Genomic DNA, 57,671 nt, shown 5'->3' with positions numbered 1-57,671 from the left:
TCTATCCGCAGATTCGGAATCCAGCTGCTCTTCACCTGGGCCGACTCCACATGACTGCTGGAAATGTCCACACGGATGGACTTATTAAACATACTCATCGCGTAAAGGGCGGCGGATACGATCAGAAACGCATACCGTTTGGCAAACAGGGAAGCGGTCACCCTGAGCGGAGCGGATTGATAGTGGTCGCTGACCCGCCGCAAATAGGAAACACATGGTTCGGCATCCAGCAAAGCAGAGGATGAAATGCTGTAGTCCAGATTCGCGGAGGGGATCTCCGTTATTCTGAGCTGGCCGGTCAGATAAGCCCATTCTTTTTCAGTGAAGCCGAATTGTTTATGATCGGGTCGCATGGCCCTTCTCTCCCTTCGTTCCGTTCAAGATGTCCTGTTCTTAAATAACAGATATAGAAAAAATGGGGCTCCAACGGCCGCCGTAAAAATCCCTGCCGGCACATCAACCGGATAAAATGCTGTACGCGCCACCAAATCCGCCGTATAAACCAGCATGCCTCCCACTATGGCAGACGTTATCATCAGCGGACGCATCGATCTTCCAATCAGCCGCCGCGCAATATGCGGAGCAAGCAGACCCACAAATCCTATCGCTCCTCCCACCGCTACTGCGGTACCTGCAAGGATCACGCTGACCAGAAGCAGCACGGCCCGGTCCCTCTGCACCCTGACGCCCAGCCCTCCGGCCGCGTCATCCCCCATCTCCAGAATATTCAGGCTTTTGGAAAAATACAGGCCGACCGGCACACAAATCGCGGCCGCGGCCAGCAGCAGGTACACCCCGTTCCAGGTTGCACCGTAGACGCTGCCTGTCATCCATACGTAGGCTTTTAAAGAGGTATAGCTCTGGCTCATCACCAGGACAAAGGTTGTTGCTCCGCTCATAGCCGCATTTATTCCAATGCCTATTAGAACAAGCCGTATCGGCGTCACTCCGCTTGACCAGGCCAATGTATAGATAAGGACGGCCGCCGCTAAAGCCCCGGCCACCGCTGCCGCCGATAGCCAGACGATGCTTGCATTTCCATAGGCCAGGAACAAAACGGCGGCCACCGCCGCTCCGCCCGTAATCCCGATCATATCGGGGGAAGCCAGCGGATTGCGGATAATCCCCTGCAAGATGGAGCCCGACATCCCCAGGCAAGCTCCTACAAGCACGGCCACGCAGGCTCTCGGCAACCGCAGGCTTTGCAGGATAAAATCGTATTCGCCCGTGCCTTGCCCCAGCCAGGTCCGGACGACCTCCAGCGGCGAAACGTACGTATCTCCCCAGCCTATGCTGATCAGCCAATAAAGAAAAAAAAGGATAACCGCCAAAACGGCCAGCCGCGGCGTCCGCAGTCCGGACGACAAGAAGGACAGTCCCCAGCTTCTGCCCTTTTCCGTCTTGAATAGGGATTTCATTTCCATGCCACTCCTTTCCGGGCGATATAAATAAAGAAAGGAACCCCGATCAAAGCCGTCAGCACCCCGATGGGCACTTCCTGCGGAGGAATCAGAAATCTGGATACAATATCGGCCGTTACCAGCAGCAAAGCCCCCAGAACCGCCGAATACGGAATGACCCATCGGTAATCGGTGCCGGTCACGGCTCTGGCCAGATGCGGAATGACTAGTCCAATAAAACCAACGGAACCGGCAACGGCTACGGAACCTCCCGCCAGCACTACCACGATAATTCCGATCAAGCATTTGACCAGCAGGGTCCGTTGGCCGAGCCCGGCCGCCACCTCATCTCCGGTGGCCAGGATGTTTACCGACTTGCCCATGTATAAAGAGAGCAGTCCGGCCGCAAGCATAAAAGGAAAAATTGGCCGCAGCAAGTCCAGGGACCGGCCGCTGACCGAACCGGCCATCCAAAACAGCACATTTTGCATCCCCGTCTCATTCAAGACCAAAATACCTTGCGTCAAAGACGTAAACAGCGCATGAATAGCGGCGCCGGCCAGCACAATTTTCAGCGGGGTCAGCCCCCTGCTTCCCATGGATCCGAGCAAATAGACCGCCACCGCCGATAAAGCCGCACCGATCATGGCCATCCACATCAGAGAGGTCATGGACGACATGGACATATAAACCGACCCCAGCACCACAAAAGATACAGCCCCGGCATTAATGCCGAAAGTGCTGGGCGAAGCCAGCGGATTCCGGGTAAGGGCCTGCATCAGCGCCCCCGCGACAGCGAGGCTGCCTCCCACTACCGAGGCGATTACGGCCCTTGGAATCCGTTCGGTTTGTATGACGACCTGCGTGAGATTCTCCGGGTTATAGTGCCAAAGATAGGAGAAGGCGTCTTCCGGCGAAATCGGGGTTTTGCCGAATAACACGCTGCAAATCACCGCCGCGGCCAGCAGCAGGATGCATCCGACAAGTCCGGTCAGTTTGGAAGAGGGATTTTTCAGCAATTGAAACATTCGTTACATCCTCCTGCAAGTCATTCTAGTCCTTCCGTCATATCCGTCCCTTAAAAAGGAAAGAGGAAGAGGGAAATTTCCCTCATTCCTCTCGCTTAACGCTGCTTATTTCACCAGGCCAAAAATGTCGTACAGCTCATCGAGCATTAAATTCGCACTGATATAACCGCCTGCAAGATTCCAGTACACTTCGTTCACTTGATAGATCTGCCCATTTTTATAGGAATCGAGATTTTTCCACAGCGGATGACTGGTCCACTCTTCGGCGTTTTTCTCGACAGCCGCCATATCCGTGCCGGAGTTGAATACAAACGTCACGTCCGCGTTCATATCCGGGATGCCTTCTTTGGAGGTTACTTTCACGCCCCATATATCCTGTGTATGCCCTGGCGGACGGGTAAAGCCGAGCTCTTCAAGAATTTTTCCCGCGTAGCCCATATAATAGATCCGCGCATGATCCGCCCGGAAATTCACGATCGAAGCCTTAATGGGAAGACGGTCCCCCATCTTGGCTTTGAAGTCGGCAACCCGAGTTTCCCAGTCCGACAAAAGGGAAGCTGCTTTATCCGGCTGATTCAAAACCTGTCCGGCCAAATTTAAAGTTTCCTTCCATTCGTACACCTCGTCAACCATGACGGTCGGCGCAATCTTGGAAAGCTGCGGATAAATCGCCTCGTTGCGCACCTTGGAGGCAAAAATGACGTCAGGTTTCAGCTTTTCGATTTCCTCCAGGTTGGGCTGGGTTTCAAGCCCCAAGGTAGGCACGCCTTCCAGGTCCTTTTTCAAATAATCATAAACCGGCTGTTCGCCGCTGGCTTCCACCATCCCGACCGGCTTCAGGCCGAAAGCGACTACAATATCGGTCGCCCCCTGATAAAGCGTAACGATCCGCTCGGGCGTGCCGGTGATCTGCGTCGTCCCCATCACATGCTCAATCGTGCGGGCAGCGGCCGTGGCCGGTTCTTCGCTTGCAGCAGAAACCTCCGTGCTGTTCGAAGCAGAAACCTCATTTGCAGCAGCCGCCGCTTCTCCCGCCGCATTATTAGACGTATTGCCGCATCCGGCCGCAAAAAGCACCAGCAACAGGATAACGCTCAAAACCGAAAACCTTTTGATTCTATTAGCCATATGTAACTCCCCCTATGTGACTTAAGTCATCCCCTTAATTGAGATTGATTATCATTGTTAATTATAAGGATCAAACGTATCGTGAACATAGACATTTACGACCACTGTTTGGACATATCCGACACGATCCAGCCCTTGTTTTTCCGGATTTCCGCTTCCCGTTTTTGTTTCTCAAGCGCTTTTTCTCCCCACTCTTTTGCGGAATCCGGTCTTAAGGCAAATACGCCGTCGTCATCCCCGACGATCAGATCGCCCGGCTGGACACTGACACCAAACAGGCTGACAGGGGTATTGACTTCCCCTTCGAGTCCAAGCGCTCTTGTGGTCAGCGCGCTGATTCCGCCAGAATAGACCGGAAAACGGAGCTCCGTTAATACCGCAACATCGGTAACGCAGCCGGACACGATAACGCCGGCAAGCTTTTTGTCCATGGCGGCAAACGTCCGCAGCTCTCCCCAGCAAGCACGGTGGCGGTCTCCGGAGGTATCAATGACAAGCACATCCCCTTCCTGCGCTTCCTCCAGCGCATAACGAACGGCGGAGGAATCCAGATGGGGAAGGTGAACCGTCACCGCATTGCCTACTAGGCGAATCGGGCGAAATAGGGGAACGGCCCCCTGCATGCAGCCGAAATCGGTAAAATGCCCCAGCGTGGAAGGACTGATCTCTTCGTACATGCGCAGCAGTTCAGGAGTAACCCCCTGCACCCTCGGATGAATATGAAACATGCCCCGGCTCCTTTCCAAAATAAAATTCAGCTGATTAGGATAGCTTTAAAGCCGAAGAAACAAACAATTCCTTTAATTTCCCCAGCAGCAGCCAATGAGAAAAAGCATTATAACAGGTATACAAATGGCGCTGGCCCATAACCTGCACGGCTCCCCGTTTAACGGCTCTCAGCTCCTTCCAGTCTTGGGACTGGAACAAAAGCATGCCCGTCTTCTGAATAGCAAGCTCCATATTAAAAGTGCCGTCATGCCGGTAACTGGTGATCAGAATCCGATCCGCATCATAATCCTTGAGATCCCGGACCGTCACTTCCTTGTAATGCCTGATTTGCTTGACTCCGTGCGGGGCTGCCATTTTCAGGTCTTCATACAGCACCGAACCGACATTTCGCATCCCGTACACGCACATCTTCTGGTCGCCGATGCCCAGAATCAGGACGGACTCCCCGCCTGCTGCCCGCTTTAACGCATCGCTTACCTGCATGGCCCGTTCTTCGTATCGCTCAAGCCATTCGGTTCCCTCCCGTTCGCGCCCCAAAATGCCGGCAATCGAAGTGAAGTGGTTCCGCCAATCGTCAAAAAAAGATAACGTAACCGTAGGGGCTATTTGCTCTACCATTTTATCTTTCTCCGATTTGTTAAAATCCCGGTATTCGCTGGTCAAGATCAGATCCGGCTTTGCATTCATCAATTTCTCCAAATCCGGCCGGAAGCGGCCGATCTGAATCGTATTGCGGAATTCGGAGGTGATCGGGTACGCTTCGTTAATGACCGCAGCATAAGGTTCTATGCCCAGGGCCACCAAATGTCCGGTCAGCAGGTGCTTCAGCGAAGCGATTTTGGTCGCTTGCCTGATGGACTGCACAAAGGCTTTAGGCGAATAACCCGTAGAAGCCTTGAATTTGCGGCTAAAATAAAACTCATCGCTAAACCCCGTGTTCTGCGCTATGTGCCTAAAGGAATCTCCCGAAAGCAGCAGTTCCTGCTTGGCATGCTGAATACGGATTAAAGTAAGATATTCCAATGGGCTTTTTCCCGTCATCTTTTTAAACAGGCGCGAGTAGTAATCGGGGCTCATGCCGGCCATTTCGGCCAACTTTTCCCGGGAAATTTCGGTCGAATAATGATTTTCTATATGATGGAGAGTCTGGGCCACCGCTTGCTGGACATCCGATTTCTGTTCCTGATGCAAGGATTTCATTAATAAAATCAAAAGTTCCTGAAACCGAATTTCCGCTTTCATCGCGTCCCAGGGAATCGCAGCTGTTCTGAGTTGCCTGATCTCCTGCACCATGCCCGTAACCGTGCAGAAAGGTTTGATTTCAAGCTCAGGCGGGAAACCAAGGTCTTCCACCACCTGAATGTCCCCGGCATCATCCGTGAACTTAAACCCCTGAAAACGAAGCACCTCATATTCGACCGGACGGCCATCTTCAAAAAACCATTTAACTACCGAACCGGATTTGGCATAAACAAGCTTCTTGGGCTGCAGGCGGAAGGGAATGCCGTCGATCCACAACTGTCCGTAGATTTCTTTAAATACATACAAGGTATGAAAAAGGCTAGTTTGGCTGCCGGATAACGGCCCCGTCTCTATTTGCTCAGCCTCCTGAAGTTTGTAGATATAAGGATAATTAGAGTCGCCGCCGTTTTGGCTTTGATCCTGCAGATGCATGGCTCCTATTTCCTTTCCTGTTCAAATGAGAATAATTCTCAAATTAATGAGAACTATTCTCATTATATTCCAATATTTTGAAAAGTAAATATGTCGCTGGCCAAATGCAGACACTCTGTCGGTCAAATTACAGGCTGTTGCTAATAAAAAAGAGAATCGAAAACCGGCTTACAATTTCGTTATTCTCAGAAAAGGATTAGGGATTTTTCCTTTCCCCGACGGCATGGCGCCGGGCACGCCCGACTGCTCCAGCAAAGGTTTGATGATCCGCTTCCAGGGCCAGCTTTCTTTTTCAAACATGGCCTGTTGAATTCCCTTGCGGACTTCGGCTTTGAAGGGGATCTGATCCATCGCTTGTTCAAAGTGTTCCTTCAGAATTTGCCATAAGAGAGTTTCCTCTACGTCCCAGCCTTTGACCAAAGTGTCGATAATCGCATACAAATTAACCTGAATACCTAAAGTCTGCAAATAAAAAAGCAGATCTTCAGGGGAATCGTTATATAAAGAATTGGAGAAGCCGGGTCTGATTTGGTAGTGGGGGTCGGGAATACCCTGTTCTTCCAGCCAGGGCAGATGCAAACGGACGGAGTCGTGATCGCGCAGCAGAATTCCCTGCAGGTAGCCGTCTCTCCATACCAAGATGGTGTTCTGCCCATGAATCTCAGGCATCAAACCGATTCGGAACAAGCGTAGGGCAATTTCGAAAAAGCAGCCGCAGACTTCGGCAAACAAGGCTTCCGCTGCAGCCCGGGTCTGCTCCATTCCCCTGGCCGTCATCCATTCGCCCCAGAACCCGGCGGCCAGGCCATCGTAAGGAACGGCAAGAGAGGACATTGGAATAAGCCGGGTATGCGGGTCGTCCGTCAGTTGCGGCGGATAAACACGCGCCATGGCCGCCAGGTGTCTCGGCGGATCATCGAACAGGCTTCCGTTCTCCGGCATATAAGCCCACCACTGGCCTTCCCGGCACAAATGAAGTTTTTCCCGAAGCACAGGGTCCCTTTCAAGTGCTTGGCGCAGCAAATGCTCCCCGCGGTCGCCATTGATCAGCTTTACTGCGGGCAGATAACGGGATGCGCCCAATGAGTGGGTAGCCAAAGGCAGCTTTACGTGCGGCAAACGGCTATCGGCAGGGAGCAAGGAACGGACCGAAGAAGTCGCCTTATAGACGCCGGCCTTCACTTTAAGCGGAACGATCTGCCGGGTTTCCATTTCCCTACGCAAATGCAGCGGGATCATATGCTCCAGCTGCCAGGGATGAACGGGAACGGCCACGTATTCCTTCTCGGAATCCAGCCCGAGCCGGGATAGGGCTTCCGTGATTTTTTGCCGATCGTTGGAAGTTAGCAAAACCTCGGCGGGCGTCAGGAAAGGCGAATCGGGTTGCCCGTTGCCGGATGGCAAGCGGAATCCGGTGCCCGTCATCATCAGCGATTGTTTCAACGCCACCCATTCCAGCGTGATCTCCTGATCAAATTCGGCCAAAAACCGCTTATAGTCTTCTTCCTCAATCCCCGCCTTTGCTTTGGACACCGGATGAAACGGCCGGTCCCGGACGGAAGCGTATTTTTCCAGCACATGAAAGAAGGAAGCCGGAGGCAGGGACAGCAGGGATTCGCTTGGACGCGCATGCTCAAGTGACCAGGCGATTTGCCGGATAGACAGATCAAGCAACTCCAGAAAACGTTCCGCCCCTCCCCTTTCCTCAGGCTGCAGGCAATGCGCAATGACGTGTTTCATAAAGGAGACAGGCTCAAGCCGGCCGATTCGCCCGGCAGTTTCCCCTGCCGCAGGTCCGGCTTCATAAACTCCGCTATAAGGCAGATAACGGTAAGGCTGAACGATGCTTTCACAAACGGCAAACAGAACCGCATGCCGCCTTTCCCTGTCCAGCCACCAGCAGCCAAGAATCAGGGAGGATTCGGGAATATCACGTTCGGCTGCGACACGCAGAGCCTCCTCCGCAAACGCCTGGCCATTTTCCCAGCCGCATACGAGCGCATTCCACTCCTCAATCGGAATGAAGCTCATGGCCTCTGGAGCGGGTAATCCCTCCGCCAGCAGGCCGTTCACCAAATCCAGCATGACCTGATTTTCAGCCTCGTCCCAAATCGGATTTCTCTCCTCCGGCTCCGACTTCAAGAAAAATCGAGGGTTATCGGTTTCGGACAACTTTGTATTCATGTTCGTTCCCCTTTTCGCAAGAATTTTTCCAATGCAATTTTTGCTACGGATTTTTCCTTAAAGGCCGGTCCTGTGTCAACACTCCGCCGTCCGCGTAATAAAATTCGGGATAAGGATGGGTTAAAAAATCATGATGGGAGATCGTCCAGCCGTAAGCACCCGCCATATGAAAACAGATGATGTCGCCAATCCTCAGCTTGTCCACGTAAACGTCCCGTGCCAGCACATCTTTGGGCGTGCAAAGCTCTCCGGCCAGCGTTACGCGGGATCCGGCGCATTCCGGCCTAGGAAACGGATATTTCCATTCCTCTACAGGGATCACCGTAAAAGGCTGATCATGCCCCCAGGAGACGGGCAGCCGAAAATGGTGCGTTCCTCCTCGTAAAATGGCGAACGTCTTGCCGTGGTTGCTTTTAAGCTCCACGACTTCGGCCGCATAAGCTCCGCTGTGGGCCACCAGATATCGTCCGGGCTCAAAGATCAGCTCCACATCCGGAATCGCTTCATGCTCGAGCACCTTGGCAAGCTCGTTTACAAAAAGCTCCCAGTCGAAAAGATCCTCCCGATCGGTATAAGAAACGCCGAAGCCTCCGCCCGCATCGAGGTATTTAATGTTCAGATCGTAGGTTTTCATCCAATCCTTGACGCATTTCAAATACATGCCCACCATTCTCGCGTGCAAATAAGCATCCGTATTATTGGAAACCGAATGCATATGAAAACCCTCCAGTTCCAGCTGAGGAAACTGCCGGATCAAGGAAACGGCCTCCTGCACCTGGATTTCGTCCACGCCGAATTGGGTAGCTCTGCCTCCCATCGATATGGAGGTCTCCGGAAGCGTCCGCCTCAAATTAACCCGCAGCAGAATGGGGACCCGCACCTGTCTGCGCTCCGCAATCCAAGCGATTCTTCTGATTTCGTGCAGGCTCTCCGCATGGATCCGGGTTACCTGATAATCCAGCGCCTCTTCAATCTCGTTATCCTTTTTTCCGGGTCCTCCGAAGAGGATGGGCACGTCCTCAGCAACCGACCGGATCGCCTTGATTTCCCCGATGGAGGCCGCTTCAAATCCCGCCACAATCGGGGCCAAAGCCGAAATAACCCTTGGGTCCGGATTGGCTTTCACGGCATAGAACAGCCGGCAAGCTTCGGGTAAAGTTTTTACGCAGGACAAGGTTTTGTCCCGGATCCCGTCCAGATCATAAAGGAAGGCGCAAAACGGATCGGATTTTTCGGGATGCCGGAGCATTTGCCCGATATAGCGGCTTATTTGCGTATCCTGGGTTAGAAGTTCGCTCATGTTTGTCCTCCCGTTTGCATCATATCCTGTGTCCTAGCAAGCTTTTGCTGTAAAGCGCGAAACGCGGTCCCGCGTTCGTCCCCCAGCACAAAAGCCTGCGCGCCTTGTTCCTGCCACAAGGCACAGTCCTCCTGACGACGCGGGATGGCGCAATAAGGCACGCCGTTCTGCCGCGCTGCATGCAGGACGCGTTTAAGCCCTTCGAGAACTTTGGGCGCATCGGTTTGCCAGGGAACCCCATACGAAGCGGATAAATCCGCCGCTCCCTCCAGCACCATGTCAATGCCCGGTACGCTTAAAATCTGCGGCGCGCGTTCCACTCCGGCAGCGCTTTCGATCATGGGGACAACCATGATTTGTTCGTTCGCTTTCTGCATATATTCGGCCAGGTCGTTTTTGCCGAATACGCCGGGCCTCCCGCTGTTCAGGCTCCGGCTCCCTTCGGGATAATACTTTACGGCGTCCGCCAGTGCCCGTACCTGCTCTTCATGCTCTATATGCGGAACCACAATTCCCTGGGCTCCGCTGTCAAGCACCTGCAAAATGACTTTTTTATTCGCTTCGGGTACTCGGACAAGCGGCGTAAAAGGAACGGTTTCCGCGGCACGAATCATATGCTCCAGCGTTTCCGGATTCACCGCGACATGCTCCATGTCGATAATGACGAAGTCAAAACCCGCGTGACCGACCAATTCCACCGTCAGGGCGGACGGAATGGAGGCAAATAAGCCAAAAGCGGATTCTCCGGCCAGCAGCTTCTGCTTCAGGCGGTTAACCGTCAGCATAACGGCTTCGGCTTCCTATGGGGATACAATGGATTGTCGCCATCACCGAAATGCAGCTCGGCATCGCCGAAAATCCGCCGTTTGGTCAGCTCTTCAATCCGGACCTCCCGAGCAAACAGATTAAACAGCTTAAACCTTGCCTGGTGCTGCGGATGCCTTTGCTGGTAACCATGAATAATCCGGGCGGTCATCTCCCAAAAACGGGATTCCGGCACCCCGTATCGTTCGTCCAGAAACATCGCTAACTCAGCCAGAGCTATAAAGAAAAAGGCGTCATACGTAAAATCCCTGACATCATCCGGATCGTTGGTTTGAATAAACGAATTCCGGTTGATCTTCGTATGGCTCTCCGGTTCGGGATGCAGCTCGGGCCGTTTGTCCGGCTTAGCCAAATGTGCAGGCGAGTACCGGACCCCGTCATGGAAATCCTTTAAGGCTATCCTGGCCGGATAACCGTTTTGATGAATCAGAAGGATATTTTGACCGTGCGATTCCATCCCGATCCCATGCGCGTACAGCATATGAATGACCGGAAGCACAGCCGCCTTCAGAACAGCCTCCAGCCAATTATCCATCCCGTACCGGTGAACCCATTCGTCAATAAGGGGAACCCCGTTCTTCTGCACATGGATCAGTCCGTTAAACGGAATCGCATCCTCTTGGGGCTGCAAATAACGGTGTACGCTTTCCCTGAACACCACTCCCAAAGTTCCGTAGCTTCGTTTCTTGAGATCGTCAGGCAGCTTATCCACATCATAGGCCACGCCCAGCACTTCCTTCAGGATGACGAAATTCAGCTCTTTGGCGTAGTCATCCTCTTCCAGCAAACCCTGAAGCCAATCGGCAATCCTTGTACTGTTGAGGACGGTATGCCCCGCCAAAATCCGGCTGGTGGACGTATTCGTGATGCTCAGCGGCAATTTGAGGGAATAATGACCGGGATTCGACGCGTTGCCAAGCGTCCGGATCGATTGCTGCGCACGGTATACGTCTTCCGATTCGCCCAGATAAACCAAACTATGATCCGTAAAATCCCGGTAAAAATGAGGCAAAATCACCCGCTCCCACTGCCAGGGATGAACCGGGATAAACCGGTAATCCTCCCAATCTTTCCCCTGCTCCGCTAGCCAGCTGCCAAACCGCTCGCAAGCCGACCGGCCGAGCTGTTCCTTCAGCAGGGACTCTCCGTCTATGGCAACGGATTCACTTATCTTGCTTTTTTCTTTGGTTACCGCAAGCCAAACCGGTTTCAGCTCCTGCTTGAATTCAGGACCGTATTTCCAGTTATCGGCAAGGGTAAAGCCGATCCTTGATTTATAGGAGGGATGGTAGGGATGCCCGTCCAGCAAAGAACCTTCAAGTTCGTCATAGCCGAGCAAAGGCCCGCTCAGCGTGTCGGGAATGGAGCTTCCGTGAGCCTGCAGGTCTTTGAGCAGCGTCTGCTCCAGCTCTTCTGCAAACCTGGCGGCAAACGGCCCGCCTGTTCGCATCAGCACTTCCTGTAAAAAATCGCCCAGCCGTGCTTCCGATTCCTCTTCTCCGGGGCCCACCCGGACGACGGGGTATTTGGCGCTGAGCCGAATCCGTCCAAAACTCTTCATTTTCCTTCCGGCAGACCGGTAGCTTACCGCTGCTCCCTGCTCCGAAACCCCTGCCAGCAAAAAGATAAGCTCGCCGGAATGCCCGTCATGCGGTTCGGATGCATAAGGCAGGATTTTCTCGTACAAAAGGGCTTGAATCAATTGTCTCAGCATCCGCTGCTCCACCTTGCGGCCTGTCCCGGATTCAAGGGCACGCAGCAGGTAAGCGGCTGCGGTGGCTCCACCTTCCCCGTACATCCCCTGCCCGCCCCGGCCGGCAGGACTTGCTTCGTTCCCTTTTCCTTTCGGATCCACCATTGAGTTAATCAACGACATACTGCACCTCTCTCGATTTTATTGGATTCGGGATAGAGATAAAGTCGGGCACTTCTCCTTTGGAGCGAAAACAGCTGATGAAATTGGCCTTCGCAGGCAGGGTATCCCTGTCCAGAAGATCCTGCAGATAGACTTCTAAAGCGGGACCTGCTTCCTGCCGTTCATCCGTCAGCTTCCGCCGAACAGCGTTCCAGTAGCTTTGCTCCTCCTGTCCGTCCGATACCGCCAGCGCATGGATCAAGCTGCCCATATGGTTTACGAAAAAATAATACAAAGTCCTCAGCCAGGCCTGCTCCCTTTCATAGAGCACCGGGCTTTGCGGCGGCACCAGTTCGGAAATCCAGCCCTGCTCCTCGGCCTTTTCCCGAATCACGCTTACCCCCTCCAAATCCCGTACGTAATACCGGACGGGCAGCCCCCGGCTCAGCGTGATCAGCGAGTTTTGGGCATGCGCTTCAAAGCTGACGCCGCCATCGGCAAGCAGCCGCAGCAGCGGCATCATGGCAACCTCCAGATAAGCATTCAGCCAATGGAGCAAATTCGGCAGGGGATGCCCGCTTTCGGCGCAAGACTGCTTTATGGCCTGAACAAGCCTCGGCTTGTCCCGGCCCGGCTCGCACTCCAGCAGGGAAGCAATCACGAAAGTTTGCTCGGACGCAACGTCCATCGGCCTATAGATGACCGTAAAGCTTGGGGCCAACGCAGCCATTTCTTCCAGTGCTTCGGCAAGACCTTTTTCCTGAGCCTCCGCCCCCGCTTCGGATTCTGCCGGGCGGCGTAAGCAGTCCCGCTGATTCCCCTTCGCATTCAAAGTCGTAAATCCCGTTTCCGTAAGAATAGTTAATCCGCAGGTCTCCCCTCGCTCCTTCAGCCGTTGAAGAATTTTTGCGGCATCCAGGGTCCGGACGCACTGCTCGTAAGTATTGTCGCGGACGAGATTGGTGATCCGCACATGTAAAGGCAGCTTGTACCCCTTTCCGGACAAAGGATCCCATACGGTTCGCACCGATGAAGTCGGATAGAATTCAGGCCCCAGCTGCCCCAGGTCGATCAGAAGTCCTTCTTTCTGCAGGACAAGGGCAAATCGCCGGGAAAGCAAATACCGGGCTTGCCACGGATGGACAGGCAAAATCCGATAACGCTCCTCCTTCTCGCCGTAGTCTCTGTGGAAAATTTCCAGCACTTCTCGGTCTACGGCCGCCGAGGCCTGCTCCGCGCCGAGCCACCGCTCTATAAGAAGCTCCTTAGCCACCGCAAAGTAGTTCAGCTTGAAGGAACACTTCAGCTCCGGGCTGTACAGAGCCGTTTCGGTATCGTCAAACCCCTCCGTGCTTTTCGGAAAAGGATGAAACGGATGGCCCGCATACAGGGACTGCTCGGACCGCAGAAAATGAAATCCGGCTCCCTCCTCCGGTCCGCTCCGGAATACCTGTTCGGCGTAAAGGCTCATTTTGGCCAAACTGTTATGGATCCTTGTTCTCATCCGTTCCTTCTCTTTCATCCGGATGTCCGGCCCTGCATATTCCTGCAGCTCATTTAGAATCAGTTCAATCATCGATTCCAGGTCATGCGCGATAACGGAGTCCTGTCCACGCCGTTCAAACCACTCCTGGCCGTAGCGATGCTGTCCGGTCGCGGAATAATGGGAAAGCTGCCCTTCCAGGCTGCGCCGCAAACGCGGGAACGATATCTTTACCGGAATCATTTCCGCAGCCGGCAAGGTTTCGTCTTGTTCTCCTAAAATCAGCTGGCCGTGTTCCCTAAGGTAACTGTTCAACAAAGCACGTAAAGTTTGGTGTTTCGACCATGCCGAACTTCTCGTTCGGGAATCCGTGCCGGCGGAAACTTTGGCGGATGAAGTCAACATATATAATCAAGCCCTCCTGCTCTGTTCAAGTTTGGAGCCCGTCCATACGGCTGTGCTCCGGTTCATATATACAGCGGCGGGAATCCCCAGCAGCATCACGGCCCCCAGCAAATAAAATCCTTCCTTGATGGCATGCAGCATACTCAGCTGGGCCGTATAGCCGGACAGCTCATAATGCGACAGCCTTATTTGATAAAACATGGAGATAAACACCATGCCCAGGGAAGAAGTCAACCTGCGGACCACGTTATTCATCGCGGCGCCTTGACTGACGAGATGATCCGGAATGGCATTCAGCCCCGCCGTAGTAGCCGGCATATTGGACAGGCCTAGTCCGATGCCGCGGAGCATCATCAGCAGAAAAACCGTCCATACCGGGGAGTGCAGCGCAAGCAGCCCTAACAGGAAGGTCGTCATGCCGGTGAGAACCAGCCCGCCGGTGATTATCCCTTTTGGACCGTGGCGGTCCAATCGTTTGCCCGCCATGGAGACAAACCAGCCCGAGAAAATCGCCGAAGGCAAAAAGACAAGCCCGGTCAGGATCGACCCGTAGCCGTAGACGTTCTGGATCAGCAGGGGAATCAGAAAAATGGTCCCGAACATGCCGATCGCGTGCAGGCTGGCCACGGCTACGCTTAAGGCATACGTTCGAACTTTGAAAATGCTCACCTGCAAAAGCGGTTCTTTTCCTTTAAGCTCAATACGGATAAACAGGAGCAGACAACCAAGTCCGGCGCACAACAGCCCGAGGTAAGCAGGATGAAGAAGCGCGGAAACGGAGTTCATTCTGCTAAGCGCAAACAACAGGCAGCCGATCCCCAAGGTGACGGCGACGAATCCCTTCCAGTCAAACGACCGGCCGGGATTGCCGGGCTGCGGCTGAATCGAGAAGAAGCCGAACAGCAGGCCGATCATTCCGGTAGGAACATTCATCAGGAATAAAACCTGCCAATGACTTATTTCGATCACGATCCCCCCGACCGTAGGGCCGATCATGGGGGCAACCATGATGGCGATTCCCCAAATTCCCGTTATGCGTCCTCTTTCCTGCTTCGGAAACACATCAAACATCATGGCCAGCGACAAGGGGATCATCAAACCGCCGGCTACCCCCTGCATCCCCCGGAACAGGATCACCTGACCGATCGTTTGCGCCAGCGACCCCAGCAAAGACCCGATCATAAAAAGGGCCAGTCCGGTCAAATACACGGGTTTCTTTCCGAATCGTTCACCCAAATAACCGGTAGCAGGCATGGTCATCCCCATGGCGATCAGAAAAATGGTGACGATCCAGCCCGCCGACGCGGCCGTAGTATCAAACTCTTTCATAAAAACCGGAACGGCCGGATTCACCGAGCTGTTGTTCAGCAGGACGGTGAAGGTTCCCAGCATGACGGTAATGACGACCACCCAGCCGTCCGATATTTGCCCGAACCTGACCGTTTTCCTCATGTTTGCCGGTTATCCGTCACGCTGGAATCCACCAGGCAGGCGTTCTGCACCGCTTCGGCGAAAATATCGCAGATCTCGTCAATCTGCGGTTCGGTCACGATAAGCGGCGGCAGAAACCGCATGACTGCGGAATGCCTTCCGCCGACTTCGAGAATCAGGCCGCGCTTCAAGCACTCCCGCTGAATTTGGCTGGCCCGTTTAGGGTCGGCCGGATAATGCCCCAATGAATCCGGTTTTGCCTGATCGTCCACGATTTCCACGCCGATCATCAAACCTTTTCCTCTTACCTCGCCGATGCAGGAATAGGACTCTTTTAATTCGCCTAGCCGGTTCATGAACCGGCTGCCGCTTTGCTCGGCCTGAGCGGGAATATTGTGCTCTTTGATATATTTAAGCGTAGCAAGCCCGGCCGCCATGGCCATTTGATTTCCCCGGAACGTTCCGATATGCGCGCCCGGATTCCAGACGTCGAGAGATTCGTCGTAGATAACGACCGATAGAGGCAGACCTCCGCCGATCGCTTTCGACAAGACCAGTACGTCGGGAATAATGCCGGCATGCTCGAAGGCGAATAGTTTTCCGGTCCGTCCGATGCCGGTCTGAACCTCGTCGATGATCAGCGGGATATGGCGCTCTCTGGTGATCCGCCGCATTTCCCGAATCCACTCCACGGGGGCCGGAATGGAGCCTCCCTCTCCCTGTACAACCTCGAATATCATTGCGCAGGGATCAATGATCCCGCTTTCCGGATCCTTTAACAAATGTTCGATGTAGTGGCTGCTGATCTGATGCGTACGGTCTCCCCCGACTCCAAACGGGCACCTGTAGGCATAGGGATAAGGCATGAAATGGACGTCCGGGATAAGGCCATGAATCTTTTGCTTCTGGCCCAAGGTTCCGCTTAAACTCATTGCCGCATGGGTCGACCCGTGATATCCTCCCTGAAAAGATAAAATGCTCCGCCGGCCGGTAGCCGTCTTCACCAGCTTGATGGCCGCTTCTATAGCGTCGCCGCCCGTAGGACCGCAAAACTGGATTTTGGCCCTGGAAGCAAACTCCGGGGGCAAACTCGAAAACAGCTCGTCCACAAACTGTTCCTTAAGCGGCGTTGTCAGATCAAGCGTATGCAGCGGCCGGCGTTGAAGCAGCAATTCTTGCATGGCCTCAATAACGACCGGATGATTATGACCGAGAGCCAAAGTGCCTGCGCCCGAGAGGCAATCATAATACGTTTTGCCGTCCATATCTTTAACGTGGATGCCCTCGGCTTCTGAAATAACAATAGGAATTCGTCTTGGATAGGAACGGGCATTGGATTCCCGCAAGGCTTGACTTGCTAAATAATCCTCATTTTTAGACTTCGTGACCGTATTCGCTTCTATCAAAACCATCCCCCCATTGATATTGATAATCATTTTCAATTAAGACAACTCAATTATAAGATTTTGAAGTTAGGATGCCATGGAGAAATACGTCCTGTTTTTGGACAAATACTCAAAATTTGCAAGAAAAAAAGACCGGGTTTCCCCGGCCTTTCTCCGATACCTTCACATCAACGGTTCAGCAGCGAACCTACATAACGAAGCAGTTCGTTCGCGGAAACCGTGGAATAACCGTGTTCGTCGACCAGACGTTTGATGACCTCGTTAATCCGTTTAAGCTGCGTCTCATCCGGCGTTTTGGTCGAAGTCGTGATCTTGACGATGTCTTTCAGGTCGGCGAACAGCTTTTTCTCGATGGCTTCGCGCAGACGGTCGTGGTGATGGTATTCGAATTTTCTGTTTTTTCTGGAATAGGTGGAGATGCGGATCATGATTTCTTCGCGAAAAGCTTTTTTGGCATTTTCGGAAATGCCGATCTGCTCCTCGATGGAACGCATCAGGCGTTCATCCGGATCAAGCTCCTCATCGGTCAGCGGATCGCGGATTTTGGCCCAGCTGCAGAAAGCCTCGATGTTATCCAGGTAATTTTCGAACAGCGTTTTGGCTGACTCCTCAAAGGAATAAACAAACGCTTTTTGGATTTCTTTTTTAGCCAGCTCGTCGTATTCCTTGCGCGCGATCGATATAAAGTTCAAATAACGCTCGCGTTCTTCTTTAGTAATGGAAGCATGCTGGTCGAGGCCGTCCTTGATTGCCCGCAAAATATCGAGCGCATTGATCGAATCCAAATTTTGTTTAATCAGCGCGCTGGAAATCCGGTTGATGACATACCGCGGATCGACGCCGGACATGCCTTCATCCAAATATTCGTTCTGCAGCTCCTTCAAATCGGCTTCCTTGAAGCCTTCCAGTTCTTCACCGTCGTACAGGCGCATTTTCTTATACAGATCGATGCCCTGCTTTTTGCTATCCTTCAGACGGGTCAGGATCGAGAAGGTAGCTGCCGCTCTAAGCGCGTGCGGAGCAATATGAATATGTTTCATATCGCTCTGCGAGATGAGCTTGGCGTAGATTTTTTCCTCTTCGGACACCTTAAGGTTATAAGGAATCGGCATGACAATCATCCGCGATTGCAGTGCCTCGTTCTTTTTATTCGCAATAAACGTTTTGTACTCCGCTTCATTCGTATGGGCAATGATCAGCTCATCCGCGCTAATCAGCGCAAACCGGCCCGCTTTGAAATTGCCCTCCTGGGTCAGCGAAAGCAAATTCCAAAGGAACTTCTCGTCGCATTTCAACATTTCCTGGAATTCCATCAGGCCGCGGTTCGCTTTGTTGAGTTCGCCGTCAAACCGGTAGGCGCGCGGATCGGATTCCGAGCCGTATTCGGTAATCGTCGAAAAGTCGATGCTGCCCGTCAAATCGGCAATATCCTGGGATTTGGGATCCGATGGGCTAAATGTACCGATGCCGACCCGGGCGGATTCGGACAAAATAACGCGTTCTACGCGAACTTTTTCAATGTCTCCGCCGTATTCCGTGTCGAGCTTCAACCGGCATACCGGGCAAAGTTCGCCTTCGATCCGGATCCCGAACTCCTTCTCGAATTCAGGACGCAGCTCGTGGGGAATCAGATGCAGCGGATCTTCGTGCATCGGGCAGCCTTCAATGGCATAAACCGCCCCTGCGTCCGTTTTCGAAAACTGCTCCAAACCGCGTTTGAGCAGCGTAACCAATGTTGATTTCCCGCCGCTGACCGGACCCATCAGCAAAAGAATCCGCTTGCGGACGTCCAGCCTTCTGGCCGCGGAATGGAAATATTCCTCTACCAGCTTTTCCAGCGGACGGTTAAGCCCATAAAGCTCCTGCTCAAAAAACTTATAGGTTTTGTGGCCCCCCTCTTCCTCAACCCCGTAAGAACGAATCATTTCATAAACCCGGGCATGCGCAGTCATAGCCGGTCTGGGATCTTTGCGCAAAAGTTCGATATATTCCTTAAACGTGCCGCTCCATGCTAATGAGTCGTGTTCTGCCCGATAGGCCGCTATTCGTTCGAAAATATCCATGATCGGTACCTCCTGTGCTCCGCTTTTAGTATTCGCATCCTTCCCGCCGCCCTTTAATAAGGTACTGCACTGAATCCATTTTGGAAAAAGATTATTACATAACTATGCGCCCGGCAGCGGGATTATTGCTGTTTTTTAAGCGGGCTTACGTTCATTTCATCCGAAAAAAAATAGCTTCCACGGCAGGTAATCCCTGAGCGCCGGAGGCGGCCTATGTTAAAATAGACAAGGATGATTTCAGGTCTTGGGAGCCAAGCAAATTAGAAGGCATGAATATAAGACAAAGGCAAAGGCCAAGCCCAAACTGGAACCGACAAGCAAGTAAAGGAGAAGCTGTATATGGCTGTCCAGCATGAAACGGAATTATACAAACCTTTAAAACAATATTTCGAGAAATTGGGTTATCTGGTGAAAAGCGAGGTCCGGCACTGCGATCTGGTTGGCATCCACCCCGGGCAGACCGAACCGCTGATTGTCGAAATCAAAAAAACGTTTAATCTCGCCCTGCTGCTGCAAGGACTGGAACGGCAGAAAATGACGCGCGAGGTTTATTTAGCGGTGGAACGAAACCGTGCCAAAAAAGGAGCCCACAACCAGCGGTGGAGCGATCTGAGCGCCTTGTGCCGGCGATTGGGCCTTGGACTGATGACGGTAACCTTTTATAAAACGAAATCTCCGTTCGTAGAGGTGCTCTGCACGCCGGCCAGCTATGAAACCGGCCGCCGGGCTTCCAAACTCCGCACCGGCAGGCTCATTAACGAATTTCATGAGCGTTCCGGCGACTATAACGTCGGGGGCAGCACCGGCCGAAAGCTGTATACCGCCTACAGGGAGAAAGCGCTGAAGGTAGCTGCTGCCGTTCAAGCGGGCGGCCAGATTTCGCCCAGAAAAGCCAAAGAACATTCCGGCGTTTCCGCAGCGGCGGCGATCATGCAGCACAATTATTACGGCTGGTTTCAAAGGGTAACCCGGGGAAGTTATGTTTTGACCGAGACCGGAACGGCGGCCCTCGCCGAATATGAGACGATGCTGCGAAACCTGGAGCGGGCGGAAGCGGCTCCGGGGCTGGAGGAAGTTTAGATCCTAAGGAATTGAGAAATCCGCAGAGGGATTGAAGCAGCTGATCAGGCTGCTCAGGGAGCGTCCTGATCCAGCCGGGCCGTGAAGGCGCCAAGGGCGGCCGCAACGCGGTCCAATCCGTCGGCGAGCTGGGCGATGCCGTAACCGGTATAGCTGAGCCGGATCAGCCGGTCGCTGCCGGCTGTCGGCTCGGCGAAGGCCAGCGGGCCGGGCAGGAACGCGGCGCCTTCGAGCAGGGCGGCACGGAGCAAAGCCGTGCAGCTAAGGCCTTCCGGCAGGCGCAGCCAGATATGGCGGGAGCCGGCGGCGATGAGGTCCGTCCCGTGCCAGGACGGACCGGCCAGCTTCGACAGCATCAGCCCGCGGCGCACGGCGTATTCCCGCCGCAGCCGGGTTTCAAAGGCGGCCGGCGAGAATCCGGCCGCGCCCTCGAGCAGGCGCAGCAGCACCTGCTCGTTTGGACCTGGCGCTGGCGCGGCGGCGGCAGCCTGCGCCAGCAGGTCCGCGCCGCTTGCGTTCGCGGCGCGGACCCACCCCAGCGGCGGGAGATGCGGCTCCATGCAGCCGACCTCCAAAACGCCGCCGGCCGCCCCGCGCTGGCGGTGCAGCGCTGCCGCAACCCCTGGCGCCTCCGCCTCGCGCCAGGGCAACCCCGGACCGTTCCACACCAGAACGGTCCATCCGCGACCCGCCGCTGCTTCCAGCAGCGCAGCGCTGCCGCCTGGATCGGCCCCGGCTACGCCCAGCCCCGAGCCGGGCGCCACCACCAGCAGCTTCGGCTCAGCGCCTGCGCCCGCTGCCTCCAGCACCTTGGCCGGGTCCCCGGCCGCGCCGCTGTCCACCTGCACCGCTGCGGCTCCGCTTCGCCGCAGCGCTTCCAGCAGTTCCGGGTCCGTCGGCCCCTCCACGAGCACCGCTCCGCCCTGATGAATCAGGCTCCGCAGCACCAGCTCCACCGCCTCCGTACCGCCGGCGGTCAGCACAACCGCCGGCTCCGCAGCGCTCCAGCCTTCCTCGTCCGCCCCTTTCGCCTGCTTTATCCCGCTTCCATCCCCCTCTGGTTGTTCCCCCGCCGGAGCTTCAGCCAAATGTCCTTTCCCCGTTTCCGTTTGCGCCGCCTTCATCAGCTGCTGGGGGATCCATTTGCGCAAACCTTCTTTTTCCCCCGATTCCTTCTTCCGTACCTTCCCGGCTTTTCCGTTCCCTTTCTCCGCCCGAGCTGCTTCCTCTAAGGCTTCAAACGGAACCAGACGGTCATCCGCCCGATCCCGCGCCAAATTGATCAGTCCGTCTTCGGCTTCCAGCTTCCGCATTTGCTGCTTCCAGCTTTCCCACTGGCCGGCTCCTGCTTGATCCATTCCGGTTTCCCCCTTATAAAGGACTTGCTCTGCATACCCGACGTTTCCTATTTTTGGATTGTACCGCCGGACAAACCGTTAGAGCAAGGCGGAAATGGCCTTTGAAACGCTATGAAAAGATTGTCATATTTTTGCGAAAGCATAGGCATCATGCTAGAATAGACCTGGAAAAAAACTAATAGATTTAAGAGGTGATAGAATGCCATACGCTGCGGAGCCAGTTTCCACATCTCCTACGCCGCGCAACCAGAGAAAGCGGGGACCGTCCGTAAAAGTTTTTTTAGCCGTATGGATTTTGCTTATAGGAGCCGGAGTTGCAGCCACCGTGTTGTACAGCAATCATATGAAAAAGCAAATGATTGAAGAGCTTGACGCCAAATGGCAAAATCAGATGTCTCAAATGCAGGCCGATTACCAGGCCCGGCTGAAAACCCTGAACGGAGAAGTCACCGATCTGCAAACCAAAGTGGAAGCCTTTAATGAGCTCCTTACTTTTACCAAAGATAACGCCAGCAGCAAAACGGATAACAGCAACCAGCTTTACACGCAGTTAAACGAAGTGAAAAAGCAGCTGAGCGATCTGCAGAAAAAGATGGATTTGCTCAAATGAACATACGGGTTAAACACGTGAACCGTTTCTTCCTGCTGGCCACCGCGCCCTTCTTTGGTTTGCTGCTGACGCTTTGGATCAGCAGCCATTCCCTGGACTGGAACGCCGGGCAGTCTTTTCTCGAAAACAAAAAAGAGGATACGGAGATTGTCGAACGGACGCAGAAAATAGCGGCGGGGTTATCGCAAGCCGAGGAAACCGCCCATTATACGGTATCTACCATCAAAAAAACGGCAAACTTGTACACGCAAACCACAAAAGCGATGAACGATATCGTAACGACGACAAAAGCGCAAGCCGCCCGTCCGGAAACGATCTATAATAAACGAATCGTCTCCCGGCTGGGTGTTCCTTTCCAGGCCGTGCAGTCCGACCGCATCCGCATCGAGCTCTTTAAGCTGAATTCAGGCACCTATAGAGGATATGCGATGAAAGTGAAGCTCAAGGACCCTTCAGCCATGAAAATGGTGCTCGGCAACGATTCGCTTGGCAGCGCGGAAACGACCCTGCATGCGGTAAGCCGCTATGGCGCCATTGCCGGCATTAATGCTGGCGGTTTTGCCGATGCTGGCGGACGCCGCTATCCGCTGAGCACGACGGTTATGAACGGTAAATATTTGACCGGCTTTGAGCCGACCTTCAAGGATTTGGCCTTTGTTGGCTTGAACCGCTCGGGCAAGCTGATTGGAGGCAAATTTTATTCCCAGCAGCAGCTGGATCAGCTGCAGCCTTCGTTCGGCGCTTCCTTTGTCCCGGTATTGCTGAAAAATGGCGTACGGACGCCGATTCCGGACAAGTGGAAAACTTCCCCTTACCGCGCCCCCCGGACCGTGATCGGCAGCTATAAAGACGACCAGCTGCTAATTATCGTCGTTGACGGCTACAACGAAAGCGGAACTTCGGGAGCTACGCTTGAGGAACTGCAGAACAAGCTGATCAACCTTGGCGTCAAAGACGCCTACAATCTGGATGGAGGAGGCTCATCCTCCCTGATTTTTGACGGAAAGGTCATTAATAACCCTTCCGACAAAGCGCTTCGTCCAGTCCCTACGCACTTTTTATTTTTTGAATAATAGACTTAAAAGAAGTTGTCCTTGTTTCTCCATAAACAAAAAAAACAAGCGTCTCCTTCCCCAAGGAGGCGCTTGTTGCCTGTTGACTTAAACCCTATAGCTGCGGGCATCAGATCAGCTGCTGACTATTTATTTCAAAGCTGTCTGCACGGGTTGTATGTATCAGCCCAATCTGCGGAGTCCGTTCATTTCGGTCAAACACTGCTTGCAGATCGTACGTTCTTTGAATTCGGTAACCTCTTCCATGGAACCGCAAAATACACATTTGGGGCGGTAGCGTTCCAGAATAATATGATCACCCTGCACCAAAATTTCGACAGGATCTCCCTCATTCATTTGATAACGTTTGCGAAGCGACTTCGGCAATACGATTCTTCCCAATTGGTCTACTTTACGCACAACACCGGCTGGTTTCATTTGGCACCTCTTTCAACGAGTAATTTTTGCGGATAGCATCATCATATATAATTCGACAAAATAAGATCGAATCCTGCCGAATTTTATATTTTTTTCTATTAGCTTTTTTTGTCACTGCCTATAAAAAAAGCTGATAATGAAAAAAGCCGGCAATAAAACCTGCCGGCTTCCTGATTTTCCATTCGATCATTTAAAATTCAAGCTTATTGCATACCCGGAAAATTCAGCTGGCGCAGCGCCTCGTATACGATAATGGCTGCTGAATTGGACAGGTTCAGGGATCTGACCTTATCGGTCATCGGCATTTTCATCGCGGTCTCCCGGTTCGCTTCAATCAGCTCTGGAGGAAGTCCTTTTGTTTCTTTGCCGAAAACCAGAAAGTCCCCGTCCCGGAATTCGAAGTCATGATAATATTTTGTGGCTTTGGTCGTAGCGTAAAAATATCGGCCTTCAGGATAAGCCGTCTGCAGTTCTTCAAAAGAGTCGTGATATTCGATATGCACCGCATACCAATAGTCTAATCCAGCACGCTTGAGCGTTGCATCATCCGTCCGGAATCCCAGCGGCCGAACCAGATGCAAATGGGTTCCCGTGGCCGCGCAGGTTCTGGCAATGTTGCCGGTATTGGCCGGAATTTCCGGTTCAACAAGTACAATATGTAAAGCCATGTTGTGAATCCTCCTAATGCTGCAAGTTTTCCATATTCCAAGAACGAGGTCTCCATTTTTTACAGCCTTTATAGTATACCAAAATATCCCCTTTAATCTCTAATCCTCAGCTAAAAATAGGCAAAAAACCTTACCCGCCGGTAAGGTTTTTATGCATGATTGCCGATTCCCGATCGATTAACGGTTTTTGCTGCGGAAATCCGACATAAACTGAGTCAAAGCCTCGATCGTCCCGTAAGGCACGGCGTTATAAATGGAAGCCCGAAGTCCGCCCACGCTGCGGTGGCCCTTCAGGCCCACAAAACCGGCCGCCTCGGATTCCTTGATAAACTGTTTCTCCAGTTCCTCCGCAGCCAGACGGAAGGTAACATTCATGAGGGAACGGCTGCCTGGCTGGGCAAACCCTTTATAGAAACCTTCGCTTTGGTCGATGGCATCATACAGCAGGCCCGCTTTTTTCCGGTTCAGCTGCTCGATGCCGCTAAGCCCGCCCTGCTCTTCGATCCATTTCAGCACTTCATTGACCATGTAAATTGAGAAGGATGGCGGCGTATTGTACAAAGAGTCATTTTTAAAATGAGTATCATAACGCAAAATCGTCGAAAGATGTTTTGGCGATTGTTCAAGCAGCTCTTCGCGGGCAATGACAACCGTAACTCCGGATGGCCCCAGGTTTTTCTGCGCTCCGGCATAAACCATGCCAAACTGCTCCAAATCGAAAGGACGGGACAAGATATCGCTGGACATATCCGCAATCAAAGGAATGCTGCCGGTATCCGGATATTCGAAGAAGGAGGTTCCTTCAATCGTTTCATTGGAGGTTACATGCAAATAAGCCGTGTTCTCCGGCAGCTTAAGACCGCTGAGATCCGGCACTTCCCGAAAACCTGCTGCTTCGGAAGAAGCCGCTACAAAAGCCTCGCCTACCAGTTTCGCTTCTTTAAGCGCCTTATCGGCCCAGCTGCCTGTTCGGACATAACCGGCCGCTTTCCCTTCGGTCAGGAAATTAAGCGGGATCATGGCAAACTGCGTAGATGCGCCCCCTTGCAGGAACAGCACTTTATAACCGGAAGGGCTGCCGAACAGCTTCAGCAAACGGCTTTGCGCTTCTTGATGCACCGATTCATAAACCGCTCCGCGGTGCGACATTTCCATAATGGACATGCCTGTCCCCTTAAAATCCACAAACTCGGCTTGCGCACGCTCCAGCACTTCGAGCGGCAGTGCAGCCGGACCGGCATTAAAATTGTAGGCTCTCTTGTTCAAAAGGCTCCCATCCTCTCGTTTTCTGTCAATGCATTTACGTTATCATAGCAACTCTGGAATATTCCATCAAGAGTCAACTCTCAATTTTTTTTATTATTTTAAAGAGTTGCCGCATTAAAGTAAATATTTGTTCAAAAAAGCTTTTTATAAAGAGGGATTTAAATAAAGAAACCTTCCGGTAATCCGGAAGGTTTCTTTGAAGCAATCGCAGGACTTTGACCTTACAGGTCAAAGTACAGGCTGAACTCATGCGGATGAACACGAGTGGAAACCGCTCTTGCTTCATTGCGTTTGAAATCTACAAAGTTATCGATAAATTCTTTAGTGAATACGCCGCCTTCAGTCAAGAACTCATAGTCGGCAGCCAAAGCGTTAAGCGCTTCGTCCAGGGAACCCGGAACGCTGCGGATGTTTTCTTTCTCGGCATCGGACAATTCGTAAATGTTTGTATCAAAAGGACCGTAGCCTTGTGCTCTAGGGTCGATTTTGTTTTTGATGCCGTCCAGACCAGCCATCAGCATAGCGGAGAATGCCAGGTACGGGTTGGCTGTGGAGTCCGGCGTACGGAACTCAATCCGGCAGCCTTTAGGTGTTACGGCAGCAACCGGGATACGCACGGCAGCGGAACGGTTACCTTTGGAGAACACCAGGTTTACCGGAGCTTCGTAACCAGGAACCAGACGTTTGAAAGAGTTTGTGCTCGGGTTTGTGAAAGCGATCAAAGCCGGTGCATGGTACAGGATGCCGCCGATGTAGTGCAGAGCGGTTTCGCTCAAGTTAGCGTAAGCGCCTTTTTCATAGAACAAAGGCTGGTCGCCGTTAAAGATCGATTGGTGAACGTGCATGCCGCTTCCGTTGTCGCCAAACAGCGGTTTAGGCATGAATGTAGCTACTTTGCCGGCTTTATAAGCCGTATTTTGTACGATATATTTATATTTCATCAGGTTATCGGCTGTTTTGATCAAAGTGTCGAAACGGAAGTTGATTTCCGCTTGGCCTGCAGTCGCTACTTCGTGGTGATGCCGTTCTACGGCAAGGCCGGCTTCTTCAAGCAATCGGCACATTTCGCTGCGCAGGTCTTGGCCTTTGTCTGTAGGAGCTACAGGAACATAACCGCCTTTAACCGGCACCTTGAAGGATTGGTTTGCGCCTTCTTCGTTACGGCCGCTGTTCCAGCTTGCTTCTTCGGAATCAACGGAGTAATAGGACTTATTCATGCCGCTTTCGAAACGGACATCGTCAAAGATGAAAAATTCGGATTCAGGAGCAAAGTTAGCATGTGTACCGATCCCGCTGTCCTGCAGGTACTGCTCGGCACGGGCTGCGATGCTGCGCGGGTCGCGCTCATAACGTTCGCCTTCAGGCGTATAAATATCGCACAATACGTTTAAGGTTGGGTGAGCCGTGAATGGATCCACGAATACAGAACCGCTATCAGGCATCATAACCATATCGGATTCTTCAATTCCGCGGAAACCGGGAATGGAAGAGCCGTCAAAAGCAACGCCGTTTACGAAAGTGTCTTCATCCACTGCAGTTGCCGGCAGAGAGATGTGATGTGAACGGCCTGCCAAATCAGTAAAACGGAAATCCACCCATTCAATCTGTTGATCTTCGATTAATTTCAAAACATCCTGTGCTGACATCCTTTTTTTCCTCCCAATCACGAACATTAAAGCGCGAACCAACGATTAACGTTCATTTTTATTTATTTTTGTTGTGGTCATTATAAATCTCAAACCCGTTTGCCGTCAATAGCTATGTAAGGTATTTTCGACGATTGTGTCAGGTATTATCACATTTACCCCATTGCTGTAAAGCACAAAATTTTAATAGCCCTTCGGGCAGGCCGAAGGGCTCGTTCATATCCTTATTTTTAGCTGAAGAAGCTGAAATTCGTTCTTTTTCAAGAAAAACCTTTATAACTTGGAAGATATTGTTACAAGACAGATGCGCTTAACTTTGCTGCCTCGGAACCCGGATTAAAACGGCGTCCCACGAGCGGAGCCAGCTTGCCCAAATCCTGCAGCAGAGACGCAAATTGTTCAGGGAACAGAGACTGCACGCCGTCGCCCGTCATCGAATTGTCCGGATCCGTATGCATTTCCACGATCAGACCGTCTGCCCCGGCAGCAACGGAGGCCTTGGACATCGGCTCAACCAGCTCTCTGCGGCCGGTGCCGTGGCTTGGATCGGAAATGACCGGCAGGTGGCTGAGATGTTTCAAGGAAGGAATAGCCGCCAAATCCAGCGTATTCCGGGTGTATGTTTCAAAGGTGCGGATCCCGCGTTCACATAACATGACATTAGGGTTTCCGCCTGCTAAAATGTATTCAGCCGCATTCAGCAGCTCGTCATAGGTCGCGCTGAATCCTCTTTTCAGCAGGACCGGTTTGCCGCATTCCCCCAGCTTCCGCAGCAGGTCGAAGTTTTGCATGTTGCGGGTGCCCACCTGCAAAATGTCCGCGTATTCGGCGCAAATGTCGACGTATTCGGGTGTCATGACTTCCGTAATCGTCAGCAGCCCGTGTTTCTTGCCGGCCTCCGCCATCATAATCAGACCTTCCACGCCGGTGCCCTGGAAGCTGTAAGGCCCCGTACGCGGTTTAAAAGCTCCTCCGCGCAGCACTTGGGCGCCCGCGGCTTTAACCAGTCTGGCGATTTCGTCAATCTGTTCAGGGGACTCCACCGCACATGGACCGCCCATGATGACCAGCTCTTCGCCGCCGATTTTGACATCGCCGACCTGGATCACGGTATCCTCCGGATGGAAATCCCGGCTTGCCAGCTTGTAGGATTTCGTAATCTTCACCACGTTCTCCACGTCTTTCATTTGTCTAAGATGTTCCGCAAGCTTCGGTTCGATCCGGCCGATCAAACCGATGACCGTGTGGTCGTTTCCTTGGGAAACATGGGCTTGAATGCCTTCCTTCTCTATGAATTCAACAATTTCCTTTACGCGTTCTTCCGGTGTGTGCGCAGAAGTAATAACAATCATCACTGCACTTCCTCTCAACTATTTATTTATTCTTCAAACCAGGGGGTACCCAGCCGGTATTCTTTCGCACTTAAACGCTTGTTTGCTTTTAAGCTTTTAACCACTAAAGTAAATATACCTGAGAATAGGTGTGGAGTCAAGAAAATTTATTCCCCCAGTATTGCCTTCTAGGATGCCGAAAAAATGCCCCCAACAAAAAAGGCGTCCAGTTGGACGCCGGGGTATCTTTTTCAGGACAGCAGATCCTCCAAAGCCGCGCAGGAATCCTCATAGACCGTTTCCAAATGATCGAGAGTTTCCTTCTTTTCGCCTTCAGCGCTCGTTAGGCAGCGGTGCTCGATTTCTCCGCACATTTTGGCCAGGTAAACCATCCCCATGCTCAAACTGCCCGATTTCAGGCTGTGGGCAACCTCTGAAGCCAAACGGTATTCTCCTGCGTCAAGCAGATGCCGTAGCTCGTCCAGTCTCTTTGGGGTTTCCTTCCGAAACAGCTCCAGCAAAGCCGGGATCATATGATGGCTCCCGTCGTCCAGCTCAACGAGCTCTCGAACGGTTTCCAGGTTAAGCAGCCCCCGAGCGTCCTCCCCCTCTTTGAAACCGCTTTCTATATTAATAGTAGAAAAAAACTGCCTCCGACGCTCCTGTTCCTTGCCGCTTAAATCACTTAAGCCTGCCATCCCATTCTCCCCCTTTAACCGGCCCTTGTAGAGAAGCCGGTGGAATTTGTTGAACAGTAATGCTGGAGAAGCGTGCCGTCCGACCGTTTTTCGTTTCCCTTTTTCCAGTACAAGTTCTAATTCCCATTATAAGCGTTTGTATAAAAATAAAAAACCCGCGGGCAGCGGGTCTGATGCATATTTTGTATGTCCGGCGGAAATTCAGTTCTCCGGCACGGATGCAGCTTTGGCTTTCACCGGAGGCAGCAGCTTTTGCATGTTAACGGTTCTGACGAGCGGCCACGTTTCCGGCATATCGTCGTCGTATTTCTCCAGATAGGAAATTACTTCTTTGGTAATGGGCGTTGGCGTCGACGCCCCGGAGGTGACGGCCACCCGTTTCTTGCCGGTCAGCCATTCCCGCTTCAATTCCGAAAGATCCGCAATCCGGTAAGCTTTGACGCCCGCGATTTCCTCCGAAACCTGGGCAAGCCGGTTGGAGTTGTTGCTGCGGGGATCCCCCACCACAATGACCAGCTCCGCTTGGCCGGCCTGTTCGGCAACCGCCTCCTGACGCACCTGGGTCGCCAGGCAAATCTCATTATGCACTTCGGCTCCCGGAAACTTCTCCAGCAGCTTTTTCATAATATGTCTGATATCCCACTGGCTCATTGTCGTCTGATTGGTAATCAGGATTTTGTCAGCTTTAAGATAGAGCTGCTCAATTTCCTCTTCTTTCTCAATCAGATGGACATGGCCGGGAGCCACGCCTACAGCACCTTCAGGCTCGGGATGGCCTTTCTTGCCGATATAAATAACTTCAAAGCCTTCCGCCGTCTTCTCTTCGATCAGGACATGGGTTTTGGTCACGTCGGGACATGTGGCATCAACGGTGGTCAACCCTTTTTCCCTCGCCTTGCGCCGAACTTCGGGCGATACGCCGTGTGCGGTAAAGATAACGGTGCCTTGGTCGACCTGATCCAGAATATCCAGACGATTGGCTCCGTCGAGCGTGATAATGCCTTCATCTTCAAAAGATTTGGTGACATGACTGTTATGCACGATCATGCCCAATATATAAATGGGGCGCGGCAGATCGAGGTTTTTCGCCGCCTGGCGCGCAAGCACCATAGCGTCGACAACCCCGTAGCAGTAGCCTCGCGGTGATATTTTTACAATTTCCATGGCTTATAAACCCGCCTTTCCTTCCCCCTGCCTTCAGAATGATGGTGAAAGACGCAGCAGGGCTCAACGTCCATTATACCTCATTCTTCGGCGGCATTAAAGGCGGCCGGCAGCCAGATCAGGAAGGTAGTTCCTTCCCCTTTACGCGTGAAAACCTCGACGGAGCCGCGGTGCTCGTCGATGATCCATTTGCCGATGGACAAACCAAGTCCCGTTCCCGGCGTAACGCCGCGCGACTGATCCGCCCGATAGAACCGGTCAAATATATGCTCCACCTCCGAACGTTCCATGCCGATTCCGGTATCCGTAATGCGGATGCCAAGCTGCCCGTCATTTTTAACCGTGTCGATGACCACTTTCCCCGAAGGGGTGTATTTGAAGGCGTTCTCAATAAAAATAAACAGCATCTGCTGCAAATAATCCCGGTCCCCCTCCACGACCGCCCCTTCCAGCGCGCCGAGATCCCCTTGAAGCCATTCGGCTTTGCGCGGCAAAAACTGGGCACGGCGGATTACGTCCGTTACCAGCGGCTCCATTTCGATCGTTGTTTTCTCGATCGTTTGGCCCGCATCCGCCCGGGCAAGGGACAGCATATCGTTAACCAGGCGGCTCATGCGGCTGGCTTCGTCGGCAATATCGGTTACGGCTTCGACGGATAGCTGATGCAGGTCGGCCTGGCTGAGCTTCTTGCTGGAGCTTTCCTCCTGCGTCCACACCTTCTTCAGCAGGTCGACATTGCCGCGAATCGTGGTCAGAGGCGTCCGCAGCTCGTGCGAAGCATCCGAAACAAAACGGCGCTGCGCAGCGTAAGCTTGGTCCAGCTCATTGTAAAAGGTTTCCGTACGCTCGAGCATCCCGTTCACGGTTCCGATCAGCCGGCCAATTTCATCCTGCGGACCGTCATAATCGATGCGGACGCTGAGGTCGTTGCCGGTTTGAATCTGGTTGGCGGCATCAATCACCTTGCCAATCGGACGCATAGACGTACGTGCCAGGAATAAACCGAAGGTGGAAGCCACAAGGATAGTAATAATAGACCCGATTAAAAGCACATGCCAAAGCTGGTCCATGATCCGGTTCTCGGCAGCCGTATTGGCTGCCAGCTGGACAAGCCCGATGACGCCCGCTTTTCCGTTAATCGTCGCCGTAATAGGAACCTGCAGCACGCTGTAAAAATTCCCGCCCATGGTTACGTTCTCAAAATGAGCTTTCGGATGGTCCCCCAGCATCTCCAAATCCGGAACGGGGAATACCATGGCCCGGTTCTTCAGCCCTGTCGACACCTGGGTCAAACCGGAAACGTAGCTGTGCGTCTGCCAAAAAATCTGGGCGTCCTCCAGCCGGATCCGCTGAGTGATATCCGGAGTCAAATCGAACCCCTGAATCGTGGTCACATTAAGCGAAGCCAGGGTAGGATTCGCTTGATCGATGATTTTGTTTTTGACCTCGGAAAAAATATTGTATCTTACGATCCCGTATATCGAAGCGCAAAACACAAGGAGCGTCACAGCCAGGATGCCTGTGTACCAGGCCGTCAGCCTTAGCCTGATGGACATGTTATGCGTCTCCTCTCAGAATGTAACCGGCACCGCGAATGGTTTGAATGATCCGCTTGCCTCCATGCTCCTCCGTTTTCTGGCGCAGCATCGCGATATAAACCTCAAGCACGTTGGATTCGCCACTGTAGTCGTAGCCCCAAATCTTGTCCATGATCAAATCGCGCGTAAGCAGCCGTTTTGGATTTTGCATGAACAGATGCAGCAAATCAAATTCTTTGGCCGTCAGCTCCAGCCGGTTTCCTGCCCGGACTACCTCACGGGCATCCAGATCCATAATGATGTCTTCAAAAATAAGGCGCTGGCCGCTTCCTTCGCCGGACGGCTCCCTGCGTCTAAGCAGTGCGCGAACCCGGGCTAACAGCTCCTCAAGCGCAAACGGTTTAACCAGATAGTCGTCCGCCCCGTTATCAAGTCCTTTCACGCGGTTCTCCACTTCGTCTTTTGCGGTCAGCATCAGAATCGGCACCGTGCTTCCGCCTTCCCGCAATCTGCGGCATACCTCGAAGCCGTCAAGCTGCGGCATCATGACGTCCAGCACGATCAGATCGGGATCGGCGGAAAGCATCATTTTTAACCCTTCAAGCCCGTTGTTGGCCGTATAAACGTCATAACCTTCAAAAGCCAGTCCACGCCGCAGCATGGAGGTAATTTTCTCGTCGTCGTCGATAACCAGAATTCCGTTTCTCACCCGAACATCCCCCAATGACTAAATATTCCGAATATGAATAGAAGCGGTAGGGAAAATAACCCCGCCGCTTCCTCATTAAAGTCTACGTTGCAGCCGTTCGTCAAGATTAAGGATTAGTTGTGCTGCTTGTAGACGTTTGGAAATCGTTTTTGTTGCCGATCGTTACCGGCAGGTCGATCTTTTTCCCGTCCCGGACAATGTTCAGCGTGATTTTGTCGCCTACTTTTTTCTTCTGGATATAAGCGATCAAATCGTCGGCTGTTGCATAGTTTTTGCCGTCTGCACCGGTAATGATATCGTAAGGGCGCAGATCCGCCTGATAGGCAGGAGATTTATACAGAACCTCCATAACCAGCGAACCTTCGGTGACGTTAGTCCCCATTTGCTGCGCAACTTGCGGCGTTACGGTTTGCAGGCTTGCGCCGATAAACGGTTCAGGAGTTGCCGGAATCTCTTCATTGTTTTTCAGTTTATCCAGCACTTCAGAGATCGTACTCGTAGGGATCGCAAAACCGATGCCTTGGGAATCCGAGCTGACGGCCACGTTGATCCCGATGACTTCCCCGTTCAGGTTAAGCAACGGCCCGCCGGAGTTACCAGGGTTAATGGATGCGTCGGTTTGCAGCAGGTTTTCGTATTTACGGTCTTTTTCGCCGTTTTCGCCGGCGATGGAAATTTCACGTCCTGTCGCGCTGAGCACCCCGGCAGTAACCGTATGGTCAAAGCCCTGAGGGTTCCCGATCGCTACTACGCTTTCACCGACTTCTTCCTTGTTGGAGTCCGCCAGCGAGATGGAAGGGAAGTTGCCGTCGCCGTCGATTTTCAGTACAGCCAGGTCAAGATCATAGCTTGTGCCGAGCACCTTGGCTTCATAAGGTTTGGAAGTGCCTTGAACCGTTACCTGCACGACATCGGCACCATGTACCACGTGTTCATTCGTCAGAATATAACCGGACTTGTCGAAGAAAAATCCGGAGCCCAGACCGGAAGCCACTAAACCGTCGTCGGTTCCGCTGCTGCCATTGCTGCCGCTGCTGCCGTTTCCGGATCCGCCATTGCCGCTTCCCCCGCTGCCTCCGCCAAACGGATCTCCGAAGAAGTAATTAAAGAACGGATCGTTATTAAAGGAGCTGCCGCCGCTGCTTTTATTTGATTTCACTAAAGTTTCGATCTGTACGACTGCCGGACCTGCCTGCTTCACGACCGAAGTAACGTCACCGCCGCTGCTGACCGGAAGTTTAACATTTGTAGCAGAGGAATCGGCCAGAGGATCGGATGTAGTCGTTGCCGACGCCGTTTGGGTAATGGCCTGTTTCCCGCCGGTAAACAAATTTTCATAATCCGCATAAGCCATGGCTCCGCCCATCAGGACCATCCCTGCCAGAACGCCGGCCACAACCGATTTAACCGGAGATTTAGGTTTCTTTTGCGAATACTGCCAGTTCGGATTATTCCGTCCACCGGGATTGCCGGAGTCCGAATTTCCTCCGTTAGCGGCTCCTTCAAACGTCGAACGCGAAGGATAGCTGTTAGGGAGCGGACGCACCGGCTGCGGAGGGGTAATTTCCACTTTATCTTCGTTTCTGGAATCATAACTTCCATAACCGCCGCTTGTATTTTGCTCTTCACGGTTCCGGTCCTGAGACTGATATGGACCATAAGAATAATAGTAAGAAGAGTTGGAGTTGGCATCGGAAGTCCCTTGATCCGAAGGTTTGCCTGCGCCGCTGCTGTTGCTAGGACCGCTGTAAGTATTTTCCGAGCTGTAGTCGTTGTAGCTGTTTCTGCGATTGTTCATTTCTTCGTTATTGTTATTATTATTGGAATCAGTTCCGAAGCCGAAACCTTGACTGGATTTGTTGTTTTGTTCGTCCATTGTTTATATCCTCCTCATCCCTGGTTGATTAGGGGTTATGTTCTTGATGTTTTTATTTTGTACTATGAACCTTAAACATACCTTAAAAACAATTAAAAAGAAGATAAATCCCTAAATCTTATCAAATTCCCCCAAGTTTCGAGAAAGCATAGACAACCACGGACAAACCTTCGGCCTCTTTTGCCGGCTCCGCCCTTTTAGGTTCAGGAAACCCATCCTTGACGGTGCGCATAAATCGCAAGCTGCGTGCGGTCCTCCAGCTCGCATTTCATCAGCAGGTTGCTGACATGCGTTTTGACCGTCTTAATGCTGATGTGCAGCTCTTCCCCGATCTCTTTGTTGCTTTTGCCTTCGGCGATGAGCAGCAGCACCTCTTTTTCCCGTTCTGTGAGCCCGGCAGTGTCGCCCTGTACCGTTTTTTGCCGGATGCCGCGGGTGAGCGCCTGGGCCACGTCGCCGGTCATCACCGGCATGCCGCGGTAAGCCCCCTGAAGGGCATAAATCAATTCTTCGGCGGATACTGTCTTCAGCACATAACTGACCGCCCCGGCTTCGATCGCTTCGACGACCAGATCATCTTCCAAAAAGCTTGTCAAAATAATGATTTTGATCCCCGGGTGCCGTCCCAGAATATGCCGCGTCGCTTCCGCGCCGTTCATGTTCGGCATCATTAAATCCATTAACACGATGTCCGGCCTTGCCTCCGGCTCCATCTCGTTGATCTTGTCCATGGCCTGCCGGCCGTCGCAGGCTTCGGTTATGACCTCAAACTGGGGTTCAAGCGACAAATACGTTTTTAAGCCCATCCGCACCATGTCGTGATCGTCTACTATCATAACTTTAATAGATCCGTTACTCATGATTCTTCCCCTTTCCTGGCATCCTCAAACTTCGGTATATGAATGCGAATCGTCGTGCCCGCTCCCGGTTTGCTGATCACCTCAGCCGTTCCTCCAAGCTTTTCGGCGCGTTCCCGCATGGTAGACAAACCATAGGATCCCTGCTTCTGAACCGAGGAGCTGAACCCCTGCCCGTCGTCGCTTACGCTGAGCACGACTTGGCGGGCGGATTCCTGCAGGGCCAGGCTGACCAGCTTGGCTCCCGAATGTTTGACGATGTTGGCCATAGCCTCCTGGATGATCAGGAACAGCTGATGTTCGATCGCCTCGGAGAGCTCGCCCTGCAGATCCTGGTCAATCACGCCCTTCAGCCCATTCTGCCGGCAATAGTCCGGAAACCATTGGTCCAACGCTTCCGACAGCGACTTGCCAACCAGCTCCATCGGGCGCAGCTGTGCAATTAACGCACGCATCTGCTTTTGCGCCGTATTGGACATCTGAATCAGCTGTTCCATAACCTGACGCCCCTGCTCGGGTCTCGAATCCAAAATTTTTGGCAGGGAAGAGGCCGCCATATGGACAGCAAAAAGCTGCTGGCTCACCGTGTCATGCAGATCACGGGCAAGCCGGCGCCGCTCTTCCAGCACCGCTTTTTCAGCGGCCTGTTCCTTATCGGTAACTTCCTGCTCGCCAAGAAGCTGCAGGAGGTGCATTTTCTTTTCCATCGCTTCCGTCATCCGGTTAAATTCGCTGTAGATGCCCGCAAAGGTCATGTCCGTCGTATCGGGAATCCGTACCGACAAATTGCCTTTTGCCACCTGCAGCATGCTTAAATGCAGAAAGTCGAGCCGGCGCTGAATGCGCTGGCCCGCTATATAACCGATAACCAAGGTGAATATGAGAATGCCGGCCATGTAATAAATCCATAAGCGGGAATCCGAAACGACGATGTAATCCGTGGAATTCCCCGCGTACAGAACTCCGGCTGTTAATACGCCCGTAAGCAGGAAGTAGAAAAGCAGCTCCCACTTCGTGTTTTTAAGCACCTTCATCATCATTTCAGCCCACCCTGTTAATCCGGATATCTCCGACCAATACGCTGACATTCAGCTTGATCTGTTTGCCGGTTTCCTGATAGTTCGGGGTTTTCGAAGTAATGCTGCTCATAAAACCGCCGGTTTTCTCCTGAAGCACCTTCATATCGCCGATCAGCGAGCTTGACGTTACCGAGATGCCGAGGTCGGCGTCCGCCGGAACAAATATTTTGACGTCCCCGATAAAAGCCGAAACGTTGATTTTAGTCTCCCCGTAAGGAATCTGGGCTTTGGTGAGATCGATCACGGTGTCGCCGATAAAATGGGAGATGTTTGCCGGTTTAAGTTCAAAATACTGATCTCCCAGACGGACGTCCCCGATAAAGCCGGACCGGTTAATCTTATCGTTCGGGTCAGCTCCCTGGTGCCTGCCGTGTTCGTGTTTCTTACGCTGCTGCTGTTGCTGCTCTTCCTGTTCCCTGCGTTTCTTGCTTTCTTCCGGAAAAGCCTGCTCAAACGCCTCGTCAAACGTAGAGCCGAAATTCGGCTCCAGCGATGGATCCAGCGGAGCAGGAGTCGGCGGTACGGGAGGCGCTTGGTAAGGGTCGGCATCAGAGCCCGAACGACGCCTCGACGGTCTGAACATCACCGACAATCCTGCTGCTATCAACACTACGGGCACTGCGTACTTAAAAAATTCACTCACCGATAAATGGATGAAATCCAGATTTCTGGCGAGGAAAAAGACCCCAACGGCCGTTACCACCAGCCCTCCAAAAACGGCCCCGCCGTTTCGGCCGCTGTTCGTAAGCTGTGACAGTCCGGCCATGATGACGAATACCGGCCAAAAAGTCGCAAACAGCTCTCCTATGCTCAAGCTTATATATCCGAGCATATTGAGGAGAATCAGCACGCCCGCGGCCAGCAGCAACAGCCCACCAAACATTCTGCCAGTCCATCCTCTAAACATGTTTATCCCTCGTCTTCCCTTTACTTGTTTGATTATGGTTTTAGTTTACCGGACTTGCAGCAGGCTGCATAGCGGCGGCAGATTGAACCGCTATCGGTCTCAAGACCGATTTGGCTGTCAATATCCGGCATGGCTTCGGGAACGGAAGGAGGGCCATTATGTAATTTTTCTTAATAAGATGATAGAAAAAACAAAGAAGATGCCGCCACGGGGCATCTTCTATTGTCCGGCTTTTCAGCCTTATTTGGTTTGTTTTTGACCTTTTGCTTTTTGCACTTTCTTTTTCACCGGCTGACTGCTCAAATCCGCGAATTCTTCGTCGAATTTTTCATTCGGTGTTTTGAAGCCTGTGCTTTTAGCCATACCCGCGCCACCGGCAGATTTTACTTTTTGTTGAACAGGGCTGCTGCCCAATTCTGCGAATTCTGCGTCGTATTTCTCGTTCGGTGTTTTGTAGCCTGGGTTTTTAGCCATTGGTAAAGCACCTCCGATATAATTTTGGCTGCCTGAAAGACTAGCCGAAATGTATTATGCGGAGCTTTAAATGCTGCTATACAGGTAAACTTTAGATGGAATTTTCCCAATTAGGGTCCATCAAATCCTCATTCACTTCAATGGATTCGCCGAATTTTTGAAGCATCTGCTCGGTCAATTTTCCGCTGCCCCATTTAATGACGCGGACGTTGACCTTCTTTTTGCCCCATTCCTTAAACACCTGCTTGGTCGTGGAAAAATAAAGATCCACATGGTTGCCCTTGATCGCACCGCCTTTATCCGCTACAACCCCGTAGCCGTATCCGGGAATATAAAGGATCGTTCCGAGCGGAAAGACGCTCAAATCGGCGGCAATCGTGGAAAGCGAAGCTTTATCCCGTCTGACCTTGACTCCCGAATACGTAATTCCGTATTGCGGATGGTTCGGGCGCTTGCCCGTAGATTCATATCCGGCTGTATAACCCGTTGCGAGCACCGTAACCACTTCAGCCTGTTTCGGCTGAACACGGCGTTTCTGCAGCCCGGCTACGGATTGGACCACTTTTCCCGCATCGGCCATCGCTTTTCCAATAACGATTCCAGCTTCCCGTACGGCTTCATGCTCAGGGTTCAATCCGGTGGATGAGTCAAAAGACGAAGCGTTTCTATCAAAATCCCTGGTTTCATAGTCGCTGTACGTATAATAAGGATCATCCTGATCCAGACCGAACCCCATAACGGCAAAGCTGCTTAAATCCAAGTCAAAAATGTTAACCGCCACGTCGCTGTACCGGTTTTGGTTGAATGAAAAAGAACCGAACGCGGCTGCGGTATCCTTGCCTTCAAAACTATTAAAAACCAATCCCAATGCTATCAAAATCAAAATCAGTTTTTTCCAAAATTTAAAATGGCGCATGTGAAATCCTCCCCCTTAATCGCAAGGATGTCCACATACGCCAAATTTTATACGCTAACCGAATCTATGAAAATCTTAAATCGTATGGCTGCGAATCTCTTCCTGCAGCAGCTGCAGGGCATCCGCCAACGATTTTGCGCCGATATCGCCTTCGCCGCGTTTACGCACGGAGACGGTCCCTTCGTTCATTTCGTTTTCACCGACAATAAACATGTACGGAGCTTTTTCGAGCTGGCCTTCACGGATCTTGTAGCCCAGCTTTTCATTGCGGAGATCGGCTTCTACGCGGATGCCCGCTTCCTGAAGTTTTTCGGTAACTTCCTTCGCATAAGCTTCGAAAGCCCCGGATACTGGAATCACCTTCGCCTGGACTGGAGACAACCAAAGCGGAAGCGCGCCCGCAAAGTTCTCCAGCAGGAATGCCGTCATACGCTCCATCGTGGAGATAATGCCGCGGTGAATAACGACTGGGCGGTGCTTCTGGCCGTCGTCGCCCACATATTCGAGCTCGAAGCGCTGCGGCAGAAGGAAGTCCAGCTGGCAAGTGGACAATGTTTCTTCTTTGCCGAGTGCGGTTTTGATTTGGACGTCCAGCTTAGGACCGTAGAATGCGGCTTCGCCTTCCGCTTCAAAAAACGGAATATCCAGCGATTCCACAACCTCGCGCAGCATACGCTGGGACATTTCCCACATCTCGTCGTCAGGGAAATATTTCTCCGTATCCGCCGGATCACGGTAGGACAACCGGAAGCGGTATTCCTTAATGCCAAAGTCTTCGTAAACGCGCTGAATCAGCTGGATTACACGCGAGAATTCCTCTTTGATCTGGTCCGGACGGCAGAAAATATGGGCATCGTTCAGCGTCATGGAACGAACGCGGTGCAGGCCGGTCAAGGCGCCGGACATTTCATAACGGTGCATCAGGCCAAGCTCGCCAATCCGGATCGGCAGGTCGCGGTAGCTGTGCATTTCGCTTTTGTAGACCATCATGTGGTGCGGGCAGTTCATCGGGCGAAGCACGAAACTTTCGTTGTCGAGCTCCATGACCGGAAACATATCCTCCTGATAATGCTCCCAGTGTCCGGATGTTTTATACAGGTCCACGTTCCCCATCACCGGGGTGTAAACGTGCTGGTAACCCAAACGTTCCTCGAGATCCACGATGTAACGCTCCAAAGTCCGGCGCAGCTTCGCGCCGTTCGGCAGCCAGATCGGCAGTCCTTGGCCGACAAGGTTGGAGAAGGTAAAGATTTTCAGGTCCTTGCCGAGCTTGCGGTGGTCGCGTTTCTTCGCTTCTTCGAGCAGGCGGAGATGCTCATCCAGGTCCGCTTTTTTAATAAAAGCGGTGCCATATACCCGCTGCAGCATTTTATTGTCGCTGTTGCCGCGCCAGTAAGCGCCGGCCACGCTCAGCAGCTTGAACACTTTGATTTTGCCGGTCGACGGAACATGAGGCCCGCGGCAAAGATCAAAAAACTCGCCTTGATCGTAAATGGACAACACGCTGTCCTCAGGCAGATCGCGGATCAGCTCCAGCTTATACGGATCACCCAGCTCTGTGAAAATAGCCAGCGCTTCTTCCCGGCTCACTTCGCGGCGGGTGATCGGCAGATTTTCGCCAATGATCCGTTCCATTTCCTTCTCGATCTTCTGGAGATCCTCAGGATTCAGGGGATGCTCAAGATCCATGTCATAATAAAAGCCGTCTTCAATAACAGGCCCGATCCCAAGTTTGACTTCCTTGTTGCCGTACAGCCGTTTTACGGCTTGCGCCAGCAAATGGGCTGTACTATGTCGCATCATTTCAAGGCCATCCTTGGAGTCCAAGGTTACCAGTTCCACCAAAGCTCCGTCTACGACAGGCGTGTTCAGGTCCACCAGTTTTCCGTCCAGCTTGCCGCCTACGGCGTTTTTGCGCAGGCCGCTGCTGATCGAAGCCGCTACATCTTCCAAAGTGCTGCCTTCCGCGTACTCTCTGACTGAGCCGTCAGGCAATTTGATTGATACTGCCATGCTGTCTCCTCCTGTTTCAATAGTTCTTGATATAATGTTCGGAAGCGGAGAACAAATCAAAAAACACCCGCCCCCGGAAAGGGACGAGTGTTATACCCGTGGTTCCACCCTAATTCAGCCAGTCCATCCGCTCATAATCGTTATACGATTATAAGTAGCGGTTTCGGCCCTTCATTAAGCCATTCATAACGGGAATGGTTCCGGCAATGCCTACTTCGCTTCTTCCCTCTTGTAAAAAGAAGGGCAGCCGTTCAGAAATGCAGCTCCAAAGGGGTAAATCAAACCGGAGGTCCGGAGGAAATTGCAGCCTGTCGTTCCCTCTCTCTGTACGGCTCCATGACATCTGATTCGTGTCTTTGTCTTCGCTGTTCGTTTTGAAATTCTGCAAATATTATAAGCTTTATTTTAAAAGCGCGTCAAGCCCTGATCAATCGCTGCAGAGCTGAGCCCGCTCCCCAAATATTTCCTGGATGGTTACAATCATCCGCAGCTCCGGCTCCTGCGTGTGAATCATGATCCGGGCCGGAGAGAGCGAAATCAGCGAGCTAACCACCGCATCCTCCATTTGGAGCTCCAGATCCGCCATTTTGACGGTAATGCCGTCGTCATAGGGAAGCGGGCTCAGCGGATGCATCTGATCGTCCAGCAGCTCAAATTCCATGCCTTCCACGTGCTTCAAATGAATGACCGGGATCCGGATATCCTGAAATTGGACAAAATATTTCAGCAGTCCAATAAACTCCTCGTATTGCTTGTCCAGTAAATATTCATCCACGGCCAAATCCAGCGCATCCTTTAATTCATCTTCATACGCCGGCATCCGGAACGAAAGCCAGCCGTCAATATCAACGGTTCCGGAAGCCATAAGCTCCTCCAGAAAAGCGCTGTAGATCTCCGCCACTCTCCGCTCGCGGCCCTTCATGTGCACTTCGTATTCCGATAATCCATCCAAAATCTGCAAAGCAATGCCAACGATCATCGGCACATCCTCATGTTTATGTAGGGAATAATGTTTGCCCAGCCATTTTCTCAGCAGGACAGGTTCTTTATCCCGCAAAACATGCTCCGTGACCAGCTCGGCCGCTTTTGATTTTAACCCCTTCACCGTTCTCGGCGGCAAGGCAGGATTACTGCTCATACACTCTACGTTAACTCTGCGGTGAGTGTAACCAAACCGGAAATAAACGGCGTTATTTCGTCCATGACTCAATTTTTCGCTTTCCGCCTGAAACGTCTTGCATAATTGTTCGGCAGCCAAACGGGAATCAACCGATGTGGTAATGGTAAATAACTGCATCTTATCGCCCCTTCCTCGAGTCCTCCAAACAAGTATATGGCGACGATGGGGCATGTATACAAATCGGGACTATGTAATGGATGGAAGCTGCCGGCGGCCAAAAAAAAGCCCCGTTTGGCGGGGGCTTCGGCGCAAGTCATATGCAATAATTGCCATTAAAAAATTATAAGAATTGGATTGATTAGATTAGATGAATTAGTTCTGCATAATAAAGTCATTTTCTACTTTCGCATTCACATCATCAAACACGCGCAAAATATCGTAACGCGTATTGCGCTGTGCCGGAATTTTGCCGGCCTGACGGATAATATCCAGCGTAGACGAAATATTAACCTTATGGGTTGCTCCTGCCGAGGAAACAACGTTTTCTTCGATCATCGTGCTGCCGAAGTCGTCGCAGCCGTACTGCAGGGAAAGCTTGCCGATTTCCGGCCCCATCGTTACCCAGGAGGACTGGAAGTGTTTGATGTTATCCAGCACGATCCGGCTGATTGCAACAGTTTTCAAATATTCTTCAGGCGTTTGGCGCTCCAGCTTCAGGTTGGTGTTATCCGGCTGGAAGGTCCAAGGAATGAAAGCCAGGAACCCTTCGGATTTGTAGCCGTTTTGAATGCATTCGTCCTGGGCGTCGCGCACCCGCATCAGGTGAAGCGCACGTTCCTCCATGCTTTCACCGAGGCCAATAACCATCGTAGCCGTCGTATTCATGCCGATTTTGTGAGCCGTCTTCATGACGTCCATCCAATCCGTCCAGGAGCCTTTAAGCCGGCTGATTTTCCGGCGGGTCCGATCATCGAGGATTTCAGCTCCGCCGCCGGGAAGGGAATCCAGTCCCGCTTCATGAATCTGGCGGATCACTTCCTCCAGCGACAAGCCGTCCGAAACGACCTTCATCTTCTGGATCTCGGCCGGAGAGAAGGAGTGCATCGTAATGTCCGGGAATCTTTTCTTAATATTGCGCAGCAAATCCGTATAATAGCTGAAAGGCAGGTTCGGGTTGGTACCGCCCTGCATCAGAATTTCCGTACCGCCTACGTCAATGGTTTCCTGTATCTTCTGAAAAATCGTCTCGTCCGACAGTACGTATCCTTCATCGGATCCCGGTCTGCGGTAAAAAGCACAGAAACGGCAGTACACGTCGCAAACGTTGGTATAATTGACATTACGACCGATAACAAATGTCGTAATCTTCTCAGGGTAACGTCTTTCCATCAAAATGTTGGCCGTGTGGCCCATTTTCTCAATTTCGTTAGACTCAAACAAAGCGGTTGCTTCCTCAAGCGTTACGCGTTCCCCGCGCAAGGCTTTCTCAAGGATAAAATCAATAGCCACTTTGAAGCAGCCCCCTTCCATTTATAAACTTTCAGGCGTTCTGGATCGTCACTCGGGGCGTTCCTTTCTTTCATCCTAACATACTAGCCTAAAGAAAAGAAGCACCCGGATAGCCGGATGCGGGAAAATTGTGAAAAATGTCTCATTCAGTTCACATATTTAAAAATTGACTTATTCTTACGCAAGCGCCTGTTCCAGGTCTGCGATTAAATCTTCTATATTTTCGAGTCCGACGGAGAAGCGCAGCAGGCCGTCCGTAATGCCCCGTTCCAAACGAACCTCGGCCGGCATTGAGGCATGCGACATCATCGCCGGGTAAGATAAAATACTCTCCACCGCGCCAAGACTTACGGCCACGATCGGCAGCTTGACGGCATTCAGCACGCGTTTGGCACGTTCGCCGGAGCCTACGTCAAAGGAGATCACCGCGCCGTAACCGGTCGACTGCTGCTCTTGAATTTCGCGGCCCGGATGATGTTTCAGCCCCGGGTAGAAGACCGCATCGATATCGCTGCGTCCGTTCAGCCAATCCGCCAGCTTGCGGGCGCTGATTTCACTGTGCGCCATCCGGGCGGACAAGGTTTTCATGCCGCGCATCAGCAGCCAGGAATCCTGGACGCCAAGCACGGTGCCTAGCCCGTTTTGCAAATATTTTAACTGCCGTCCGAGCGTTTCATTGGCCGTTACAGCCAGCCCGGCCAGCACGTCGCTGTGCCCGCCGAGAAATTTAGTCGCGCTGTGCAGAACGATGTCTATGCCAAGCTCGATCGGACGCTGATAATAAGGCGTCATAAAGGTGTTGTCCACCATGCTGATCAGTCCCTGTTCCTTGGACCAAGCGGCAAGGGCTGCGATATCCGTAATTTTCAGCGTCGGATTGGAAGGCGTTTCGATATAAATGCCTTTGGTATTCGGACGCAGCGCCGCTTTTACCTCATCGACGTTTGTCATATCCACAAAAGAAGCCTCCAGCCCGAACCGGTTTAAAATACCGGTTAACAGGCGGTAGGTTCCGCCATAAACATCTTCGGTAACGATGAGATGGTCGCCTGCGGAGAACATCATAAACGCTGCGGAGATTGCCGCCATGCCGCTCGGAAAAGCGTATCCGTTCGTGCCGCCTTCAAGCAGCGCGATGTAATCTTCAAGCGCCTGCCGGGTTGGGTTGCCCGACCGGGTGTAGTCATGCTGGGGAGGATTAAAAATATCCTCATGATGAAACGTCGAAGCCTGATACAACGGAACGCTGGAAGCGCCCGTAGCCGCGTCCACTTCCGCTCCAAAATGAAGCAGTTTCGTATCAAAGCTCAGTTCCGGCTGTTTCTGCTCAACGCCCAGACTGCCGCTGCCGTTTGGTTTACTCATGATTGGCGTCCCCCTTCCACTTCTGCTCGTGCCGCTTCAAGCGCCTGGGCTAGGTCCGCAATCAAATCGTCCGGATGTTCGATGCCGACCGAGAATCGCAGCAGACGGTCGTCGACACCAACCGCTTCGCGAATCTCCAGCGGGATGTCGGCATGGGTTTGCACGGCCGGATAAGTCAGCAGCGATTCCACGCCGCCAAGGCTTTCCGCGAAAGCGATCAGGTTTAAATGGCGCAAAATCGGCTCGACGTACCGGGCATCCGTTACTTTAAAAGAGAAAATTCCCGTATTGCCGGAGGACTGCCGGTTCTGAAGCTCATGTCCCGGATGGGACGGCAGCGCCGGATAAAACACTTCCGCAATCTGCGGGTGAGTGCTTAGGAAGGTCGCGATCGCCGTCGCATTGCTCTCATGCCGCTCCATGCGGAGCGCCAGCGTTTTCATGCCCCTCATCAGCTGATAGCTGTCGTTCGGGCTCAATACGGCCCCGATGGAGTTGTGCAGGAAGGCAATTTCCTCAGACAGCTTCTCGCCTTTGGAGACGATCAGTCCCGCAAGCACATCGTTGTGTCCGCCCAAATATTTCGTAGCGCTGTGTACTACGATGTCCGCGCCTAATTCGATAGGACGCTGGAAATAAGGGGTCAGAAGCGTATTGTCCACAATCGTCAGCAGCCCATGCAGGCGTCCCCATGCGGAAACAGCGGCGATATCCGTAACCATCATCAGCGGGTTGGTAGGCGTTTCAATAAAAACGGCTTTCGTGTTCGGACGGCGGGACGCTTCCAGCGCGTCCAGATCATTGGTGTCCACGTACGTGGCCGTAATGCCGTAACGGGAGAGAATTTTTTCAAACAACCGGTATGTTCCTCCGTACAAATCCAGAGACACGATCAGGTGATCACCGGAGCTAAACAGCATAAAAAGGGTCTGGAGCGCCGCCATCCCCGAGCTGCAGGCAAAACCGGCATCGCCGGATTCCAGGTCGGCAGCCGCTTTTTCCAATACGGCCCGGGTCGGATTTTTAGTACGCGTATAATCAAAACCCGTGCTTTGTCCAAGCCGAGGATGGCGATATGCCGTCGCCTGGTAAATCGGATAAGTAACGGCCCCGGTTACCGGCTCCTCCATGGAGCCGATTTGCGCCAGCCTGCTTTCGATTCTAAGTTTCCCGTTCGGGCTGCCTGCCTTGTTTTCCGCTTGATGTTCTGCCATGTCTGCTTCCCCCTAAATGTGATATTCGTAACTGACTTCGGTATCGATATCGAAAGGCGTTTCCTGGTACACGTAGTAATTCAGCCAATTGGCAAACAAGAGGTTTGCATGGGCCCGCCAGGACGATCTTGGCGTTTGAGTCGGGTCGTTTTTCGGAAAATAGTTCACCGGAAGCGCCACGTCCATCCCTTTGGCGACATCTCGCTCATACTCCCATTTTAGCGAACAGGGATCATATTCCGGATGGCCGGCCACAAAAATCTGTTTCCCGTCCTTCGTTGCCGCAATATACACGCCCGCTTCGTCGGATTCGGACAAAACGTCAAGTTCTTTAATTTTAACAAGATCCGATTTTAAGACCTCGGTATGGCGGGAATGCGGAACAAAAAACTGTTCGTCAAAACCCCGCAGAAGTTTGGTGTTCGGAATGTTGATGTGATGCGCGAACACACCGAAACACTTCTCCGGCAGCGAAACCTTCGGCACGCCGAAATGATGGTACAGCCCCGCCTGGGCGGCCCAACAAATATGCATGGTTGAAGTGACGTGCGTTTCGGTCCAGTCGAAAATTTCCTGAATTTCGTTCCAGTAATTGACGTCCTCGTATTCCAGCTGCTCCACCGGAGCACCGGTAATGATCATGCCGTCAAACCGGAGATGCTTCACTTCGCTGAACGTCTTATAGAACTGCTTCAGATGTTCGACTGAAGTATTTTTGGAAGTATGCGAGCTGGGATGCAGCAGCACGAATTCCACCTGAAGGGGCGTATTCGCCAGCAGGCGCAGAAGCTGCTCCTCCGCTGTCTCTTTGGTCGGCATCAGATTTAAAATGGCGATCCGCAGCGGACGGATATCCTGATGGAACGCCTGGCTTTCATCCATCACGAAAATATTTTCGTTCGCCAGCACTTCTTTGGCCGGCAATGAATCGGGTACCTTAATCGGCATAGCTGTTCAATCCTCCTCTGCATGGTTCGAGCGGCAATCTTAATCTTATGGAAGAAAGACGGGCCATATAGCAAAAATGACCTCCCTCTTAAATCGAGAAAGGTCATATCATGTCATAGTGTATGCGCCTCTCTCATCTCTCAGAGACTTCCGGGATTCGCTGCCTTAAGCAAACGCTCCAAAAGTTCCGCAAGAATTAGCACCGTGCGATCGCTCGCCGGTTGCCGGGTTTCATCGGGCCAGTCCCTCCACCTACTCTTGATAAGAAAAAACATCGGTCGGCAGCTGTAAATGAACAAACTGCCTTATTCAGTTTTTATAAGAATTTGCCTCGCTCAGATGAGCAATAATTCGTTAAAAACTTAACTTATATGCTCATTATACATAACCTGCGGCAATAGGCAAGAGCCCATACACAAATTTATTTGCGGAGCAAATTCCTGTCACAAACAACCCGTGTAAATAGATCCAGGTCGATTCCACTTAGAAAAAGCTTGCTTGCTGCTTCGGCTGCAGCAGGCTTTTTTTCTTTTTCCCCCTCTTCTCTTGAATAGCGGAAAAATAAACATACGTCTTCGCTGATTGGGTCATCCTAAAATAACTTCTTTCCTCAGGGAACCACAAATGAAAGTAGTAAAAACCGGTTATGTTAATCTTTGACCATTTTCAAAATTTTTCATTTTAAAATATCGGCCAAGTTGCTTTTCAAGGATGACCCAACCCAAAAAATGACCCGCCAACTCGGCACCTTCAGCAGTTTATTGCCATATGCTGCCCTATAGCTCCGGCAAGCAGGATTTCGCTTGAAAATTTTCATAACCCGGCGTTATACTAGACAAGTGCAAAAAGTCTGGATTGAAGAAGAGGTGAACCGGTAATGGAAGGCGACTCTAGTCCGCAGAGCAAATCCCCAAGGGCAATTACAACCGCACAGGATCTTTTCGGCAGAATGCTCACGGAAGTAGGGGGTTCTTTCGTTTACCGGCATTTTATTCAATGCTGTCTAAATTAGCCGGCTGCTGAAGCTCCTGTGTTGAACCACAAAGGAGTGAATCAGATGAAAATTCGCCATGTGAACGCAGGCGTTTTCACGATCGTGGAGAGCCTTGAGGAAACACTGGCGGCACCGGCTGAAGGTTTTTACTGGATCGATGCCGACACGGAAGATTTGGAGCTGCTTCAGCCCGTATTTGGGCTGCATGATCTCGCGGTGGAAGACTGTCTGAGCGAAGAGGAGCAGCGGCCAAAGATTGAAATTTACGAAAGCCATTATTTTATCGTGGTTAACAGCATCCGTTTTGATGATGAGGAAATTTTTCTCCGGGCACTAAACGTGTTTCTGGGCCGTCATTTCATTATTACGGTTACGAAACAGAAGCTGAACGAGCTGCGCGCCATTAAACCTATCTTATGGGAGCAGGAAGTCAGCGAGCCGGACCGTTTTCTTTATTTGCTCATTGACCTTGTTGTCGACAATTATTTTCTGGTTGGCGACCGGATCGAGGATAAAATCGAGAAGCTGGAAGAAGACATCCTCGTTCATACCAAACGCTCTCATTTGAATGAAATTATCGGATTGCGAAGCGAAATTTTGTGGTTGAAGAAAATGCTCGGTCCGCAAAAGGAAGTCATCAACGTCCTTAATAAAAAAGACCTGCGCCTGATCGACGATCAGCTGCAGAAATATTTCAGCGATATTTACGAAAATGCGGTCAAAATCTCCGAGAACTTTGATACGTTCCGAGAGCTGATGGGCAACTTACGAGAAGCTTACCAGTCGAGTATCGCCAACCGGGCAAACGAAATCATGCGCGTATTTACAGCCATTACGACGATTTTTATCCCGCTGACGCTCATCACCGGCATCTACGGAATGAACTTCGACAATATGCCTGAGGTGCATACGGAATACGGGTATTTTATCGTGCTGGGCATCATGCTGACGTTAGGCCTCGGGATGTTTTACCTGTTCCGGAAAAAAGACTGGATCTGAAAACATAGCATTTATCCTTATATGTCAGGGCAAGGGCGAAGCCGGCCCCGGAAATCATCCGGAGTCTGGATTTCGCCCTTGTTTTTTTTGGGATCTTATAGCTTTCAATTACTGCCGCAAATACAAGTCCTCTTGGAGCTAATTTCATTTTTCATACTATCCTTTAACCCTCACTCAGCTTTGGTGAGCTTCACGCGGGGATCCGACATTTTGTACAACAGGTCTGCCACAAAATTGGCTACCACGACAAAGACGGAAACAATCAGAATGCTGATAAGCAATACGGGAAGATTTCTGGACCGGGCCGAACGTACGACCAAGGTTCCAAGGCCATCCCAGTTAAATACATTTTCAACAACGGCCGAACCCGATATCAGGACCGGTAAATCCATAGTGATAATGGTGATCACAGGGATTAACGCGACTCTGAACGCATGATGATAAGTCACCTTTCTTTCGGATACGCCTTTGGCACGGGCGGTCATCAGAAATTGGGAGGGAAGCACCTCCACCATGCTGGTACGAACCATTTTTAAATAATAGGCAACCAGGCCAATCGTGATCGTCGCTACGGGAAGAACCATGTGATACAGCAGATCGCTCAACTCTCCCACTTTGGACGGCGTGTGCATGCTGCTCGGCGGTAACCAGAATAATTTAAAAGCAAATAAGTCCTGCAACCAGTGCCCCAGCACAAATATCGGGATGCAATAACCCACCAGGCTCAGAATAAGGCCCAGTTTATCGGATAGTCCATCCTGTCTTGCAGCATTGTATATTCCCCACGGCACCGCTATGATTAAAGCGAAGATAAATGCCGATCCGAGCAGGATCGAACTGTTCCGGACATATTCCCAAATGTAGCTGTTGATTGGAGAGTTCTCATAATCAAGTCCAAAGTTGCCATGCAGGAGTTCCTTCACCCACCGGATATATTGCTGATAGATAGGAAGATCCAGTCCGAATAAATGTTTCTGCTCCTTTGCAAAATTGAGTTGTTCTTCCGTCATCCCTATGCTCTGCACCCAGTAACTCCCCGGCATAAGCCGCATCGCACAAAAACAAATGCTCATGACAATAAATAATACAATCAAAGAATGAATGCTGCGGCGGATGAGATAAACCCACATTGGAATCCTCCTGGTTGGAAATTATTTTTTCCATTCTACCATAGAAGATTTGTTTGAATATTATCAAATAAATTAATAATGGTTATTAGTATTTGATTTCAGCGTTCTGAACGATGGAACGTCAAGGTTTATATCGCTTTTTCCTGATCTGTTCTTGACCGTTGCCCTTCCCGGCGGTAGCGGATCCGGACCAGACGCAGCCATTCATACCGGCGTTCCAGTTCACCGTTCCCCTGCTGCATCGCCTCAGACCCGTATACCTTCTGCATAACCGGCTTCAGCAGCGTGTCCCCCAATTCCAGGTAGGCCTTCCAAATCGTCGTCTGCTCTTCAAGCGGCAGCCCGGACAATTCCTGTTCGACCAGCGCCTCCGTATCGTAACCTTCCTTCTCGAGCTGTTCCAGCTGTTCAATGGTGTCTCGGCGGGACAAGCCCGTTGTCTCCTGAATCTGTTCAAGGTTATATCCCTGCCGAATGCCCGTTAAAAGCTGCTTCCGCAGTCCGGAGCGTTCCATTTCGGCTTTAAAACGGAATTCCTTCTGTTTATAAGTCCAGGACCGGAAGGTTTCGTCGTCCAGCTCCTGTTCCACCCAATCCAAAGGGAAAGACCAATCCCGCTCTGCTTTAGCTGTAATCGCGAGCATTTCCTCCCCATATTCGGAAGCCTTGACTTCCCCTACCCCCGGCAGCTGGACCAGTTCATCGATCGTTTTCGGCAAAAAAGCGCTGAGCAGCCGGAGCAATCGGTTGCTGGCAATCAGATAAGGGGCCCTGCTTGCAGCCGCCGCTTTCTGCCGGCGCCAGGACGCCAGCTCCGCGTATATTTCCTCGCTGCCGTTCACCTCGCTGTAGCAGTAGAGCTTTTGCGTCGACATCCCTTTCGGACCTTCGTCTTCGTGAAAAATCCCGCTGATCACCGGCCGGAATCCGTCCGCCAGTTTTACGGCCAGCTGATAACGGTAGTGGCTGAGCATTTCGGACCAGGATTCCCCTTCATACCAAATGTGTCCTTTTGTACCTGCTGGGTTTTCTTCATCCCAGCCGATCCGCCAGATGCCGTCCTCCTCGCCGATCCAGACCTGGGCCGAATCCTCGTGGTTGTCCCTTTTCTGCTGCTTTCTCTCCAAACTGTTCAAAAACACGATACGCATATGCCGCACCTCCTTAAATTCAGCATACGTTCCGTGGAACGCGTTATCAGAAAACACAAATAGCACCCCTCCTGCATGCAAGAGAGGTGCTTCCCCGATAGACGTATACTGTTGTTAACTATAATACCATAATTTGTATGACAGTCAATAGAATGGAATCAGAGAAAAGCACACGTTTTCCGAAAGCGCTTTTTTCGATATAATATAAATATGTATGCCCGCTTTATAATCGCGGGGGTTACCGCCCAAAGGAGGATTCACCATGACTTTGCCCGAACATGATCTTGATTTTCTGTCCGACGGCACCGAGCAGACCTCGACCCGGTTTGTCACCTTTATCGGTCACTCTATGAAACGTTTTGATTTGGCTGTTACGACTACAAACCGCTTTTACGGAAAAAAACTCGTCATTGACCTGCAAAACGGTAAAACGGCCATTCTTGGCTCCGACGACCTTGAGCAGGAAGGTTACCTGGCTTCCATTTACGGACTCACCGAGGAGGAAGAAGCCGAGCTCGGCAGCTTTCTGCACCAGGTGCTGGGGGAACCCCATTTTACGGACTGACGGCCCGAAACAAAAGCCTGCATTCCCCAGCCACGAAACGCCCAACCACAAGGAGTTCTCCGCCTTGCCTATTTACCGACCTGGCTGCCGAACACAAGCGTGTTGCTGAGCAGCCGCCCCGCCGGGGTCAACATTTTGCTGCCGCCGTACAAAGCTGAAGAAGCTCCCCCGTCTAAATTCATCGCTTGTTTCGCTCCCAGAGCCTTCATCACCGAAGCCCATTGCGGCATCGTTGCCCCGTTTACCGTTGCCAGCAAAACAGAACCGTCAGGCATAATCGCAATGCCGCTGCGGGCTGCTGAGCCACTCAGAATTTTCGGGTCGTTAAACCCTTCCGCTTTCGCATTCAGCGTGACCTTACCGTCCGTAACGAGCCGCGGCCCGGCCCCAACTGCCGTCTGCACGCCGGACCAGTCCACGCTTTTGCCAGCCTGGTTGGTATAGGACACCTTCCACTGCACCGTGCCGCCTAATGTGAAACGGTCTGCCATCTTTTTTTCCGTACCGTTAAAAACGATAACATAGCCTTGCTTCGGAATGGCCGCATTGGTGTTCGTCCCTTTATGCGTCACCTTGCCGCCCTCTACGGTCACGGCGATGCCGCCGCTGAATCCAACCTTCGTCCCCCGGTCCGGCGTAAACAAAATGCTGCTGTTAGCGCCCGCATCCGGCGTACGGTTCATAAAGGTGGCATACCAGCTGAGCGTTTTGCCGCCGCTTCCGGTCACTTTGCCTGTAAGGGAGGGGCGCAGCGTATCCATAAGGGCCGTGCCGTCCTGTCGGAAGCCGATCGTCGTTCCATAACGGCCGATATGGGCGATCTGCCCTTTGAGAATCAACGTGCCATAAGGATCGGCCGGACCGCCATAGGCGTTAAAAAAAGCGCCGTTAACAGCGGCTTCGGCTTTATAGCTTTTAATAATCGAAGCAAAAGCCTCCGTCTGCCCGACCTGATGTTGGGCCAGCCCGACCGTTACCGGAGTTCCTTTAGGAATCCGGACGGTGCGCACAGTATAACTTTTGCCCGACACTTTAACCGTTTTGACTGCGGCCTGGATCGTGCCGGCTGCTTCAGCCGGACGGAGGTCCGGCGCCGCCGACATCAGCAGCAGCAAAACGGCAGCCGATAAAAAGCCGAGTTTTAAGCTTTTTCGCCCCTTGTCGGACATTCGGAGTCTTTTGGAGATCAAAGACGTTAAGAACCGCGATATCAAAGCGCCTCGACTCCCATCCAGGAACAGATGCTTTTCATCTCCAGCTCTTCGAATTTGGCTACGACTACAGGATGATTAAGCTCCCAGCGGCAGGCCTCCAGGTCGCACTCCAGTTCGATGTTGCAGCGGATCGACGCCAAATCCCTGGACAAATGCAGCATCTCCAGATCGGTTTCGATTTTGGTGCGGATACCTTTGGACAGCTTGTCCAGGTTGGCCAAAATGCCCTCAACGGTTTCGTATTCCTGCACGAGCTTTAACGCCGTTTTCTCCCCGATGCCGCGGACGCCTGGATAATTATCGCTAGGGTCGCCCATCAGGCCTTTAACGTCGATGATCTGGGCGGGCGTAAGCTGCCGCTCTTCAAACAGGCTTTGCGGCGTATAAACAAAATAGTTGCCGTGCCCTTTTTTCATAATAGCAATGCTCGTCCGCTCGTTGACCAGCTGAAGCATATCATGATCGCCGGTCAGCACGATGACATTCATCGACTGGCTGTAAACCGCCGCCAAAGTGCCGATGCAGTCGTCGGCCTCGTACCCTTCGGAGCTGATGTTCGGCACGCCGAGGCTGTCCATGACCTCCCGGATCACGCTGAACTGCGGAATCAGGTCGTCCGGCGCTTCGGAACGGTTGCCCTTATAAGCCGGATACTGCTGAGTCCGGAACGTTTTGCTGCCCAAATCCCAGCAGCAGGCGACGTGCGTCGGCCCGAATTTCTCGACGGCATCCCAGAAGTAGCGCATAAACCCGTATATGGCGTTGGTTGGCAGCCCCGCTTTTGTCCGGCGAATATAACCGGTCACCGCCGAGGCGTAATAGGCCCGGAACATCAAGGCCATCCCGTCCACCAGCAGCAGGGTTTCTTTCTTGCTTTCGATCAATTTTCTCTCCCCTTAACAGATAGAATCTTATTCCACTATTTTACCATAATCGTTAGCCCCAAACGGAGGCAAATTCATCCTCTTTAAAGCCGAGGGTCACCCGTTTTCCATCGGTTACGACCGGGCGTTTGATCAGCATCCCGTTAGACGAAAGCAGCTCCAGCTGCTCTTCCCGCGAAAGGGTCGGCAGCTTGTCCTTAAGGCCAAGTCCGCGGTAAACCTCTCCGCTTGTATTAAAAAACTTCTTCAGCTCAAGCCCGCTTATTTCGGCAAGCCGGCCAAGCTCGGCCGCAGAAGGCGGCGCTTCGACAATATGATGGAGCTCCAGCTCGTGCCCATGGGCTTGCAGCCATTTCACGGCACTGCGGCACGTGCTGCATTTCGGATATTGGTAAACGGTAAGTTGGCTCATGATTTTATTCCTCCGGTAAAAAGTTTAAGGTGACGCTGAAAAAGCTACAGCTATAAAACTATAAAGCTAAAGCTATAAAGGTTACAGCTTCCCGCCCGCTATTAACCGCCTCAATTCCGCCATATCGGGCGGAAACGGGGCGGTGAACAGCACCTCTTCACGGGTGAGAGGGTGCACAAAACCCAGCTGCTCGGCATGCAGCGCCTGCCGGCCGATTGCCGCGTCCAGCTGCGCAGCGGCTTCGAGCTGCCTCGCAGCAAGGCCCAGCGCGGCATAGCTGTACATCTTGTCGCCGATCAGCGGACAACCGATGGAGGTCATATGGACCCGAATCTGATGGGTCCGTCCGCTGCCCAGCCGCAGCTCTACAAGCGAGCCGGCGGCAAAGGTTTCCCGCACCATGTACGAGGTCAAAGCGGGATACCCGCTTTCCGTCACGATGCGGCGGTGCGGGTCCAGCGGATCGCGGTCGATCGGACCGTCGATCCGGCCTTCTTCGGCGGGCGGAGTTCCGTGAACGAGCGCCGCGTATTTTTTCAGCACCGTTCCGGCGATCATCTGCTCGGAGATATGCTGGTGCACGTAGGCGTTTTTGGCGATGGCCAGCACGCCGCTCGTCTCCTGGTCCAAACGGTGGACCGGACGAAAGCGGAAACGTTCCCCGCGCTCCTGCCAGTAATAAACAACGCCGTTCGCCAGCGTTTCCGTGTAATGGCCATGGGTCGGGTGGACGATGATCCCCGGCTGTTTGTTTACGATCAGCAGCGCTTCGTCTTCATATAAAATCTCGAAGGGAATCGGCTGCGGCAAAATATCCCCGGATGTTTCCTGTTCCAGCCGGATTTCGATCCGGTCGCCTTCTTTGACGTATTGGCTGATATAAACCCGCTCCCCGTTCAGCATGACGCCCTGCTCGGTCAGCTTAATCCGGGACATCAGCTTGCGGGAAACCCCCAGCCTGCGGTTCAACACGGTTTTCAGCATCCAGCCTTCTTCGGCTGCCGTTACCTGGTATGCAATAGGTGGATAATAATTAGTGGAAGTCATAACGTTTTAACGAAACACCTTTCCGCTTCGCTCGTATTCGGTCTCCGGCACGCCCGCTTTCACATTGGCCAGCCGGGCAGCCGTAAAGAAATAATCGGACAGCCGGTTAACATAACGGATCACTTCACCGTTTGTCTCTTTTTCCGCAGCCAGAGACACCACCCTGCGCTCAGCTCTTCGGCATACGGTTCGGCAAACATGCAGGGAAGCGGCAAGCAGCGAGCCCCCCGGAAGCACAAAACGCTCCAGCGGCGGAAGCTCTGCTTCCCAGCCGTCGATCCAGGCTTCCAAATTATCAATCAAACCGTTATGCACCTTAAATCCTGGTTTCTCCGGATCGGCATAGGCCAAATCCGCCCCACAGTCGAACAGCTCGTGCTGAATCCGAACAAGCTGTTCCCGTAAGCCGGCAAATGCTTCTCCTTCGCATAACGCAGCCGCCTGGCCCACAAAGCTGTTCAACTCGTCCAGCGAGCCGTAAGCCTCGACCTGCGGGTCATCCTTGCGGACTTTTCCCCCTATGACGGAGGTGTGTCCTTTATCTCCGGTACGCGTATACATTTTCATCGCTTCGCCTCTCCTTCCTGATCCTTTGCGGATAATCAGCAAAAAAGAAGACCCTGACGGTTCAGGATCTTCTTCTATTTTAACATAAGGTTTTTCATTTCATTATTGCTTCCAATCCTGGCTTCTGACCTTCATATATTCATTTATCTTCAGGTCCAGCAAGGTACTGATTTCGACGACAATCGCGGATGTAAAGGATTGCTCTTCCATGAATATCTTCTCCATCCTGCTTCTCAGCAGTCTTATCTCATCCTCCAAGGAGAGCCTACGGTTAGTGGGGATGCTTCGGTTGTCAAACATCCAATTATTATTGTTGTCCTCAGCAATCATAATCCCATTATAACTTGGCAAATTGTATTCACCGCAACTCATAGTCCACGCCTCCTTGACTGATAAAGCCGCCTTTCCTAAAGGCAGCCGGACTGCCTCCGGCAAAAGCCTTTCGGACAAAAATTATATCATGACGCCTATCCAGTGTTCAATTGGAAAATGAAAGATTTGTAAATAAATTTGAAATTTTTTCAAAAAATCCAATCAGATTCAGAAAAAGCCCTCAGCCCAGCTTCCGGACAAATTCGCCGATCCGGTGGATCGCTTCATTTAGCTGAGCCACCGAGGTTGCATAGGAGCAGCGCAGATATCCTTCCCCGCCCAGACCAAATACGTTGCCCGGCACGGCGGCCACCTTCGCCTCCACCAAAAGGCGCTGCGCGAATTCGTCCGAGGACAGTCCAGTTGACTTAATGCTCGGAAAAGCGTAGAAAGCCCCCTGAGGCTCATGGCATTCCAGACCAATATCCCGCAATCCCTGCACGACAAGGCGGCGGCGCTGGTTATAGGAATCGACCATCCGGTCTTTCTCTTCCATCCCGTTCGTGAGGGCTTCCAGGGCAGCTACCTGTCCCATGACCGGAGCGCACATCACCGTATATTGGTGAATCTTCAGCATAGCCGAAATCAGGTCCGGATGCCCGCAGGCATATCCCATACGCCAACCCGTCATGGCAAAAGCCTTGGAGAAACCGCTGACCAGGATCGTCCGGTCCTGCATCCCGGGCACGGAGGCAAAGCTGACGTGTTTGCCTGCGTAAGAAAGCTCCGCGTAAATCTCGTCCGAAATGACGATCAGGTCATGTTTTTCAACCACTTTGGCGATAGGCAGGTAGTCCTCGTAGGTCATGATGCCCCCGGTCGGATTGCTCGGATAGCTGAGTACAAGCACTTTGGATTTCGGCGTGATGGCCGCTTCCAGCTGCTCTGCCGTAAGCTTGAACTGGTCCTTCGCAAAGGTCTCGATGCCGACAGGAATGCCTCCGCCGATGGTAGTAATCGGGGAATAGGAGATATAGCTTGGTTCAGGGATCAGAATCTCGTCTCCCGGCGTGATCAAAGCCCGCAGCGCCAGATCGATCGCTTCGCTGCCTCCCACCGTGACCAGAATTTCGTCTTTAGGCTCATAAGCCACGTTAAAATTATCGTACAAATATTGGCCGATCGCTTCGCGCAGCTCGGGAGTACCGGAATTGGAGGTGTATCGGGTATAACCGCGTTCCAACGAATAAACGCAGGCTTCGCGTACATGCCAAGGCGTCACAAAATCGGGTTCCCCTACGCCAAGCGTGATGATATCCTTGTTCCCGCTTACGAGATCAAAAAACTTCCGGATGCCGGAAGGCTGGATCTGCTGAACCTGCGGGGCCAAATAACTTTGCATGGATTTATTATTAGATGTGCCGTCAGTCTGCTTGTCAGAGTTCACTATCATCTCATTACTTCCTTTACGGAGAAATCATAAGGCGGTGATCTTCTTCATGGTCTTCAAAAATGACGCCGTCTTGTTTGTATTTTTTCAAAATAAAGTGGGTTTTGGTAGAAAGAACAGACTCCAGCGTCGAAAGTTTTTCGGAAACGAAACTGGCTACGTCCTTCAAATTCCGCCCTTCAACTTCGACCAGCAGATC

51 protein-coding genes and 1 riboswitch (2 of these 52 cut by a window edge) are annotated in these 57,671 nt (G+C 52.2%); of the genes, 5 read left to right on the top strand and 46 right to left on the bottom strand.

Annotation, left to right across the window (positions count from 1 at the left end):
- The 14 genes from AC3ZPD_RS19450 to AC3ZPD_RS19385 all read right to left on the bottom strand — a co-directional run.
- Positions 1-353, bottom strand: partial view of an IucA/IucC family C-terminal-domain containing protein gene (locus AC3ZPD_RS19450; RefSeq protein ID WP_490985932.1) — the 5' end (the start) only. The gene continues 523 nt to the left of window position 1, outside the view; only the first 353 of its 876 coding nucleotides appear in the window; it begins with the start codon at positions 351-353; its stop codon lies off the left edge, out of view.
- A gap of 24 nt (positions 354-377) precedes the next feature.
- Positions 378-1,418, bottom strand: coding sequence for a FecCD family ABC transporter permease (locus AC3ZPD_RS19445; RefSeq protein ID WP_490985931.1), 1,041 nt, complete (start codon positions 1,416-1,418; stop codon positions 378-380).
- Complete coding sequence (locus tag AC3ZPD_RS19440) at positions 1,415-2,428, bottom strand: FecCD family ABC transporter permease (protein WP_490985930.1); 1,014 nt, start codon at positions 2,426-2,428, stop codon at positions 1,415-1,417. Before AC3ZPD_RS19440 ends, AC3ZPD_RS19445 begins: the two co-directional genes overlap by 4 nt.
- Positions 2,429-2,533: 105 nt before the next feature.
- Positions 2,534-3,556, bottom strand: coding sequence for an ABC transporter substrate-binding protein (locus AC3ZPD_RS19435; RefSeq protein ID WP_490985929.1), 1,023 nt, complete (start codon positions 3,554-3,556; stop codon positions 2,534-2,536).
- A gap of 95 nt (positions 3,557-3,651) precedes the next feature.
- The gene (locus tag AC3ZPD_RS19430) at positions 3,652-4,284 is read right to left on the bottom strand and encodes an RraA family protein (protein WP_490985928.1); all 633 of its coding nucleotides are present in this window, start codon (positions 4,282-4,284) and stop codon (positions 3,652-3,654) included.
- Between the two features lie 34 nt (positions 4,285-4,318).
- Positions 4,319-5,959: a helix-turn-helix domain-containing protein gene (locus AC3ZPD_RS19425; protein ID WP_490985927.1), complete on the bottom strand. Its 1,641-nt coding sequence runs from the start codon at positions 5,957-5,959 to the stop codon at positions 4,319-4,321.
- Between the two features lie 168 nt (positions 5,960-6,127).
- Positions 6,128-8,143 carry an IucA/IucC family protein gene (locus AC3ZPD_RS19420; protein ID WP_490985926.1) on the bottom strand — a complete coding sequence of 672 codons (2,016 nt, stop codon included), beginning with the start codon at positions 8,141-8,143 and terminating at the stop codon, positions 6,128-6,130.
- A 43-nt stretch (positions 8,144-8,186) separates the two neighbouring features.
- Positions 8,187-9,443: a type III PLP-dependent enzyme gene (locus AC3ZPD_RS19415; protein WP_490985925.1), complete on the bottom strand. Its 1,257-nt coding sequence runs from the start codon at positions 9,441-9,443 to the stop codon at positions 8,187-8,189.
- Positions 9,440-10,228 carry an HpcH/HpaI aldolase family protein gene (locus AC3ZPD_RS19410; RefSeq protein ID WP_490985924.1) on the bottom strand — a complete coding sequence of 263 codons (789 nt, stop codon included), beginning with the start codon at positions 10,226-10,228 and terminating at the stop codon, positions 9,440-9,442. The genes AC3ZPD_RS19415 and AC3ZPD_RS19410 overlap by 4 nt, the downstream gene beginning before the upstream one ends.
- Positions 10,222-12,144: an IucA/IucC family protein gene (locus AC3ZPD_RS19405; RefSeq protein ID WP_490985923.1), complete on the bottom strand. Its 1,923-nt coding sequence runs from the start codon at positions 12,142-12,144 to the stop codon at positions 10,222-10,224. The genes AC3ZPD_RS19410 and AC3ZPD_RS19405 overlap by 7 nt, the downstream gene beginning before the upstream one ends.
- Positions 12,131-14,011, bottom strand: a complete 1,881-nt coding sequence (locus tag AC3ZPD_RS19400; protein ID WP_490985922.1) for an IucA/IucC family protein — start codon at positions 14,009-14,011, stop codon at positions 12,131-12,133. Before AC3ZPD_RS19400 ends, AC3ZPD_RS19405 begins: the two co-directional genes overlap by 14 nt.
- Before the next feature lie 6 nt (positions 14,012-14,017).
- Positions 14,018-15,463, bottom strand: coding sequence for an MDR family MFS transporter (locus AC3ZPD_RS19395; protein ID WP_490985921.1), 1,446 nt, complete (start codon positions 15,461-15,463; stop codon positions 14,018-14,020).
- Entirely contained in the window at positions 15,460-16,854 is a 1,395-nt protein-coding gene (locus AC3ZPD_RS19390) for an aspartate aminotransferase family protein (RefSeq protein WP_490985920.1), read from the bottom strand. Before AC3ZPD_RS19390 ends, AC3ZPD_RS19395 begins: the two co-directional genes overlap by 4 nt.
- Before the next feature lie 161 nt (positions 16,855-17,015).
- Positions 17,016-18,911, bottom strand: coding sequence for a PrkA family serine protein kinase (locus AC3ZPD_RS19385; protein ID WP_490985919.1), 1,896 nt, complete (start codon positions 18,909-18,911; stop codon positions 17,016-17,018).
- A 339-nt stretch (positions 18,912-19,250) separates the two neighbouring features.
- Here AC3ZPD_RS19385 and AC3ZPD_RS19380 point away from each other — a divergent pair, with 339 nt between their 5' ends.
- The gene (locus AC3ZPD_RS19380; RefSeq protein ID WP_490985918.1) at positions 19,251-19,991 is read left to right on the top strand and encodes a DUF2161 family putative PD-(D/E)XK-type phosphodiesterase; all 741 of its coding nucleotides are present in this window, start codon (positions 19,251-19,253) and stop codon (positions 19,989-19,991) included.
- Positions 19,992-20,044: 53 nt separating this feature from the next.
- Here the strand turns inward: AC3ZPD_RS19380 and AC3ZPD_RS19375 are convergent, their stop codons facing one another.
- Positions 20,045-21,349, bottom strand: coding sequence for an aminotransferase-like domain-containing protein (locus AC3ZPD_RS19375; RefSeq protein WP_490985917.1), 1,305 nt, complete (start codon positions 21,347-21,349; stop codon positions 20,045-20,047).
- A gap of 199 nt (positions 21,350-21,548) precedes the next feature.
- On the opposite strand from AC3ZPD_RS19375, the gene AC3ZPD_RS19370 reads away from it, so the two are divergent.
- Together AC3ZPD_RS19370 and AC3ZPD_RS19365 are read left to right on the top strand one after the other, a co-directional pair.
- Positions 21,549-21,959 carry a hypothetical protein gene (locus AC3ZPD_RS19370; protein WP_490985916.1) on the top strand — a complete coding sequence of 137 codons (411 nt, stop codon included), beginning with the start codon at positions 21,549-21,551 and terminating at the stop codon, positions 21,957-21,959.
- Complete coding sequence (locus AC3ZPD_RS19365) at positions 21,956-23,032, top strand: phosphodiester glycosidase family protein (RefSeq protein WP_490985915.1); 1,077 nt, start codon at positions 21,956-21,958, stop codon at positions 23,030-23,032. The genes AC3ZPD_RS19370 and AC3ZPD_RS19365 overlap by 4 nt, the downstream gene beginning before the upstream one ends.
- Before the next feature lie 162 nt (positions 23,033-23,194).
- On the opposite strand, the gene AC3ZPD_RS19360 is transcribed toward AC3ZPD_RS19365, so the two are convergent.
- The 21 genes from AC3ZPD_RS19360 to metA form a co-directional block, all read right to left on the bottom strand.
- Positions 23,195-23,449 (bottom strand): AbrB/MazE/SpoVT family DNA-binding domain-containing protein, encoded by a 255-nt coding sequence (locus AC3ZPD_RS19360; protein ID WP_068694229.1) that lies wholly within the window; start codon positions 23,447-23,449, stop codon positions 23,195-23,197.
- Positions 23,450-23,652: 203 nt separating this feature from the next.
- Positions 23,653-24,117 carry a tRNA (uridine(34)/cytosine(34)/5-carboxymethylaminomethyluridine(34)-2'-O)-methyltransferase TrmL gene (trmL, locus tag AC3ZPD_RS19355; RefSeq protein WP_490985914.1) on the bottom strand — a complete coding sequence of 155 codons (465 nt, stop codon included), beginning with the start codon at positions 24,115-24,117 and terminating at the stop codon, positions 23,653-23,655.
- A 177-nt stretch (positions 24,118-24,294) separates the two neighbouring features.
- Positions 24,295-25,383 carry a 3-phosphoserine/phosphohydroxythreonine transaminase gene (gene serC / locus AC3ZPD_RS19350; RefSeq protein ID WP_490985913.1) on the bottom strand — a complete coding sequence of 363 codons (1,089 nt, stop codon included), beginning with the start codon at positions 25,381-25,383 and terminating at the stop codon, positions 24,295-24,297.
- A 221-nt stretch (positions 25,384-25,604) separates the two neighbouring features.
- Positions 25,605-27,029 (bottom strand): type I glutamate--ammonia ligase, encoded by a 1,425-nt coding sequence (gene glnA / locus AC3ZPD_RS19345; RefSeq protein ID WP_490985912.1) that lies wholly within the window; start codon positions 27,027-27,029, stop codon positions 25,605-25,607.
- 293 nt (positions 27,030-27,322) lie between these two features.
- A complete protein-coding gene (gene aroF, locus AC3ZPD_RS19340) occupies positions 27,323-28,381 on the bottom strand; it encodes a 3-deoxy-7-phosphoheptulonate synthase (protein ID WP_490985911.1) in 1,059 nt (352 codons plus the stop codon).
- 230 nt (positions 28,382-28,611) lie between these two features.
- The gene (locus AC3ZPD_RS19335) at positions 28,612-29,058 is read right to left on the bottom strand and encodes an Hpt domain-containing protein (RefSeq protein WP_490985910.1); all 447 of its coding nucleotides are present in this window, start codon (positions 29,056-29,058) and stop codon (positions 28,612-28,614) included.
- Positions 29,059-29,259: 201 nt separating this feature from the next.
- On the bottom strand, positions 29,260-30,222 hold the full coding sequence (locus AC3ZPD_RS19330; protein ID WP_490985909.1) for a 4-hydroxy-3-methylbut-2-enyl diphosphate reductase: 963 nt from the start codon (positions 30,220-30,222) through the stop codon (positions 29,260-29,262).
- 80 nt (positions 30,223-30,302) lie between these two features.
- Positions 30,303-31,778 (bottom strand): sensor histidine kinase, encoded by a 1,476-nt coding sequence (locus AC3ZPD_RS19325; RefSeq protein ID WP_490985908.1) that lies wholly within the window; start codon positions 31,776-31,778, stop codon positions 30,303-30,305.
- 1 nt (position 31,779) lies between these two features.
- On the bottom strand, positions 31,780-32,469 hold the full coding sequence (locus AC3ZPD_RS19320) for a response regulator transcription factor (RefSeq protein WP_490985907.1): 690 nt from the start codon (positions 32,467-32,469) through the stop codon (positions 31,780-31,782).
- Positions 32,470-32,575: 106 nt separating this feature from the next.
- Complete coding sequence (locus tag AC3ZPD_RS19315) at positions 32,576-34,267, bottom strand: S1C family serine protease (RefSeq protein ID WP_490985949.1); 1,692 nt, start codon at positions 34,265-34,267, stop codon at positions 32,576-32,578.
- 281 nt (positions 34,268-34,548) lie between these two features.
- A complete protein-coding gene (locus AC3ZPD_RS19310; protein WP_490985906.1) occupies positions 34,549-35,205 on the bottom strand; it encodes a response regulator in 657 nt (218 codons plus the stop codon).
- Positions 35,202-36,239, bottom strand: a complete 1,038-nt coding sequence (locus tag AC3ZPD_RS19305) for a sensor histidine kinase (protein WP_490985948.1) — start codon at positions 36,237-36,239, stop codon at positions 35,202-35,204. The genes AC3ZPD_RS19310 and AC3ZPD_RS19305 overlap by 4 nt, the downstream gene beginning before the upstream one ends.
- Before the next feature lie 4 nt (positions 36,240-36,243).
- The gene (gene liaF, locus AC3ZPD_RS19300; RefSeq protein ID WP_490985905.1) at positions 36,244-37,164 is read right to left on the bottom strand and encodes a cell wall-active antibiotics response protein LiaF; all 921 of its coding nucleotides are present in this window, start codon (positions 37,162-37,164) and stop codon (positions 36,244-36,246) included.
- A 264-nt stretch (positions 37,165-37,428) separates the two neighbouring features.
- Positions 37,429-37,662, bottom strand: coding sequence for a hypothetical protein (locus tag AC3ZPD_RS19295; RefSeq protein ID WP_490985904.1), 234 nt, complete (start codon positions 37,660-37,662; stop codon positions 37,429-37,431).
- A gap of 91 nt (positions 37,663-37,753) precedes the next feature.
- Positions 37,754-38,398, bottom strand: coding sequence for a 3D domain-containing protein (locus AC3ZPD_RS19290; protein ID WP_490985947.1), 645 nt, complete (start codon positions 38,396-38,398; stop codon positions 37,754-37,756).
- 255 nt (positions 38,399-38,653) lie between these two features.
- Positions 38,654-40,591: a threonine--tRNA ligase gene (thrS, locus tag AC3ZPD_RS19285; RefSeq protein ID WP_490985903.1), complete on the bottom strand. Its 1,938-nt coding sequence runs from the start codon at positions 40,589-40,591 to the stop codon at positions 38,654-38,656.
- Between the two features lie 427 nt (positions 40,592-41,018).
- A complete protein-coding gene (locus AC3ZPD_RS19280; RefSeq protein ID WP_490985902.1) occupies positions 41,019-41,888 on the bottom strand; it encodes a putative sporulation protein YtxC in 870 nt (289 codons plus the stop codon).
- A 195-nt stretch (positions 41,889-42,083) separates the two neighbouring features.
- Positions 42,084-43,241 carry a cyclic dehypoxanthinyl futalosine synthase gene (gene mqnC, locus AC3ZPD_RS19275; RefSeq protein WP_490985901.1) on the bottom strand — a complete coding sequence of 386 codons (1,158 nt, stop codon included), beginning with the start codon at positions 43,239-43,241 and terminating at the stop codon, positions 42,084-42,086.
- Between the two features lie 156 nt (positions 43,242-43,397).
- The gene (locus AC3ZPD_RS19270) at positions 43,398-44,585 is read right to left on the bottom strand and encodes an aminotransferase class I/II-fold pyridoxal phosphate-dependent enzyme (protein WP_490985900.1); all 1,188 of its coding nucleotides are present in this window, start codon (positions 44,583-44,585) and stop codon (positions 43,398-43,400) included.
- Entirely contained in the window at positions 44,582-45,799 is a 1,218-nt protein-coding gene (locus AC3ZPD_RS19265) for a PLP-dependent transferase (RefSeq protein ID WP_490985899.1), read from the bottom strand. The genes AC3ZPD_RS19270 and AC3ZPD_RS19265 overlap by 4 nt, the downstream gene beginning before the upstream one ends.
- 12 nt (positions 45,800-45,811) lie before the next feature.
- Positions 45,812-46,747, bottom strand: a complete 936-nt coding sequence (gene metA / locus AC3ZPD_RS19260; RefSeq protein WP_490985898.1) for a homoserine O-acetyltransferase MetA — start codon at positions 46,745-46,747, stop codon at positions 45,812-45,814.
- Positions 46,748-46,877: 130 nt separating this feature from the next.
- Positions 46,878-47,015, bottom strand: a riboswitch (SAM riboswitch).
- A gap of 789 nt (positions 47,016-47,804) precedes the next feature.
- Here metA and corA point away from each other — a divergent pair.
- Positions 47,805-48,740, top strand: a complete 936-nt coding sequence (gene corA, locus AC3ZPD_RS19255; RefSeq protein WP_490985897.1) for a magnesium/cobalt transporter CorA — start codon at positions 47,805-47,807, stop codon at positions 48,738-48,740.
- A 170-nt stretch (positions 48,741-48,910) separates the two neighbouring features.
- Here corA and AC3ZPD_RS19250 read toward each other — a convergent pair whose 3' ends face one another.
- The gene (locus AC3ZPD_RS19250) at positions 48,911-49,870 is read right to left on the bottom strand and encodes an ABC transporter permease (RefSeq protein WP_490985896.1); all 960 of its coding nucleotides are present in this window, start codon (positions 49,868-49,870) and stop codon (positions 48,911-48,913) included.
- A 128-nt stretch (positions 49,871-49,998) separates the two neighbouring features.
- A complete protein-coding gene (locus AC3ZPD_RS19245; protein WP_490985895.1) occupies positions 49,999-51,021 on the bottom strand; it encodes an HRDC domain-containing protein in 1,023 nt (340 codons plus the stop codon).
- A 262-nt stretch (positions 51,022-51,283) separates the two neighbouring features.
- Here AC3ZPD_RS19245 and AC3ZPD_RS19240 point away from each other — a divergent pair, with 262 nt between their 5' ends.
- Positions 51,284-51,586: a DUF3055 domain-containing protein gene (locus AC3ZPD_RS19240; RefSeq protein ID WP_490985894.1), complete on the top strand. Its 303-nt coding sequence runs from the start codon at positions 51,284-51,286 to the stop codon at positions 51,584-51,586.
- A 68-nt stretch (positions 51,587-51,654) separates the two neighbouring features.
- Here AC3ZPD_RS19240 and AC3ZPD_RS19235 read toward each other — a convergent pair whose 3' ends face one another.
- The 8 genes from AC3ZPD_RS19235 to AC3ZPD_RS19200 all read right to left on the bottom strand — a co-directional run.
- A complete protein-coding gene (locus AC3ZPD_RS19235) occupies positions 51,655-52,755 on the bottom strand; it encodes a phosphodiester glycosidase family protein (protein ID WP_490985893.1) in 1,101 nt (366 codons plus the stop codon).
- Between the two features lie 41 nt (positions 52,756-52,796).
- Positions 52,797-53,684 (bottom strand): 5'-3' exonuclease, encoded by an 888-nt coding sequence (locus AC3ZPD_RS19230; protein ID WP_490985892.1) that lies wholly within the window; start codon positions 53,682-53,684, stop codon positions 52,797-52,799.
- 52 nt (positions 53,685-53,736) lie between these two features.
- Positions 53,737-54,096 carry an arsenate reductase family protein gene (locus tag AC3ZPD_RS19225; RefSeq protein WP_490985891.1) on the bottom strand — a complete coding sequence of 120 codons (360 nt, stop codon included), beginning with the start codon at positions 54,094-54,096 and terminating at the stop codon, positions 53,737-53,739.
- 81 nt (positions 54,097-54,177) lie between these two features.
- Complete coding sequence (locus AC3ZPD_RS19220; protein ID WP_490985890.1) at positions 54,178-55,143, bottom strand: RluA family pseudouridine synthase; 966 nt, start codon at positions 55,141-55,143, stop codon at positions 54,178-54,180.
- A 6-nt stretch (positions 55,144-55,149) separates the two neighbouring features.
- The gene (locus AC3ZPD_RS19215; RefSeq protein ID WP_490985889.1) at positions 55,150-55,710 is read right to left on the bottom strand and encodes a cob(I)yrinic acid a,c-diamide adenosyltransferase; all 561 of its coding nucleotides are present in this window, start codon (positions 55,708-55,710) and stop codon (positions 55,150-55,152) included.
- Between the two features lie 102 nt (positions 55,711-55,812).
- On the bottom strand, positions 55,813-56,010 hold the full coding sequence (locus AC3ZPD_RS19210) for an aspartyl-phosphate phosphatase Spo0E family protein (RefSeq protein ID WP_490985946.1): 198 nt from the start codon (positions 56,008-56,010) through the stop codon (positions 55,813-55,815).
- A gap of 253 nt (positions 56,011-56,263) precedes the next feature.
- On the bottom strand, positions 56,264-57,475 hold the full coding sequence (locus AC3ZPD_RS19205; RefSeq protein WP_490985888.1) for an aminotransferase class I/II-fold pyridoxal phosphate-dependent enzyme: 1,212 nt from the start codon (positions 57,473-57,475) through the stop codon (positions 56,264-56,266).
- Positions 57,476-57,488: 13 nt separating this feature from the next.
- Positions 57,489-57,671 carry the final stretch of an Lrp/AsnC family transcriptional regulator gene (locus AC3ZPD_RS19200; protein WP_490985887.1) on the bottom strand. Its footprint extends 318 nt past the window's final position, so the window shows 183 of its 501 coding nt (coding positions 319-501); its start codon lies off the right edge, out of view; the stop codon is at positions 57,489-57,491.

The organism is Paenibacillus mobilis (genome assembly GCF_058267595.1).
The sequence above is the reverse complement of the archived record's forward strand: the minus strand, read 5'-3'. Positions and strand labels throughout refer to the sequence as shown.

Excerpts from the sequence above, each read along its gene's own strand:
- AC3ZPD_RS19445 (WP_490985931.1), bottom strand. The coding sequence starts at position 1,418 with ATGAAATCCCTATTCAAGACGGAAAAGGGCAGAAGCTGGGGACTGTCC.
- AC3ZPD_RS19440 (WP_490985930.1), bottom strand. The coding sequence starts at position 2,428 with ATGTTTCAATTGCTGAAAAATCCCTCTTCCAAACTGACCGGACTTGTC.
- AC3ZPD_RS19435 (WP_490985929.1), bottom strand. The coding sequence starts at position 3,556 with ATGGCTAATAGAATCAAAAGGTTTTCGGTTTTGAGCGTTATCCTGTTG.
- AC3ZPD_RS19430 (WP_490985928.1), bottom strand. The coding sequence starts at position 4,284 with ATGTTTCATATTCATCCGAGGGTGCAGGGGGTTACTCCTGAACTGCTG.
- AC3ZPD_RS19425 (WP_490985927.1), bottom strand. The coding sequence starts at position 5,959 with ATGCATCTGCAGGATCAAAGCCAAAACGGCGGCGACTCTAATTATCCT.
- AC3ZPD_RS19420 (WP_490985926.1), bottom strand. The coding sequence starts at position 8,143 with ATGAATACAAAGTTGTCCGAAACCGATAACCCTCGATTTTTCTTGAAG.
- AC3ZPD_RS19415 (WP_490985925.1), bottom strand. The coding sequence starts at position 9,443 with ATGAGCGAACTTCTAACCCAGGATACGCAAATAAGCCGCTATATCGGG.
- AC3ZPD_RS19410 (WP_490985924.1), bottom strand. The coding sequence starts at position 10,228 with ATGCTGACGGTTAACCGCCTGAAGCAGAAGCTGCTGGCCGGAGAATCC.
- AC3ZPD_RS19405 (WP_490985923.1), bottom strand. The coding sequence starts at position 12,144 with ATGTCGTTGATTAACTCAATGGTGGATCCGAAAGGAAAAGGGAACGAA.
- AC3ZPD_RS19400 (WP_490985922.1), bottom strand. The coding sequence starts at position 14,011 with ATGTTGACTTCATCCGCCAAAGTTTCCGCCGGCACGGATTCCCGAACG.
- AC3ZPD_RS19395 (WP_490985921.1), bottom strand. The coding sequence starts at position 15,463 with ATGAGGAAAACGGTCAGGTTCGGGCAAATATCGGACGGCTGGGTGGTC.
- AC3ZPD_RS19390 (WP_490985920.1), bottom strand. The coding sequence starts at position 16,854 with ATGGTTTTGATAGAAGCGAATACGGTCACGAAGTCTAAAAATGAGGAT.
- AC3ZPD_RS19385 (WP_490985919.1), bottom strand. The coding sequence starts at position 18,911 with ATGGATATTTTCGAACGAATAGCGGCCTATCGGGCAGAACACGACTCA.
- AC3ZPD_RS19380 (WP_490985918.1), top strand. The coding sequence starts at position 19,251 with ATGGCTGTCCAGCATGAAACGGAATTATACAAACCTTTAAAACAATAT.
- AC3ZPD_RS19375 (WP_490985917.1), bottom strand. The coding sequence starts at position 21,349 with ATGGATCAAGCAGGAGCCGGCCAGTGGGAAAGCTGGAAGCAGCAAATG.
- AC3ZPD_RS19370 (WP_490985916.1), top strand. The coding sequence starts at position 21,549 with ATGCCATACGCTGCGGAGCCAGTTTCCACATCTCCTACGCCGCGCAAC.
- AC3ZPD_RS19365 (WP_490985915.1), top strand. The coding sequence starts at position 21,956 with ATGAACATACGGGTTAAACACGTGAACCGTTTCTTCCTGCTGGCCACC.
- AC3ZPD_RS19360 (WP_068694229.1), bottom strand. The coding sequence starts at position 23,449 with ATGAAACCAGCCGGTGTTGTGCGTAAAGTAGACCAATTGGGAAGAATC.
- trmL (WP_490985914.1), bottom strand. The coding sequence starts at position 24,117 with ATGGCTTTACATATTGTACTTGTTGAACCGGAAATTCCGGCCAATACC.
- glnA (WP_490985912.1), bottom strand. The coding sequence starts at position 27,029 with ATGTCAGCACAGGATGTTTTGAAATTAATCGAAGATCAACAGATTGAA.
- aroF (WP_490985911.1), bottom strand. The coding sequence starts at position 28,381 with ATGATTGTTATTACTTCTGCGCACACACCGGAAGAACGCGTAAAGGAA.
- AC3ZPD_RS19335 (WP_490985910.1), bottom strand. The coding sequence starts at position 29,058 with ATGGCAGGCTTAAGTGATTTAAGCGGCAAGGAACAGGAGCGTCGGAGG.
- AC3ZPD_RS19330 (WP_490985909.1), bottom strand. The coding sequence starts at position 30,222 with ATGGAAATTGTAAAAATATCACCGCGAGGCTACTGCTACGGGGTTGTC.
- AC3ZPD_RS19325 (WP_490985908.1), bottom strand. The coding sequence starts at position 31,778 with ATGTCCATCAGGCTAAGGCTGACGGCCTGGTACACAGGCATCCTGGCT.
- AC3ZPD_RS19315 (WP_490985949.1), bottom strand. The coding sequence starts at position 34,267 with ATGAACAATCGCAGAAACAGCTACAACGACTACAGCTCGGAAAATACT.
- AC3ZPD_RS19310 (WP_490985906.1), bottom strand. The coding sequence starts at position 35,205 with ATGAGTAACGGATCTATTAAAGTTATGATAGTAGACGATCACGACATG.
- AC3ZPD_RS19305 (WP_490985948.1), bottom strand. The coding sequence starts at position 36,239 with ATGATGAAGGTGCTTAAAAACACGAAGTGGGAGCTGCTTTTCTACTTC.
- liaF (WP_490985905.1), bottom strand. The coding sequence starts at position 37,164 with ATGTTTGGTGGGCTGTTGCTGCTGGCCGCGGGCGTGCTGATTCTCCTC.
- AC3ZPD_RS19295 (WP_490985904.1), bottom strand. The coding sequence starts at position 37,662 with ATGGCTAAAAACCCAGGCTACAAAACACCGAACGAGAAATACGACGCA.
- AC3ZPD_RS19290 (WP_490985947.1), bottom strand. The coding sequence starts at position 38,398 with ATGGGGTTCGGTCTGGATCAGGATGATCCTTATTATACGTACAGCGAC.
- thrS (WP_490985903.1), bottom strand. The coding sequence starts at position 40,591 with ATGGCAGTATCAATCAAATTGCCTGACGGCTCAGTCAGAGAGTACGCG.
- AC3ZPD_RS19280 (WP_490985902.1), bottom strand. The coding sequence starts at position 41,888 with ATGCAGTTATTTACCATTACCACATCGGTTGATTCCCGTTTGGCTGCC.
- mqnC (WP_490985901.1), bottom strand. The coding sequence starts at position 43,241 with ATGGAAGGGGGCTGCTTCAAAGTGGCTATTGATTTTATCCTTGAGAAA.
- AC3ZPD_RS19270 (WP_490985900.1), bottom strand. The coding sequence starts at position 44,585 with ATGAGTAAACCAAACGGCAGCGGCAGTCTGGGCGTTGAGCAGAAACAG.
- AC3ZPD_RS19265 (WP_490985899.1), bottom strand. The coding sequence starts at position 45,799 with ATGGCAGAACATCAAGCGGAAAACAAGGCAGGCAGCCCGAACGGGAAA.
- metA (WP_490985898.1), bottom strand. The coding sequence starts at position 46,747 with ATGCCGATTAAGGTACCCGATTCATTGCCGGCCAAAGAAGTGCTGGCG.
- corA (WP_490985897.1), top strand. The coding sequence starts at position 47,805 with ATGAAAATTCGCCATGTGAACGCAGGCGTTTTCACGATCGTGGAGAGC.
- AC3ZPD_RS19250 (WP_490985896.1), bottom strand. The coding sequence starts at position 49,870 with ATGTGGGTTTATCTCATCCGCCGCAGCATTCATTCTTTGATTGTATTA.
- AC3ZPD_RS19245 (WP_490985895.1), bottom strand. The coding sequence starts at position 51,021 with ATGCGTATCGTGTTTTTGAACAGTTTGGAGAGAAAGCAGCAGAAAAGG.
- AC3ZPD_RS19240 (WP_490985894.1), top strand. The coding sequence starts at position 51,284 with ATGACTTTGCCCGAACATGATCTTGATTTTCTGTCCGACGGCACCGAG.
- AC3ZPD_RS19235 (WP_490985893.1), bottom strand. The coding sequence starts at position 52,755 with ATGTCCGACAAGGGGCGAAAAAGCTTAAAACTCGGCTTTTTATCGGCT.
- AC3ZPD_RS19225 (WP_490985891.1), bottom strand. The coding sequence starts at position 54,096 with ATGAGCCAACTTACCGTTTACCAATATCCGAAATGCAGCACGTGCCGC.
- AC3ZPD_RS19220 (WP_490985890.1), bottom strand. The coding sequence starts at position 55,143 with ATGACTTCCACTAATTATTATCCACCTATTGCATACCAGGTAACGGCA.
- AC3ZPD_RS19215 (WP_490985889.1), bottom strand. The coding sequence starts at position 55,710 with ATGAAAATGTATACGCGTACCGGAGATAAAGGACACACCTCCGTCATA.
- AC3ZPD_RS19210 (WP_490985946.1), bottom strand. The coding sequence starts at position 56,010 with ATGTTTGACAACCGAAGCATCCCCACTAACCGTAGGCTCTCCTTGGAG.
- AC3ZPD_RS19205 (WP_490985888.1), bottom strand. The coding sequence starts at position 57,475 with ATGATAGTGAACTCTGACAAGCAGACTGACGGCACATCTAATAATAAA.